General features: G+C 66.2%; 51 protein-coding genes, 1 tRNA gene and 1 pseudogene (1 of these 53 only partly in view). 26 read left to right on the top strand and 27 right to left on the bottom strand.

Going from position 1 to position 56,793, the window contains the following annotated elements; genetic code table 11:
* A protein-coding gene (locus ABZ470_RS37065; protein ID WP_362917394.1) for an N-6 DNA methylase crosses the window boundary here: on the top strand, positions 1–1,194 show its 3' portion. 663 nt of this gene lie to the left of the window's left edge; only the last 1,194 of its 1,857 coding nucleotides appear in the window; its start codon lies beyond the left edge, outside the window; it ends in the stop codon at positions 1,192–1,194.
* A gap of 299 nt (positions 1,195–1,493) precedes the next feature.
* Here ABZ470_RS37065 and ABZ470_RS37060 read toward each other — a convergent pair.
* Positions 1,494–1,748: pseudogene (locus ABZ470_RS37060) on the bottom strand (NUDIX hydrolase); the annotation flags it as partial.
* Positions 1,749–1,839: 91 nt separating this feature from the next.
* On the opposite strand from ABZ470_RS37060, the gene ABZ470_RS37055 reads away from it, so the two are divergent.
* Positions 1,840–2,937 (top strand): IS630 family transposase, encoded by a 1,098-nt coding sequence (locus ABZ470_RS37055; RefSeq protein ID WP_362917392.1) that lies wholly within the window; start codon positions 1,840–1,842, stop codon positions 2,935–2,937.
* Between the two features lie 507 nt (positions 2,938–3,444).
* Complete coding sequence (locus ABZ470_RS37050) at positions 3,445–4,044, top strand: DUF3883 domain-containing protein (RefSeq protein ID WP_362917390.1); 600 nt, start codon at positions 3,445–3,447, stop codon at positions 4,042–4,044.
* A gap of 46 nt (positions 4,045–4,090) precedes the next feature.
* Here the strand turns inward: ABZ470_RS37050 and ABZ470_RS37045 are convergent, their stop codons facing one another.
* The gene (locus ABZ470_RS37045) at positions 4,091–4,828 is read right to left on the bottom strand and encodes a hypothetical protein (RefSeq protein WP_362917388.1); all 738 of its coding nucleotides are present in this window, start codon (positions 4,826–4,828) and stop codon (positions 4,091–4,093) included.
* 448 nt (positions 4,829–5,276) lie between these two features.
* Here ABZ470_RS37045 and ABZ470_RS37040 point away from each other — a divergent pair, with 448 nt between their 5' ends.
* Positions 5,277–5,747 (top strand): very short patch repair endonuclease, encoded by a 471-nt coding sequence (locus ABZ470_RS37040; protein WP_362917386.1) that lies wholly within the window; start codon positions 5,277–5,279, stop codon positions 5,745–5,747.
* A gap of 171 nt (positions 5,748–5,918) precedes the next feature.
* Here the strand turns inward: ABZ470_RS37040 and ABZ470_RS37035 are convergent, their stop codons facing one another.
* Positions 5,919–7,154: a hypothetical protein gene (locus ABZ470_RS37035; RefSeq protein WP_362917384.1), complete on the bottom strand. Its 1,236-nt coding sequence runs from the start codon at positions 7,152–7,154 to the stop codon at positions 5,919–5,921.
* Positions 7,151–9,394, bottom strand: a complete 2,244-nt coding sequence (locus ABZ470_RS37030) for a sensor histidine kinase (protein ID WP_362917382.1) — start codon at positions 9,392–9,394, stop codon at positions 7,151–7,153. The genes ABZ470_RS37035 and ABZ470_RS37030 overlap by 4 nt, the downstream gene beginning before the upstream one ends.
* Before the next feature lie 442 nt (positions 9,395–9,836).
* Between ABZ470_RS37030 and dcm the strand changes: the two genes are divergently transcribed.
* Positions 9,837–11,876, top strand: a complete 2,040-nt coding sequence (dcm, locus tag ABZ470_RS37025; RefSeq protein ID WP_362917380.1) for a DNA (cytosine-5-)-methyltransferase — start codon at positions 9,837–9,839, stop codon at positions 11,874–11,876.
* A gap of 558 nt (positions 11,877–12,434) precedes the next feature.
* On the opposite strand, the gene ABZ470_RS37020 is transcribed toward dcm, so the two are convergent.
* From ABZ470_RS37020 to ABZ470_RS37000, 5 genes are all read right to left on the bottom strand, one after another.
* On the bottom strand, positions 12,435–14,444 hold the full coding sequence (locus tag ABZ470_RS37020) for an AIPR family protein (RefSeq protein ID WP_362917378.1): 2,010 nt from the start codon (positions 14,442–14,444) through the stop codon (positions 12,435–12,437).
* Positions 14,437–15,447, bottom strand: a complete 1,011-nt coding sequence (locus ABZ470_RS37015) for a PD-(D/E)XK motif protein (RefSeq protein WP_362917376.1) — start codon at positions 15,445–15,447, stop codon at positions 14,437–14,439. Before ABZ470_RS37015 ends, ABZ470_RS37020 begins: the two co-directional genes overlap by 8 nt.
* Positions 15,444–18,227: a Z1 domain-containing protein gene (locus tag ABZ470_RS37010; RefSeq protein ID WP_362917374.1), complete on the bottom strand. Its 2,784-nt coding sequence runs from the start codon at positions 18,225–18,227 to the stop codon at positions 15,444–15,446. The genes ABZ470_RS37015 and ABZ470_RS37010 overlap by 4 nt, the downstream gene beginning before the upstream one ends.
* 61 nt (positions 18,228–18,288) lie before the next feature.
* Positions 18,289–19,764, bottom strand: a complete 1,476-nt coding sequence (locus ABZ470_RS37005) for an ATP-binding protein (RefSeq protein WP_362917372.1) — start codon at positions 19,762–19,764, stop codon at positions 18,289–18,291.
* 753 nt (positions 19,765–20,517) lie between these two features.
* Complete coding sequence (locus tag ABZ470_RS37000) at positions 20,518–21,252, bottom strand: XRE family transcriptional regulator (RefSeq protein ID WP_362917370.1); 735 nt, start codon at positions 21,250–21,252, stop codon at positions 20,518–20,520.
* Between the two features lie 160 nt (positions 21,253–21,412).
* Here ABZ470_RS37000 and ABZ470_RS36995 point away from each other — a divergent pair, with 160 nt between their 5' ends.
* The 3 genes from ABZ470_RS36995 to ABZ470_RS36985 all read left to right on the top strand — a co-directional run bounded on the left by ABZ470_RS36995 (position 21,413) and on the right by ABZ470_RS36985 (position 22,844).
* The gene (locus ABZ470_RS36995) at positions 21,413–21,751 is read left to right on the top strand and encodes a hypothetical protein (RefSeq protein WP_362917368.1); all 339 of its coding nucleotides are present in this window, start codon (positions 21,413–21,415) and stop codon (positions 21,749–21,751) included.
* 5 nt (positions 21,752–21,756) lie between these two features.
* Positions 21,757–22,227 (top strand): GntR family transcriptional regulator, encoded by a 471-nt coding sequence (locus ABZ470_RS36990; protein WP_362917366.1) that lies wholly within the window; start codon positions 21,757–21,759, stop codon positions 22,225–22,227.
* A 65-nt stretch (positions 22,228–22,292) separates the two neighbouring features.
* The gene (locus ABZ470_RS36985) at positions 22,293–22,844 is read left to right on the top strand and encodes an HD domain-containing protein (RefSeq protein ID WP_362917364.1); all 552 of its coding nucleotides are present in this window, start codon (positions 22,293–22,295) and stop codon (positions 22,842–22,844) included.
* Positions 22,845–22,847: 3 nt separating this feature from the next.
* On the opposite strand, the gene ABZ470_RS36980 is transcribed toward ABZ470_RS36985, so the two are convergent.
* The 3 genes from ABZ470_RS36980 to ABZ470_RS36970 all read right to left on the bottom strand — a co-directional run bounded on the left by ABZ470_RS36980 (position 22,848) and on the right by ABZ470_RS36970 (position 24,518).
* The gene (locus ABZ470_RS36980) at positions 22,848–23,234 is read right to left on the bottom strand and encodes a nuclear transport factor 2 family protein (protein ID WP_362917362.1); all 387 of its coding nucleotides are present in this window, start codon (positions 23,232–23,234) and stop codon (positions 22,848–22,850) included.
* Positions 23,235–23,297: 63 nt separating this feature from the next.
* Positions 23,298–23,774 carry an NUDIX domain-containing protein gene (locus ABZ470_RS36975; RefSeq protein WP_362917360.1) on the bottom strand — a complete coding sequence of 159 codons (477 nt, stop codon included), beginning with the start codon at positions 23,772–23,774 and terminating at the stop codon, positions 23,298–23,300.
* Positions 23,775–23,777: 3 nt separating this feature from the next.
* Complete coding sequence (locus tag ABZ470_RS36970) at positions 23,778–24,518, bottom strand: XRE family transcriptional regulator (RefSeq protein ID WP_362917358.1); 741 nt, start codon at positions 24,516–24,518, stop codon at positions 23,778–23,780.
* 153 nt (positions 24,519–24,671) lie between these two features.
* Between ABZ470_RS36970 and ABZ470_RS36965 the strand changes: the two genes are divergently transcribed.
* Together ABZ470_RS36965 and ABZ470_RS36960 are read left to right on the top strand one after the other, a co-directional pair.
* Positions 24,672–24,890, top strand: a complete 219-nt coding sequence (locus tag ABZ470_RS36965) for a hypothetical protein (protein WP_362917356.1) — start codon at positions 24,672–24,674, stop codon at positions 24,888–24,890.
* A complete protein-coding gene (locus tag ABZ470_RS36960) occupies positions 24,887–25,069 on the top strand; it encodes a hypothetical protein (protein ID WP_362917354.1) in 183 nt (60 codons plus the stop codon). The genes ABZ470_RS36965 and ABZ470_RS36960 overlap by 4 nt, the downstream gene beginning before the upstream one ends.
* 5 nt (positions 25,070–25,074) lie before the next feature.
* On the opposite strand, the gene ABZ470_RS36955 is transcribed toward ABZ470_RS36960, so the two are convergent.
* Complete coding sequence (locus ABZ470_RS36955; RefSeq protein ID WP_362917352.1) at positions 25,075–25,410, bottom strand: winged helix-turn-helix domain-containing protein; 336 nt, start codon at positions 25,408–25,410, stop codon at positions 25,075–25,077.
* 129 nt (positions 25,411–25,539) lie between these two features.
* On the opposite strand from ABZ470_RS36955, the gene ABZ470_RS36950 reads away from it, so the two are divergent.
* The 8 genes from ABZ470_RS36950 to ABZ470_RS36915 all read left to right on the top strand — a co-directional run bounded on the left by ABZ470_RS36950 (position 25,540) and on the right by ABZ470_RS36915 (position 31,305).
* The gene (locus ABZ470_RS36950) at positions 25,540–25,896 is read left to right on the top strand and encodes a hypothetical protein (protein ID WP_352012762.1); all 357 of its coding nucleotides are present in this window, start codon (positions 25,540–25,542) and stop codon (positions 25,894–25,896) included.
* The gene (locus ABZ470_RS36945) at positions 25,889–27,220 is read left to right on the top strand and encodes an FtsK/SpoIIIE domain-containing protein (protein ID WP_362917350.1); all 1,332 of its coding nucleotides are present in this window, start codon (positions 25,889–25,891) and stop codon (positions 27,218–27,220) included. The genes ABZ470_RS36950 and ABZ470_RS36945 overlap by 8 nt, the downstream gene beginning before the upstream one ends.
* A 24-nt stretch (positions 27,221–27,244) precedes the next feature.
* Complete coding sequence (locus ABZ470_RS36940) at positions 27,245–27,946, top strand: DUF2637 domain-containing protein (RefSeq protein WP_362917348.1); 702 nt, start codon at positions 27,245–27,247, stop codon at positions 27,944–27,946.
* Between the two features lie 15 nt (positions 27,947–27,961).
* The gene (locus ABZ470_RS36935) at positions 27,962–28,264 is read left to right on the top strand and encodes a hypothetical protein (protein ID WP_362917346.1); all 303 of its coding nucleotides are present in this window, start codon (positions 27,962–27,964) and stop codon (positions 28,262–28,264) included.
* Positions 28,254–28,394, top strand: coding sequence for a hypothetical protein (locus ABZ470_RS36930; protein WP_362917344.1), 141 nt, complete (start codon positions 28,254–28,256; stop codon positions 28,392–28,394). The genes ABZ470_RS36935 and ABZ470_RS36930 overlap by 11 nt, the downstream gene beginning before the upstream one ends.
* 138 nt (positions 28,395–28,532) lie before the next feature.
* Positions 28,533–29,888: a replication initiator gene (locus tag ABZ470_RS36925; protein ID WP_362917526.1), complete on the top strand. Its 1,356-nt coding sequence runs from the start codon at positions 28,533–28,535 to the stop codon at positions 29,886–29,888.
* Positions 29,885–30,070, top strand: a complete 186-nt coding sequence (locus ABZ470_RS36920; protein ID WP_362917342.1) for a helix-turn-helix domain-containing protein — start codon at positions 29,885–29,887, stop codon at positions 30,068–30,070. Before ABZ470_RS36925 ends, ABZ470_RS36920 begins: the two co-directional genes overlap by 4 nt.
* On the top strand, positions 30,070–31,305 hold the full coding sequence (locus ABZ470_RS36915; RefSeq protein ID WP_362917340.1) for a site-specific integrase: 1,236 nt from the start codon (positions 30,070–30,072) through the stop codon (positions 31,303–31,305). Before ABZ470_RS36920 ends, ABZ470_RS36915 begins: the two co-directional genes overlap by 1 nt.
* A 216-nt stretch (positions 31,306–31,521) precedes the next feature.
* On the opposite strand, the gene ABZ470_RS36910 is transcribed toward ABZ470_RS36915, so the two are convergent.
* A complete protein-coding gene (locus ABZ470_RS36910; protein WP_362917338.1) occupies positions 31,522–32,538 on the bottom strand; it encodes a hypothetical protein in 1,017 nt (338 codons plus the stop codon).
* A 676-nt stretch (positions 32,539–33,214) separates the two neighbouring features.
* Here ABZ470_RS36910 and ABZ470_RS36905 point away from each other — a divergent pair.
* Positions 33,215–33,670, top strand: a complete 456-nt coding sequence (locus ABZ470_RS36905; RefSeq protein ID WP_362917336.1) for a hypothetical protein — start codon at positions 33,215–33,217, stop codon at positions 33,668–33,670.
* A 110-nt stretch (positions 33,671–33,780) separates the two neighbouring features.
* On the opposite strand, the gene ABZ470_RS36900 is transcribed toward ABZ470_RS36905, so the two are convergent.
* Together ABZ470_RS36900 and ABZ470_RS36895 are read right to left on the bottom strand one after the other, a co-directional pair.
* A tRNA-Arg gene (locus ABZ470_RS36900) sits at positions 33,781–33,853 on the bottom strand.
* A 108-nt stretch (positions 33,854–33,961) separates the two neighbouring features.
* Positions 33,962–34,264 (bottom strand): metalloregulator ArsR/SmtB family transcription factor, encoded by a 303-nt coding sequence (locus ABZ470_RS36895; protein ID WP_352012871.1) that lies wholly within the window; start codon positions 34,262–34,264, stop codon positions 33,962–33,964.
* A 214-nt stretch (positions 34,265–34,478) separates the two neighbouring features.
* On the opposite strand from ABZ470_RS36895, the gene ABZ470_RS36890 reads away from it, so the two are divergent.
* Positions 34,479–34,847: a transposase gene (locus ABZ470_RS36890; RefSeq protein ID WP_362917334.1), complete on the top strand. Its 369-nt coding sequence runs from the start codon at positions 34,479–34,481 to the stop codon at positions 34,845–34,847.
* On the opposite strand, the gene ABZ470_RS36885 is transcribed toward ABZ470_RS36890, so the two are convergent.
* Positions 34,774–35,346 (bottom strand): hypothetical protein, encoded by a 573-nt coding sequence (locus ABZ470_RS36885; RefSeq protein ID WP_352012870.1) that lies wholly within the window; start codon positions 35,344–35,346, stop codon positions 34,774–34,776. The two genes, ABZ470_RS36890 and ABZ470_RS36885, sit on opposite strands and share 74 nt — an antisense overlap.
* Positions 35,347–35,487: 141 nt before the next feature.
* On the opposite strand from ABZ470_RS36885, the gene ABZ470_RS36880 reads away from it, so the two are divergent.
* Together ABZ470_RS36880 and ABZ470_RS36875 are read left to right on the top strand one after the other, a co-directional pair.
* Positions 35,488–36,714, top strand: a complete 1,227-nt coding sequence (locus ABZ470_RS36880; protein WP_362917332.1) for a histidine kinase — start codon at positions 35,488–35,490, stop codon at positions 36,712–36,714.
* A 439-nt stretch (positions 36,715–37,153) separates the two neighbouring features.
* A complete protein-coding gene (locus ABZ470_RS36875) occupies positions 37,154–37,795 on the top strand; it encodes a response regulator transcription factor (RefSeq protein ID WP_352012868.1) in 642 nt (213 codons plus the stop codon).
* Positions 37,796–38,392: 597 nt separating this feature from the next.
* On the opposite strand, the gene ABZ470_RS36870 is transcribed toward ABZ470_RS36875, so the two are convergent.
* Both ABZ470_RS36870 and ABZ470_RS36865 read right to left on the bottom strand, forming a co-directional pair.
* Positions 38,393–39,697, bottom strand: coding sequence for a hypothetical protein (locus ABZ470_RS36870; protein WP_362917330.1), 1,305 nt, complete (start codon positions 39,695–39,697; stop codon positions 38,393–38,395).
* Positions 39,694–40,167, bottom strand: a complete 474-nt coding sequence (locus ABZ470_RS36865; RefSeq protein ID WP_362917328.1) for a SigE family RNA polymerase sigma factor — start codon at positions 40,165–40,167, stop codon at positions 39,694–39,696. Before ABZ470_RS36865 ends, ABZ470_RS36870 begins: the two co-directional genes overlap by 4 nt.
* Positions 40,168–40,273: 106 nt before the next feature.
* On the opposite strand from ABZ470_RS36865, the gene ABZ470_RS36860 reads away from it, so the two are divergent.
* On the top strand, positions 40,274–41,452 hold the full coding sequence (locus ABZ470_RS36860) for an esterase-like activity of phytase family protein (RefSeq protein WP_362917326.1): 1,179 nt from the start codon (positions 40,274–40,276) through the stop codon (positions 41,450–41,452).
* Between the two features lie 162 nt (positions 41,453–41,614).
* A complete protein-coding gene (locus ABZ470_RS36855) occupies positions 41,615–42,424 on the top strand; it encodes a type IV toxin-antitoxin system AbiEi family antitoxin domain-containing protein (RefSeq protein ID WP_362917324.1) in 810 nt (269 codons plus the stop codon).
* Here ABZ470_RS36855 and ABZ470_RS36850 read toward each other — a convergent pair.
* The 6 genes from ABZ470_RS36850 to ABZ470_RS36825 form a co-directional block, all read right to left on the bottom strand.
* Entirely contained in the window at positions 42,405–42,686 is a 282-nt protein-coding gene (locus tag ABZ470_RS36850; protein WP_362917322.1) for a hypothetical protein, read from the bottom strand. The genes ABZ470_RS36855 and ABZ470_RS36850 overlap by 20 nt on opposite strands.
* Complete coding sequence (locus ABZ470_RS36845) at positions 42,683–50,338, bottom strand: nucleotidyl transferase AbiEii/AbiGii toxin family protein (protein ID WP_362917320.1); 7,656 nt, start codon at positions 50,336–50,338, stop codon at positions 42,683–42,685. The genes ABZ470_RS36850 and ABZ470_RS36845 overlap by 4 nt, the downstream gene beginning before the upstream one ends.
* 1 nt (position 50,339) lies before the next feature.
* A complete protein-coding gene (locus ABZ470_RS36840; protein ID WP_352012861.1) occupies positions 50,340–50,702 on the bottom strand; it encodes a hypothetical protein in 363 nt (120 codons plus the stop codon).
* Positions 50,689–51,132, bottom strand: coding sequence for a YbaB/EbfC family nucleoid-associated protein (locus ABZ470_RS36835; RefSeq protein WP_352012860.1), 444 nt, complete (start codon positions 51,130–51,132; stop codon positions 50,689–50,691). The genes ABZ470_RS36840 and ABZ470_RS36835 overlap by 14 nt, the downstream gene beginning before the upstream one ends.
* A gap of 99 nt (positions 51,133–51,231) precedes the next feature.
* A complete protein-coding gene (locus ABZ470_RS36830) occupies positions 51,232–51,624 on the bottom strand; it encodes a hypothetical protein (protein ID WP_362917318.1) in 393 nt (130 codons plus the stop codon).
* Positions 51,621–52,487, bottom strand: coding sequence for an SseB family protein (locus tag ABZ470_RS36825; RefSeq protein WP_362917316.1), 867 nt, complete (start codon positions 52,485–52,487; stop codon positions 51,621–51,623). The genes ABZ470_RS36830 and ABZ470_RS36825 overlap by 4 nt, the downstream gene beginning before the upstream one ends.
* Before the next feature lie 297 nt (positions 52,488–52,784).
* Here ABZ470_RS36825 and ABZ470_RS36820 point away from each other — a divergent pair, with 297 nt between their 5' ends.
* Positions 52,785–53,534 (top strand): SDR family oxidoreductase, encoded by a 750-nt coding sequence (locus ABZ470_RS36820; protein WP_362917314.1) that lies wholly within the window; start codon positions 52,785–52,787, stop codon positions 53,532–53,534.
* A gap of 163 nt (positions 53,535–53,697) precedes the next feature.
* Here ABZ470_RS36820 and ABZ470_RS36815 read toward each other — a convergent pair whose 3' ends face one another.
* Together ABZ470_RS36815 and ABZ470_RS36810 are read right to left on the bottom strand one after the other, a co-directional pair.
* On the bottom strand, positions 53,698–54,120 hold the full coding sequence (locus ABZ470_RS36815; RefSeq protein WP_362917312.1) for a YjdF family protein: 423 nt from the start codon (positions 54,118–54,120) through the stop codon (positions 53,698–53,700).
* Between the two features lie 149 nt (positions 54,121–54,269).
* Positions 54,270–54,899, bottom strand: a complete 630-nt coding sequence (locus ABZ470_RS36810; RefSeq protein WP_362917310.1) for a histidine phosphatase family protein — start codon at positions 54,897–54,899, stop codon at positions 54,270–54,272.
* Between the two features lie 139 nt (positions 54,900–55,038).
* Between ABZ470_RS36810 and ABZ470_RS36805 the strand changes: the two genes are divergently transcribed.
* Positions 55,039–56,595 carry an alpha/beta hydrolase gene (locus tag ABZ470_RS36805; RefSeq protein ID WP_362917308.1) on the top strand — a complete coding sequence of 519 codons (1,557 nt, stop codon included), beginning with the start codon at positions 55,039–55,041 and terminating at the stop codon, positions 56,593–56,595.
* The last annotated feature ends 198 nt before the right edge of the window (positions 56,596–56,793 follow it).

Below are 56,793 nucleotides of genomic sequence, written 5' to 3'. Positions count from 1 at the left end.
ATCGACGGCAGGCCTCAGGAGTTTGACCGGGTGCTTTGCAACCCGCCATTTTCCATGAAGTATGACGTCGAATCGATCCCCTATCGGGAGCGGATGAAGTTCGGCTATTCAACGCCTGCACATGCTGACTTCATGAACATTCAGCATGCCATGGCCTCATTGAGGCCAACCGGCAGGGGCGCTGTAGTCGCTCCCCACGGGGTACTCTTCCGGACCGGCGCCGATGCCGCAATCCGCCGTGGGATAATCGAGAGCGGACGCCTCATCGCCGTGATCGGCATCGGTGCAAATGTATTTTACGGGACTGCCCTGCCAGCATGCATTCTCGTCTTCAGTGGCGAAGGACACAGCAGGAAATTTACAAACAATGACGTCTTATTTATCAACGCTGAGCGAGAGATTGTGTCGGGCCGAACTCAGAACCGACTAGAGCCGCAGAACATTGAGATGATCATCAGCCTCTTTCAAGAAAGAAGAGACATTCCCGGGTTCTCTCAACTCGCCTCTCTTGATGAAATCGCAGCTAACGACTACAGCCTCAGCATCCGGCGATACGTAGACTCACAAACATCATCCTCACCATTGCTTGATGCGAATGCCTTGCTCTTCGGCGGCATACCTAAGAGCGAAGTTAAATCTTTCGCTCCTCGTTTCCTCATCTACGGAATTGACTTTGAAAATCTCTTCTGCGAGAAAGATGAACGTTACTACGACTTTCTAGAAGAGGGATGGGAGAAGACTGCAGCTAGAATTTTCTGGCTCGGATCTTCACGGAAGGAGGCTCTCTTGCGAGAGTGTTCACTATGGTGGGAATCAATTATTCCACGTCTGACCTCCTTGAAGAGCGCAGGGAAGCTATTGCGCGAAAGGCAAAGCCTGATAGCTGACTTTACAGCGACCCTCGCACCTGTCGGCGTAGTCGATCGATACCGTCTCGCTGGTGTTTTTGCGTCCTGGTGGTCCATCCACAAGGACGACCTAAGGAGAGCAGAGTTCCAAGCTGATGACCTTGGCAAGGATTTACGCGCTGCGCTGGAACAGCGGGCATCTATGGAGCTTCAGCAGCTCGTAAATCTATACAGATCATGGGGCGAGCGTTATGGGACATCTCTAGCTGACCTTGATAGTTTGCGTGAGACAGGAAGAGTAGCACTTGCGCGTCGACTCAAGAGTCTAGGCTTTACTTTGCCTTGAACTTCCGCAAACGAGCAATTACCGTTATCGGAACGCTGAATCACCGGTAAGCTACCGAATACAGTTACCTAGTGTCGGGATTCAATAAAAAAAGAGCCTCAGCGTTGATCACCTCAGCCGCTGTCGGCCAGCAGCGAAGTGAGTAATCGGCACGGCTTTAGAGGTGCTGCTTCCCCTAGAACGTTGACTGTGCAAGAGCCGCAGCCGAGCACACTCACAGCCCGGCAGTCCGCCTTTAAGTCAGTACAGGAATTTACCCCCAGTGCATCGTCTCTACAGCTAGTTGGGAGGTCCTGGCGTTAGCCTATGTGTATACCACTTCCGGTCAGATAGTGCGTGATACGTAGACACATTGAGCGGTCCATGAGCAGTTTCTTGATTTCGCTAGGCGGCACCCAACGGACTTCGCGGGATTCATCGCTGGGAGTAGGCTGGCCAGCTTGGTAGCGGGCGGTGAGGACAAGGGAGAACTCTTGGCGTGCCTCCATGTTGCTGGTGTAGAGGATGATGTGGCGGGGGTCAGAGTAGGTGCCGGAGACGCCGGTGATCTCGCACTAGTGGCGCGTCTCCGAACATTGCTGGGCTATTTGATCTCGACGGGGTGAGCCCGGCAGCCTGGTCCCGGAGTCGTTCTGGGAGGTGGTCGTGGCGCGTAAACCCGAGGTGTTCGTCCGTGCGTTGACGATGGAGGAGGGACGGCGCCTGCAAAGGATCACCTGCTCCGCCAAGGATCCGGTGAAACTGCGGCGAGCCATCGTGGTGCTGATGTCCGCACAAGGGCAATCCGCTTCCGCCATCAAGACGTTGATGCAGGTCAGCGACGACTACGTGCGCCAGGTGGTGCACGCGTTCAACGAGCGGGGGTTTGCTGCCCTGGACCCAAAATGGAGCGGGGGCCCTCCACGGAGGATCAGTGAGTGGGTGCGCGAGCGCATCTGCCTCATCGCCCGGACGACCCCCGCCGAATGGGGCATCACCGCCTTTTCCACCTGGAGCCTGGCCAAGCTCGCCGCCCACCTGGTCGAGGTACGGCTGGTGACCTCGACCAGCCGTGGGCACCCGGCGCGGATCCTCAAGGCCGGCAAGGTGTCATGGCAGAGCACCACGACGTGGAAGAACAGCAACGACACCGACTTCGTCGCCAAGATGCAGCGCGTCCTGGCCCTCTACGACACCCCACTCAAGGACGGCCGGGTGATCTGCGTGGACGAGTTCGGACCGCTCAACCTGCAACCCCGCAAGGGCAAGGCCTGGCGGCCGGGCAAGAACCCCCGCCGCCTGCGGGCCACCTACAACCGCTACGGCGGGGTCATGCACCTGCTCGGCGCCCTGGACCTGACCACCGGGAAGATCTACCACCGGATCCGTGAGCGCAAGCGCTGGCGGGAGTTCCTGTCGTTTGTTAAGTCCCTGCGCGAGCGCTGGCCCGGCGGCACGCTCCACCTGATCGTGGACAACTACTCACCGCACAAGCATCCCCAGGTCAAGGCCTGGGCCGCCGCCAACGACGTCGAGCTGGTGTTCCTGCCGACCTACGCCTCCTGGCTGAACTGGATCGAATCCGAGTTCGCCGCGCTGCGCTACTTCGCCCTCAACGACACCGACCACCGCAGCCATACCGAGCAGAACGCCGCCATCGCCGCCTATGTCCGCTGGCACAACCGGCACGCCCATCCCAAGGTCAGCTTCGCGGCCAGCTCCCCGATCCGCTCATGGACCAGTTACCCCACCAAGGTTGCGTGACGCACCACTAGCTCGTCTGCGACTAGCTCGTCTGCGACGTACGGTGCGGTCGGATAGTCATGCTGCCACTCTCGTGCCGGTTGTGGACGTATCGCGGCAATTTTTTCGCTCCTATCTGCAAAAATATGTTCCGTGATGCCAAGAGACGACGCTGGACACGTCCTGAATGCAAATTTCTCGATCGAATCCGACGGACCGTACCTCGCACTGATCCTCGACAGCGCCGGCGGCAGATCCCCCGGCGGCCCCTCGCGAAACCTGGACTACCCGAAGGCCCTCACGCTGCTCCTGACTCGGCTTCGAGATCGGGATGCCACTCTCCGCGAGGCACTCTTGGATTCATACCGAACTCGGCACCTACCGGAAGAACAGCGGAGGCTCTCGGACGGGCCGATCCGTCTTAAGGATTGGCCAAACATGGATTCTCTCCGACTGGAGCTCACACGTCGACAAGGAAGAGTCGGGCAGGCCCCTGGAGCCACGAGAGACGGTAATAATCGCAAGCGCATGCGGCTTCGTCTCGAAGTCCCAAGCTTCACCCTGGCCGACGTCGACCAATTAGCCTACGAGCTCGCCAGTAATAGCACAATCAGAGAACCTCAGGTTGAGCCCCTTCTTACGCTCCCTCAGCAGGCAGTTACCCTACAAAACAGCGACGAAGATCTGTATAAAAATGCCGCGGAGACGCCAAGACATCCTCGATACATGCAGGACGCCCGGCTTCGCCAGGCGGTTGAGAGACATGCGGTCAAGCGGGCCGTCGAGCACTACGAGGGCTTGGGGTACCGCGTCAAGGACGTAGGGACGCGCAGGTCTTACGACCTTCACGCAGTCAGGGACACAACAGTGCTTCACATCGAGGTTAAGGGGTCAACAGACGTCGCCAAATCCGTGGAATTGACCACCAACGAGGTGGACAATGCCCGGGCGCATCCGACTGATCTAGTCGTAGTGGACCAGATCAAGCGCATCGACAATGGTGGTGAGGTACCCGATCTGGAAGGGGGACGACTTCGCATTTGGGAGAGATGGCAACCCGCAAACGATGACCTCCGTCCTGTTCGATTCAACTATCGAATCACAGGGGATGGATCAGCTAGCCGATGAGAAGCCCTACTACTTCGATGCACTGAACCATTTCGTCAATTGCTTGTCACCAAAGCTGTTCTTGGCCTGGTACTTCCCGTCGAGCCTCGTGCTCGGGGCCTTCGGTCTCAGCATCTGGAGCAAGATGAATCTGGGGCGCGTTCGGTGACTCTTCGACAATAATCTCGGCCAGAGCGATCGAGTGTGTGACCGATGGCGCTTCAATCACGAGAAATTGTGGCCGGTCGGGATCGATGGAAAACCCACAACCTGTCCGCTCGAGCAGGGGCTGTAGCCATTGCGCACCAGCTTGTGTGGTGGCGACGAAGACTACTGGCGAGGTTGACCAGGAGCGTTCATAGTGGACGCGGCAGCTCGCCACCGGCAGAAAACCCAGACTGTTCAGCACGTAGCTGAGGCCAGCAACGCCGAACTCCAAGCTGTAGAACGCATGCTCTCTACTGCTTCCGGTGGGATCAACGATATGATCCCACAGTGGTGTGTCCCTGAGACGATCGGGCTGGTGCTCAGGCAGGTCTGGGTGTTCTAGGCTTGAAACGGTCTCCTCGAACTCCTCGGGCGTACTGCTGTATCTGTCCACCAGCGGTAGTAGCTCGCGCTCTTCAGCCACGAGGCCTGCTGCTTCTTCGGTGGTGAGCTCCAGCAGGAGCCACGTATCCCGGAAGTAGCCGAACCCTTCGCCGTCGCCTTCCGCCCTCTCGTCATATTCGCTCTTGGACGGCATCCAGAAGGATGCTCCCTCGGGGATCTGCGCCGAGACCACAATAGGATAGGACGGGATCATGGAACATCCTCCGATCGTTCACAACGGTGATTGCGAGTTCATACTTTCGCAGGTTCGTCACATGCCGATTTCCAGTCCGGCCTGATACGTCTGCTAGTAATTAGCGAACCACCGACAGTGTCCGCCAGCCATCGCCACCTAGAGCTTGACGTTGTGCAACCAATAGTCCTCCGAGTAGGTGCGGATGACCAGCGTCACCTCGAGGGTCCCGGGCTCGGGACGCAGCGCCACCTATCTGAGATAGAACAACCTGTGGATGTCACACCGAAGAGCAGACCATCACGTGCATGGTACTGCTGTGGATAACTGTGCAGGTGTGAGCCTCCAAGGTGGCAGCAGGATTCGGTCCCGGTGACCCCCTGTAGAGAGACCATGAGGTGAGGAACCGGAGTCGGTATGCTCTGGACCAGCTCTTAGAGCTTGAAGTTGTCGCTGGGGGAATGTCGCTGTGACCAACGATCGGTCGTGGGAACCAACGGAGAAAGGGGCTCACCTCCGAGGAAGGCGTACACGGAACACGCAACCCGAGGTTGAACTGCGTCGGGCTGTTCATGCCTTGGGGCTCAGGTTCCGCCTTCACCGCCGGCTGGTTGCCCGGTGCACCCCTGACTTTGTGCTCCCCAAATGGAGACTCGCGGTCTTCGTCGACGGATGCTTCTGGCACGGGTGCCCTGACCATTCGCCAGCCGAGTTCAAGGGACCCAACGCGGAGAGGTGGCGCCTCAAGATCGATACGAACCGAGGGAGGGACGTCCGGAACAACGCGCTTCTGATAGAGGCTGGCTGGCGAGTACTCCGCATCTGGGAGTGCGAGATTAAGCGTGATCTGCAGCATGCCGCCTACCGGGTGGAGCAGCAGGCAAGGGGCGTCGAGAACTTCGATCAGCAGAGCGTCGACGTGCCAGATCACCCCTCCTGACAAACTTGCATGGCTCGGCAAGCGGACATATGCCATAGTAGGGCCCAGCTGGCCAGCAGGCAGGCTGTGGCTTCCGGCCGAGGATCGATGTCGCGCTTTCCCTTAGAATCCACGCGTCGTCTTATGTCGCTGGCGGCGTGATTCACTCCTCCTAAAACGAAAAGCACCACCCTAGTCCTCGAGAACCTCGCTGTTCGACTTCTGTGCAGGCATCCGGTCGGGAACAGGTAAGGATTTGGCCTTCTTGAGCTGCAGCTGCCTCTGCACGTCATCAAAGCTGATGTCAGGTGTACCAACACGGCCGACAGACCGGCTGTAGGAGGTCAACATCGCCTCCGCAAAAGGGCTGTCCAGCGTAGCGACCCGTTTCCAAGTCCGCACCTCCGCGAGCTCGACAGACCTCACGTTCTCGAAGTCAATCACGAGGTCGGGTACGTCGAGGTAACGGGGTAAGGCCCGGTACCGGCTGTCGTCCGTTCTGAAGACACGTTGAGCTTGACTCTTATCCTTTTCACTTCTGGCACTCCCCAACCAACTTGCAATGGCCGGGGACTCGGAGCCGGACCCGTCATTAGTGAAGATCCTGTCAGCCTTAGCCAAACGGACGTACTGAGCTTTGGCTGTCCGTGGCTTCTGTACGTTCGAGGATGGGTGATCCTCGTACAGATCACACGCGGGTGTGAGGACCAGCCACCAGCCTTCTTCAGGGTCTACCAGAAGGTCGGTTGCCGTGAGGTGGTGTGTCACGGGAGGTATCAAATAAACCCGCGCTGCCGAAGGTTGTTCCAACGTGTTGGCAATGTCGCCGTCCACGACGTTATCCAGCTCGTGGAGACCGTTCTCTCGGAGCCACGCAGCAAGACGATTAATAATCACCGGAGCGATCTCGTTCTGGTCAGCACCAGCCATCTCCGTCCAATGCGGAGCCACGACATCGCGCATGAATTCGCGTACGTGGCGTTCGACCAGACCAGAGATACGGCGTGTCAACGCGGGCACACCTGAAAGCAGCCCCTCTCGTACTGCGGGAACGATGTCGTCCAGGTCGTTCTTGGTTACCACTCTGATGAGAGGGGGTTTCTCCAGAGTTCGCACCTGCTGGGGGACGCCGGTGAAGAACACCACAGGGACCCATCGGATCTTAGCGATCCGTTCGTACAGCTCGCGCCCGCGCCCCTCAATGTCAGCGGAGGGGCCTCTATCGGCAGCGTCGCGGACGTCAAGGACGACCAAGTCGAAGTCCGATTGGGTTAGCCGAGTTTCAGCAGCGGAGAAGTCCTCTTCTTTCGCGAAGAGGATGTTCCCTAAGTCCTCAAGCTCTTCCTTGAGCAGTTCCTGAAGATTCTCCGCCATCTCGACGTCGTCATCGACGATGAGTATCTGATAAGCAACGCCCTGTGACGTCACCCAACCCTCCTCCGCAGTCGCGCTCGGAAACTTGCACCGGAAAGAGGGCCAGGGCTCACCAGCCACAGGTCGCCATCGTAGAAGTCTTTCACGACGCTGCCCGCGATGCTTAGACCGAGGCCGATGCCGTCCGGCTTGTCACTGAAGTAAGTGTCGAAAATGAGATCCTTGATCTCGTCGCGCACACCGGGGCCACTGTCGCTGACCGTAATGTCCACCACGTCTACCGCGTTTTCCTTGGTGCGTTCGGTTTCAATAAGGATCTTACGCTCTGTCCCGTTGGGGGCGGTGGACAACCAGTAGACAGCGTTACCTACGAGGTTGAGCACAAGTGTCCTGATATCCCCGGGCTCGGCGGTGACCGTCACGTCTTCCCCGCTGATCGTCACATCTACACCGTGCCTGGCGACTTCGGATTCCAGGACGGAAACCGCTTCGGCGATGCTCTCGTGTAGGGATAGCTGGCGAGGGCGCCCGCGCTGTCGTCCACTGAGAGGTTCGATACGGGCGAAGAGCCGGTCAAGAGCCCGCTCCTGGGCGGCGAGGTCTACGCGTAGGTCTCCGAGCGCAGCGGACAGATCCGTGTCATGTTCTTCCACTTTCTTAGTAATCTTGCCAAGACGGCGAAGGTCGAAGGCGATACGTGCCAAGGCGGCTCGGCCGTCGTGGAGCACGACATCAACGAGGGTGCCCAGTGTCGCAAGTCGGGAGAACTGGGCAATGATCTCTTGGACCTTACGAACACCCTCGTTGATTTTCTCTGTGGCTTCCTCGATCGCGCGGCCTAGGACGATGTCGTCCGGGTAGCGCTCCGTGGCAACCTGCCGGAGTGGGTCCAGGTTGAAATTATGGAAGACCCCGTGGCCACCACGTCCACCATGAGTATCCGAAAAGAGATCTGTTCCAGGCTGGGCGGCCGTATCAGGTCGGCGTAGTTTATAGCGCTCGATCTCCAACTTCGAGATCGCCTGCAGTATGACCGCCCTCAAGTCCTCGTACTCCGGGCTGTCGATCAATCCTTCTCGGTGTGAACGGTCCTGCAGGCCGGGGTTGTCGTCGGCCGAGATGTAGACGAAGCCTGCTACCTGGTTGTTGGACAGCCTCATTGTGGGGTTGTTGACGCGTCGCTGGTCGAACCCGAGCCAGTCGTATCCTGGTTCGCCGAACGGTTGTACGCGAAACCCGTCACGGTAGAGGGTCACGCCGCTGTTGCCGCGGATAAGTTTCCGAATTTCAGTGACGTTCTTCGCTCCCGTATCGAGATGAAAGAGTGGCTCGAGAGCCGGCTTCTCGAGATCCCAAACACGGAAATCCAGTTTCAGAGGGCCACAGGATGGTCCCCCGGAGTCCTTCCGAAGGTTCTCGTTGACAACCTTTACGGGTTCACTATCGTCAGCATAGACAGTTAAATGTGCGTCACCGGTGGCGTCCACGCTGCCTACAAGGCGGTAATGCGGATGCGCCAGCGTCTCGCTAGGGGCCACGAAGCCGGAGAAGTGCCGGAGCGGCCCGTCGGGGGTGTCGATGTAGATCGCGAACTCGGGTTGGTCGGGCACGGATAATTCGACAGGAGGTGGCGGGGGAAGCAACCGAGAGAGGGAGCGTTTGAGGGCTTCAACGGCTTTCGGTTCCCAGTCCATGCGCAGTCCTTCGAGCCGGACCACGGTCCCATGACCAGTCAAAGCGCTGTGTGGAGCTGCCTGGAAACCCTGGATGATCTCGGAGAAGTTCTGCGCTGCCTCTCCGTCCACCGCGAAGACAGCCGGCAGGGCTGTGGAGTAGGAGATCGGAACCTCGTCGAGGTAGGCGTCCTCGTTAGCGAAGTTCCCCCAGTCGATACGAAGAGCGACCTCGGGCTCGTCGACACGCCTAGTCGTAATGGTGGTGACATGGGCCAAGCGAGCGGCAGCAAACCGACCGATACCCTTGGCGCCGAGCACACGACGTCCACCAGACTCGCTGCGGTGGTTCCGATGCCTGTGCGAGGTGGCGATCTCCATCCAGGTGCCTCGCACAGTGTCTGGTGACATACCATGCCCGTTGTCCCAGACCTCGATCGAACCACTCCCTGCTTCGAGTGGCGGATTGAAGCGGATCAGCACAAGGCTGGCGTCGGCGTCGTAGGCGTTCTTCACCAGCTCGGTGACTGCCACCCGCTCGTTACTGATCAGCTCTTCGCCCAGGGTGCTCATCAGCCGCGCACGCGGCCGGAGGTATGCCTCCGCTTTCTCGGAGTTCACCGCGCTCCCGCCCTATCACTTCCAGCTGCCGTACTGCAGAGTGCAGTCGGGGAAGATCCTACGAGCAACACCCTGACATCGAACTGGGGATCCATAGTTCCACCAACGTCCGTAATCGTGTAGCTTCCGCCAGCGGCTCGGCCGTATCCTCAGTGTCGGCTGGTTTGGACCGTCCCGGCGACGGAAGGGCACCCTGCTAGCCCGAGGAGCCTGGCCCTCAGTTGGACCAAACACATCGGCCAAAACCTTCCGCCGACGATACCAAGATCACGGAAGATTCAGGCTAGGATTGCCTTCGGTATCGCACCAGAACATCGTTTCGAGTTGAGGTCTGGGGCTCTCTGGATCCATGGGCCCTGACAGCGGCGTGACGGCGGTCGGCAGGCGTGTTGGGTCAGCATGGCGGCGCTCTTGCCTCCGCTGACGCGCCTGTGATCTCCTGGTGCTCGTTGTCCTCGTCGGTGTGGAGGTGCGTGCTGTGCAAGAGGAGCACTATGGCGTCCCTCTTGAGCGCAGCGACTATCTGAGGCTCAAGCCCAACAGAAACAGCTGTAAGCCTGAGGAGTTTACTGAGTGGCTCGAAGGCTTCGGTAAGGGGAAGCGGCTGGCTGTCGACCTCTTCTCCGGAGCCGGTGGCTTGAGTCTCGGGCTTCAGTGGGCGGGGTGGACGGTGGCGGCCGCGGTCGACTTCGACGAGCGTGCCCTGGAGACCCACGCACGGAACTTCCCTGGCATGAGTCTGCGCATGGACCTGGGTAATCCCGCCGAACGAGACAGGCTCGAGGAACTCTTGGCGCCGGCTAAGGGCAGGATCGACCTGGTGGCGGGAGGCCCCCCCTGCCAGCCGTTCAGCAGGGCGGGGCGCAGCAAGATTCGCAGTCTCGTGGAACACCATGGACGCGACCCCGAGGACCGTCGTAAGGAACTGTGGAGCGCCTACCTCGACATGGTGAAGCGCCTCGAGCCGCGTGCGGTCCTCATGGAGAACGTACCCGACATGGGACTCAGCGACGACTTTTTCGTAGTGCGCACGATTGAACAGCAACTGGAGGAGTTGCACTACGCGACCCAGGTACGCCTCGTGGACGCCTGGCGATACGGAGTCCCGCAGCATCGGAAGCGACTAATCCTGCTGGCCAGGAACGATACAGAGAAGTTCGATTGGCCGCAGGCGGTGGAGGAAAAGGATCGCACCACGCTGCGAGATGCAATTGGCGATCTGCCGGAACTACCCGTTGTGCCCAGAGATCGCGTCGGGGATCGCAACTGGCCGTACGTAATGCCGCCCGAAAAGCAGTCCAACTTTGCCAAGAACATGCGCAAGAGAGCACAGAAGGACGTCGTCTGGGACCATATGACCCGCAGAGTCAGGGAGGATGACTGGCAGATCTTCGGCGGGATGGACTCGAAGACCCTGTACTCGCAGATCGACCCCGCACTGCAGCGTTACAAGGCTGACCAGTTCACCGACAAGTACAAGAAGCTGGACTGGGACGACCTCAGCAGGTCAATCACAGCCCATATCGCCAAGGACGGGTACTGGTACATCCATCCCGACCAGAACCGTACTCTAACTGTTCGGGAGGCGGCGCGGGTGCAGACCTTCCCGGACCGCTTCCGCTTCGCCGGTACACGTAGTGACGCCTTCCGCCAAATCGGCAACGCTGTACCGCCGCTGCTTGGCAAAGCTGCTGCCGAGGCGCTGCTGCCCTCAGATGACACTCCATTGGACGGCACCGAGCTTCAGCCTCACTGGGCCACCGTACGAAGCGACCTGACCGCTTGGGCGGAGCGCCGCCGTGCTGGCTCTGATTGGTACCAACTGCCCAAGCTTTCGCCGCTGCATGCGGCGCTCGTGTCCTTGCTGTCCGGAACCAGGCTGCAGCCCGAGCAGCTGGGACGAATACTCGAACCACTTCGGGAACACACAAAGCTGAACGAGTCTGACTTGCCGACGCTCCTGGGTGCTGCTCCTACTTCGGCCGCTCGGGCTCGCCTCAACAGGCTGGTGACGGCAGCGGCGGACAAGCAGAGCCTGTGGGGAGAAGAGAAGGAAGACGGGGAGAAGCACGAGCTACCTGAGCTCCTTGAAATGAAACCAGCCGAGAGGACCCTCTACCGGCTACTGAGGGGTGACGACCTGCTTTGGGTTGGACAGGGAGCACTACGCGTCGCTGCACGCCTGAACGGCAGTGACTCCGATCGAACGAACAGGCTCAGCGACGGCCGGGTAAATCTAGTGAAACTGGTCGGAGCTGGGGAAAACGCCGCACTTCGCATGGCAGCGCTGCGGCTTATCGGGAACACCGTATGCCGGACCAAGGATCCGCTCTGCGACGAGTGCCCCCTGAGCCAGTACTGCGTCGGCAGAGAGAAGGTTTCGGGCGACCTGTTTAGTGACGCTGTAAGCGGGACACATGGTCGAGGAACAGTGCCGCCTCAGAGCCGCAAGGCGGCGCTGCGCGGTGCAGAGCAACACTGAGCGCTACGCATTCGACGTCGGTTCGGATACCGCATCCAGCTACGAGCCACGGCCGTCTCGCAGCCTCGGCCGTCTCAACGTTGCGGTGATCTCGCCTTGGTCGTCTCGATCTTCAGCGTCGCAGATAGCCGGACGAAGCCGACCGTACAACGGAAAGGGCAGCCGTTTGCGCTGTAGTCAGAATCTGGGCCTGAGCCTGTGCACTACCCGCCGGAAGGCCCCCTCCTGAGCGGTGTCACGCCCATGGCGACCGAAGGTGGGAGCCTCCTTGCTGCTGACCTAACCCACGTCCGGCGCGTCATCATCTGACGTCATGTCCCATTGCTCCTGCCTGTCGACAGCTCTGGGAGCAGTTTGTCACATTCCTTCCGTGCTTTCGGGAACCAGCTGAGCTCCAAGTTGAGACAACCAGGGCCAAGATGAACTCCCCTCGGTCTGCTCGCGGAGGCGAGCCTCGCACCGAGGACGGAGGCAGGTGGATCGTGCTCCGCACGTCGAGAACACCATGAGGAACCTCGTCAAGAGCGAGCAGCCACAAGTACAGCAGGCTGGGTGTCTCTACAGTCCGGGGCTGAACCCGAGAGACAGAGCCTCGTTACGAGCGTGCAAGGCCTGTACCGCCTGCGGTTCGGGGACCTCTTGGCCGAGTTCCAGGCGTCGTCCAACGTACTCGGCCAACTGACGCTGCGACGGTTCGAGACTGTGCGTTTCCTTCGCCCACCGGTTGATCGCATACCACTCGTCCGCCGACACCAACATCACCTCGTCGCTTGCCCCCCTGTCGCCTTCACTGCCACCGGCAAGCGCCTCTTTGTCCAAGGGATGCTCGCGTAGCTCGCTCTCCAGGTTTTGGGGTACGGACCAGCGTATGCGGGAGACTGCGTCCCAACAAGCGGGCTTCTTGGCCCACTCACCTACATGGTTGCCCTCGCGTGGCCTGGTCACGACTGCCATCACTCGGGGGCACAGATCGTAGATCGCGTTTTCGAGCGCCGGTGAAATCCGCTGCTCACGCCAAATCCGGTCCAGGTCTATGCGCTGGCCTGTGGCGAGGGACAGCCGGGCCGTGGTGTAGGCCGTAATCATGCTCTTGTAGCTGCCTGCCTGGTGTGCCGTCGCGATGCTGTCCACCGCCTTGAACAGGATGGCCATCGCGATCACACGCTGGCAGTACTGGACATCGACGCGAGGGGGAGCATCGTCGAGGGCGGTCATGAACGCGGCGAAGTTCTTCTGTGACCCCCGGCTCACATGGAACGGGAGTTGGTTCCAGGAATTGATGTACTTGGCGAGCTCCGCCTTCGTGAACTTCTGCTTCGTCGGATTGAGCTTCTTGAAGGTGCGTTGCTTCGCGGGGGTTCGGGCCTTGGCCACCTCATCCGTGTACTGACCGCGTGCGCGCTCGTAGAACCAGTGAGTTTCCTGACCGCTCCCGTCCGTTGCCGGAGCCCACAAAGACCGGGTGATCCGCTGCATGGCCACGTGGTACTCATGGTTCGAGCTGAAGTCGACCAGCGTCACGCGGTTCTGCGTGTTGGAGTACTCGGAGATCATCGGGACGATCTCCGAGAGACGCTCCGGAGACACCTCCGTCAGCTTCATCTGCACCGCCACATGTGACAGATCAGCCTTGTCCCGGCTCTGCGCATAATGCAGCGAAGCTGTTGTCTGGCCGCCGTTCACCACCTGGAGCCCACGCACACGGGCTATCCCCGTCGGTCTACCGTCCGGGCCGTACACAAAGTCGACCTGTGACGCAGTTGCTGTGATGCCGTTGTTGTACGCCAGGAACCTGCCAGGTGTGTTGAGCAGTGTCTCTCTGATGCCGCGGTTCACCGAGCCCCGGGCCTGGAGGAATGAGCGGACGTTGAGTTCGAGAAGACGGGTGCCGTACTCACCGTAGAGTTCGGCCAGCTTCTGACCGGGAATGATGGCCATGGTCACCGAGTGGTCCGGCTCGCTGCTGGGCGCGGAGACGCATGGCAACGGGGGCGCGAAGGAGACCACGATGGGCTCGCTGATGCTCCCGGACGTCGCGTGGCGGTGCAATCGTGCCAGGTCCCACACCTCGTGGGTGACGGGAAGACCGCCGAAGTCTGTGGGAGGTACAACGGTGTTGGTACCGACGCGGTTGCTGAGGAGGAAGAGCCGGATCCTCTGTACCTCGGTGAGGGCTTTCTCGACGGCTGCACACATGTCGTAGACGTCAAAGGACTCGTCGATGTTCTGCCGCAACCCGTCTCTGCACCGCCGAACGAACGTCAGCAGACGCCTGAAGGCGGTCTCCGTTTGTCCCTTCGTGAGCTTGGACTCCAGCGGGTTCAGGTGAAAGTCTGTGACGAACAGGTCGAGGCATTCGCCGGATTCCCCGATGCCGTACCCGTGCACCAGGTGCCCGTGCATCATGTGGTAGGCGGTGAAGGTGTTGGAGACGATGCCAGCTTCCTCCAAGTCCTCGAACACCCGGCGAGTAAAAGTCTCCGGTGTGGTGGTTCCCTCGGCATCGGCAGTCGCCTGTACGTCCGCGACAAGGCTACGGGAGTACTCGGACAGGTCGCCCTCAGGCATGGGATCCCCTGATCAGTTCGGTCACCTCGTCGATCGTGGCGCAGTACTGGTCCAGTCCCGAGGTGCTCACGTGGTAGGTGCAGTCACCGACGCCCGCGGGAAGATTCGCCTCAACAAGTCTTGGAAAATCTCCCTGCACGTGCCAGAAGCGCAGGTCGCGGAGGGTGTAGCGAGGCTCGTCGTATAGGTCGCGCTGCCCGGGAAGATATCCCGTTCGAATGAGTCGTCCATCAAACCCGGCACGTACAACAGGGCTGGTGAGGCGCTCGCGTATGCGGTCCACCAGCCGGTTCAGACTCTCGCCCGTTCCACCACGCCGCTCGTCGAGCAATACCAGCGCCAGCAGCAGCGCGGGCGTGCCAGCGCTGTCCAGCTGTCGCTCGCTTGTGATGCGTATGTTTCGAGGGCGTTTGGCGGCGCTTGACTTCGTTTCAATGGCCACTCCTGGCAGCTGGAAGTCTTGGTTGGCTCCGCTCGGGCCGGTCCATGACTCCACTGCCTCGGCTGGATCAACGTGAGGCAGAACGTGATCCCGGAGAACTAGTAGTTCACCGACCAGACCGCGGCGCGCCTCGGGCCCCAAACCGTCCCTGCCGACTGCTCGAAGGAGATCCTGCCATCGCTCGAACCTGTCCACCGCAGCGGTGAGGGCGACAGCGGCCCCCGGGGCGTCCCTGACGGTGTCGGCGACGTCAGTGACAAGTGGGTTGAAGACCTCACGTAGCTCGTTCGTGGTAAGGACCATTTGGAGCTCGTACTCGAGCCGCGACACCGCGCTCAGATTTATCTCCAGACCTGCCGCTCGAGGCAGTCGTCCCACGGAGCGCACGATCTGGTCCGCAGAACGGGCGTCGGCCCTCAGGACCAGCATGCGCTGGCGGCCAGGGTGAGAGACGGCAAGATAGATGTCCAGCGGAGCGTTCGGGTGCAGTCGGCGCCTGGATCGACCGGGCGTGGTCTGAGGAGTCTCCAGGTCGCGCCACTCGGCCTCGGTGACGGTCACTCCTCGTTCTCCTCATCGTCGAAGGAGTCGAGGCCCTCCTGCTGCCAGATGCTGTTGACAACGTACTCCGTGTCGGACTGGCGCTTGGAGCGAGGGAAACTGACCTTGAAGCCCACCAGCGGCGGTTCTGTCACCTTGCCCGGGACCGTTGGCTGCTCGATCAGGTAGATCAGCAGAAGAGCCTGGTCTGGCCTTCGTTGCCAACGCAGCTGCTCACCCGAGGGGAACTGCGGGACCTTCTCCTTCTTCTTCATCGCTGCGGCCTTCTGCGTTGCTTCGAGGGCAGCGTCCACCTGGTCCTGGTCGAGGTCAAGGGATTCGTCAGGTGGACTCAGCACACGACGAATCGTGTACCGCCCCTCGGTCCTAAAGTTGGGGTTGATCGCCGCACGGGTGACGGGCCCAACGATGTGTCCGGCGACGTTCTGTGGATTCTGTGCTGCAGCTTTGCCGATCAGGTACACCGTCCACTGAGGTAGTTCACCCACCGCCGCGCACTGGTCGATGTACTTCGCGATGAACCTGGGACGTACTCGCTGTGCCATACGGTCGGTCTCGTAGCTGGAGAGAAAGTTAGCAACCGTCTCGGAAGGCACCCCCTTCCAGGCCACGTTGCCGCCGGGGGCCTTCGAGTTGGCCACCGTAACGCCGTCGAGCCGCTGCACAAAGTCCTCGAGTGCCTTGAGGTTGTGGTCGACGGTTTTCCGGGCGAGGTTGAAAATCACCGTTTCCGGACCCTCACCGGAGTAACTGAGCATGACCTTCACGCCTTGGCGCATCTTGTTGGCGGCCGTGACCGAAAGACCGAGCGAAGAGGCACGCACCTTAAAACCGAATTGCCCGGGTGTGAGGTTGAGGGCGGCCATCTCCTCCACCTCACGGCGCAGCTCGTCGGTCGCGGCGGTCACCTCGACGTACTTGGCCTGAAGGTCGGGAGTTGTATAGAGACGGCACAGGTCCTCGTAACCTGGGCGGTATCCAAACCAACGCCCCATCTGGAGCAGAGTGTCGTAGGTGTTGGAAGCACGCAAGTAGTAGCTGACGGTCAGCCCTTCAAGAGTGAGCCCTCGGGAGAGCTTCTGACCCCCAATGGCGATCACCGAGAGTCCGGTCCGGCGGTGCTCGTAGTAGTCGAGCGCGTCTCGAGAGGCACCGTTCACAGTCTTGACCACGACCTTGCGCAAGGCTGGCATGAGCTGCGCGGACACTTCCTCCCAGGTCAAGCGCTCGGCTTCGTCCGTGGGGAAGTGATCAGTGGTGGGGACGAAGTCGCGCTCCCACAGAGCCCGGAACGCCGCCGTCTGTTCCGGCGCCTTTCCGTACCGGTCGCGCAACGAGTCCATGAGAAGGCCCAAGTGATCGGCCACTTGGTCACGAACGATTCCTTGGACGGCGGTGAAGCGGGTGACGTGCACCAACATGGAATTGTGTACCTTCGTCTGCTCCCGCGCTCTACGGGCAGCGCACGAAAGTACGAACGAGGCGATCGCCTCGCGCAGGGACTGGGGAAGATCGCCGGAGGGGATGAAGGAGGATTTGTGCTTGCTCGGCACCCAGCTCTCGGCGTCGTCCACCGCGCGCACCAGCGGCAGCGGGGGCACGTCGTCCTCGTCGTCACTGTCGACTTGAAGACCAAAAACGCGTTCAGGCCCAAGGTAGTTGGATGGTGATGGCAGGGTCCGGATGAAGCTGTCGGGGAAGAGGTCGGCGCCAAGTTCGACGTGGTCGACGTCAGGATCAATGTAGATGTTGGCGTACGGAGTGGCGGTGTATCCGACGTAGGCCGACTTCTCGAAGCTCTGCATGAGGTCACGGATCGCGGCGTTGGTCTTGGTCGGATCCGCGTCGGGGTCGCGGTTGGTGTTGATGGAGGCGTTGTCGGCTTCGTCGTCGATGACGAAAAGCGGGATATCACGTACGACCTTACGGCCGGTTTCGTCCTCCGTCCCTTGGACCTCTGTCACCCACGTACGCAGGTACTCAAGTATCTTCCAGTGCTTCTTCACGACGAGAACGACCGGGAACCGGCCGAGGGGAAAGTTGACCGCGTTCGCCGCCTGACGACCGAAGTCACCCTTCTCGGAGCTGTTGGTGGGCGACGCGATGTCGAGCCTCTTGGCACCGGGCATCCGCCCGGCACCCATGAGGCGAGACTTACCGTTCTGCTTGGACCGCTGCTGGTGCTGTGTGTCGAAGCCCAAGAGGCCCTCGTCGATGCGCAACTGCGTCTGGCTACGGAGGTCATTGTGAATGCCAGCGAGGATCACCACGAACTGGTATCCCGCGTCCACGGCTTTCGCGGTGAGCCCGATGTACTGCCCGGTCTTACCTGATTGGACCTGACCGATCACAAGACCTGTCCGGCGCCAGGAGCCGACACGGCGCGGGTCCTCGAGCTGGCTCAGGACCTCATCCGTACTCTGGTCCAGCCGACGTACGACGACCGGGGGCAGGTTACGGACATCCTCCAGATAGCGCCGATAGCGCTCCCAGAAGTCCCAGTCGCGGTCGTTCTTGGCCTCGGGTAACCACGGTTCGTGTCCCTTGTCGCTCTCCAACCCGGAGGAGCCCTCCTGGAACACGGTGGTTATGGCCTCGATCTCCTTGGCCAACTGGCCCCGGTCGAGAACCTCGCCTTGACCAGCCAGCATCCCGAAGATGACAGTGACCGCGTTCTGTACCTCGTCCAGCGTTGGCTGACGATCCTGTGGTAGCAGTGCAAGAACCAGTCGCTTGGCCTTGGCGAGGGATTCGAGGGAATCCTCGGGGGCGGAACTCACTGCGGACCTCCGTAGGGCTGGAACAGGATCGGGCAGGGCAGAGGCAACCGCTGAAACGGGCTCATCCGCTCCAAAAGCCTTGCATCTGGTTGAAGGGGGGCATGGTACGCAGCCGTTCTCGGGCTGCAGCGGGTGAACGCCCCTCGGAGACCAGCGCCTTGTAGATGCATTGTGCGACCTCCGTTGCTCCGGCGTCGGCCAGCCCAGGGCCTCCAAAGGGTTCGGGGTCGTCGCTGGTGTCCGTCTCGTGCATTACACGAAGGGCGGTGACCGGAACAGTCTCCTCCAACAGGCGGATCAGCGCACGTATGTCGTCCGGACCAACGCCGCCAGGGCGCAGAACAGCCTTAACCAAGGGATGACTGCGGTTGATCCTGCAGGTGACCTGGTCGTTGTTGCGGCGAACGTTCCATGCGTACAGAAGCGGATCACCATGGGTACGTGCTGCGACCTGTCCGCGGTAGCGCAGCACGTCGGCGGCTATGCTCCGAGCTTTTAGCGCGATGCGACGAAAGTGTGGACGCAGCCCGACAGGTGGCACAACACTGGATTTGCGGACGTCGACGCCCCACTCGACGTCCGCCTCGGCGGGGATGTCAACGGCAATACGCGCCAGGTTGTACTTCTCCTCACGGCGTAGCCCGCGCTGTCCGAGCCAGTCTCCGGCCAGAATCAGACGGTCCCGGCGGTACACATAGAACCCCTGCTGATCGAGCCAGCCGCGTGGGCCTCCGGCCTTCTCGTACTCGACCTGGGTGAGTCGTTGTGCGCTGGGGAGGACGAATGCCTCCACGCGCACAGAGCCTGCGCCGAGTGGGAAGCGTTCCACTGGAAGTGGCTGTACGGATGGGTGTCCAGAGAGGAAGGGGTCCCAGGGGTCGACCGGGCTGCCGGAAACCCGGATGGTGCGACGTCGGCTACCCGTCAAGAACCGGGCGAAGATCATGCCAAGGTGAGACTCGGCGCGGGTGGCCTCCGCGTAGAACTGCTTCTGAGTCGACTCGTCGTCTTCCGTCATGCCGTCAACGTGAAAACCGTTTAACCGCCGCCACAACACGATGGTCCCACGATTAGTCGTACCGCGAATCCTGTCGAGCAGGTTCGTCGTCGCCTCGTCCGAGTCACGTAACAGCCTCCATTGGCCGGTTCTCTCGACGACGTCGAGATCCCATGTACGTACATGCCATGTACCGGATGCGGAGGTGGCAACGGTGAGCTGCCGGGCCTGGGAGAACGATGCGGACTTGAGGCCGACGCCGAAGCGCCCCAAGTCCGTGGCTGTACGCGGTGTTGCAGGACCACGCGCAGCCACGGTCATCGCAGTCACGAGTTCGTCCGCAGTCATTCCCTCACCGTCGTCGATGACTGCGACCCAGGAGTCTCGCCCGGCCCAGGTGAACTCCACGTCGATGTTGGATGCCTTCGCGGAGATGCTGTTGTCCACAAGATCCGCGATGGCTGCAGGCAATGAGTAGCCGAGCGAGCTGAGCGAGGCAACCATGCCTACGGGTTCAGGGGCTGCGATGTCGTAGTTCATCTTCAGTCCCAGCCCTCGCTCGCGGTCACAGCCCTTTGTCGATGGTGGTGTCCCAGTAACCCCAAACTGAGCACGATGCATCGCAGGAAGACCCGGTGTATGACTCTGCGCTCATCCCGCGGGGGAACTTCCTACACCCAGGCAAGATGTTAGTAGGGCCATGCAGCCAAGGTCACCGCTTCAGCCGATCTGCATCACTGAGTCCTTTTTATCCGTTCGTACAGGATGTCTCTCGTGACCGGTCATGACCACGTTTGTCTTGTCCACCAGCGCGACGTCGTAGCGACGTTTGGCCCAACCAATTCCGTGGAAAGCTCGCATGGTCACCTCTGCTTTGCCTGCCCTGTCGCGGAGTCATCCGCGCCCCCGGGGACCTCATCGACAGATGCCTCAACAAAACCAGTCTGGCCCTCACACCGGCATAACCGCATAAACGTCACGAGTTCGACCTCAGTACCTGGTCCTTGCCGAGGTGGTAGTCGCTCATTCGATAGCAAGGCGACCCGGAGCGCAGGGCCGCCAGGCCTGAGCACCGGAAGCGCCGCGGCAGCCTTGTGGGTGACTCGCCAGCTCGTTGATAATGATCTATCTGTTCATGGCATTCGCTTGCGAGCATTAGCGCGTGGGCGGTGCTGGCCGCGACCGGCCGAAGAGCCGCAGCGCGGCCGGCGACCGCCCGACGCGCAGGCCGCCGCAGGCGGACTGCCTTGATGACGGACAGACAAGTTTCTTTCGATCTTGATCCGAGCGCTGTCAGCCGTTCTGAGCTGCGGGTACTGCTCCGTCCCAGACGCGTTCGAAGCTGTCGAGGTAGGTGGCCGCGGTGCTGTTGGGTTCGTTGCCGGTGATGTAGACGACCGGGGCGTCGGAGGCGCGGGTGCCGTAGGCGTGGAGGTTGACCAACAGGTCGTTGTCGGCGCGATAGATGGAGTTGTACAGGATCGTCCCGTGCAGCCGTATCTCGATCCCCTCCACATCCCCCAAAGGACGACAAAGCGTGAGAGCGTTCCTGGTTCTGGAGATCATGACGTCGCTGCCGACGCCTTCGTCCGCTCCTCGGGTGGCGACGTGGGGGCTGCCGGGGTCGCCGAGCAGGATGCGTACCCGGACTCCGGCCCTTGCCCGCCCAGCCAGGATGCGGAGTAGCCCTGCGTCTTCGGCGAGGAACAGGCCGCTGTAGACGAGGATGCCGATCTCAGCTTGGGCTGCTTCGAAGAAGGTGCGCCAGATGGTGGCCGGTACGGCCCAGCGGTGCGAGTAGACGGCCTTGATCTCGGTCGGGGGGCCTGGGCGTCGGCGGATGCTTTCGGGCCACAGGTCGTTCTCGTCGACGTGGAGGAGGTCTGCGACGGCCAGGCGGTGGCGCGGGTGGGGGACTCGGCCGGCGAGCCAGCGGGTGACGGTTTTGGGGTCGACGGTCAGGTGGGTGGCCACGTCGAGGGGCTGCAGGCGGGCCTGGATGAGGGCGTGACGGAGGTGTTCGTTCATCGGGTGTGGTCCCTCCCGGAGCGGGTCGGTACCAGCGACGCTAACATAAGACGTCCCTAGACGTCCCCAAAGTCGTGGTGCCTGTGTCCCACCCCGGTCAGAAGACTCACTGGCACCGAACCCGGCACCACCGGGGCCGTGAGACGACGGGAGCACCCGCATGTCCAAAGAGAAGATCATCGCCCACCAGCGGGACCTGCTGGCCATACTGCGCGGCCACCTCAACGCGCTGTACGTGCCGAACTTCCTGACCAACGACCAGAACGGCCAGCCCTGCCTGGAGATCACCGATCACAACGCCCGTACCCGCCGCGTCTACGTCCAGGTCGTCTTCTACTGGTTCTACTGGGGTGACCGGCCCGACGAGCGCACCTCCACCATCCACCTGCCCATGGCCGCCGAGGACATCGCCGCGGCGGTGCGGCGCGGCTGGCGTGAGGGCGAGCAGGGCACGCTCACCATCAATCTGGGCAACATCCACGGCGCGCACGGCCGCTGACCTCGATGACCGATGACACCGACGGGTGGCTGACCGGCAGGCGGGTCTACGACCGGATCGCCGAACGGCTCCGCGCGCAGATCACCGCCGGTCACTACCCTCCGGCCAGTGTCCTGCCCTCGGAGGCGGCGCTGGCCCAGCGCTTCCACGTGGCCCGCAGCACCGTCCGGCGCGCGCTGGCCGTCCTGGAGGACGAAGGACTGATCGACACGATGCCCGGCGCGGGACGCCGGGTGAAAAGCTCGGAGCAGCAAAAAGCGCTGTACCGCTACCAGGAGATCGCCGCCGAGTTGCGTGAGTGGATCAGCACCGGTGCCCTCCCGGTGGGGGCGGCGGTGCCGAGTGAGAGCGAGCTGCGGGAACGGCATGGGGCTTCGCGCAACACCGTCCGCCAGGCGCTGGCCGTCCTGGAGCGGGAAGGGCTCATCGTGGCCCGGCACGGCAAGGGGCGTTTCGTCCGCTCCGCACCGCTTTGAGACGTCCTGAGACGTCTGATGCTGGGCCTCGGGACTGGCTTCGGGCGGAGTCTAGGGTGAACCGTATGGGACAAGCCGAATGGGCACGTGACCTGGCCCGGCACCTGCTGGAGGAACCGCTGCCGCGCCGGTGGGCGCACACCCAGGGGGTCGCCGCGCAGGCCGAATCGCTGGGGTCGATCCTCGGCGTGGAGGCCGACCTGCTGACCGCGGCGGCCTGGTTGCACGACATCGGTTACGCTCCCGCCCTGGTCGACACGGGGTTCCATCCGCTGGACGGCGCCCGCTACCTGCGTGACGTCCAGCAGGCCGACGACCGGCTCGCCCGGCTGGTGGCCCACCACACCTGTGCCGAGTGCGAAGCCGCCGAGCGCGGCCTGTTCGACATGCTGAATGCCGAGTTCGCCAAGGAACGCCCCGAGTTGGTCGAGGCGCTGACCTACTGCGACATGACCACCAGCCCGGACGGCCTGCCGGTCGACGTCGGGACCCGCCTGGCGGAGATCCACTCCCGGTACGGCCCCGAGCACCTGGTCAGCCGGTCGATCACCAGGGCCACGCCGTGCATCGTCGCGGCCGTGCACGCCGTACAGGCCGCCTTGAGCGCGCGGGCCTGACGTTCAGGCTGGGCTGGCGTGAGCGGCCAGGATGCGCCAGCCGTGCTCGTCGGTGTGGGCCCAGGTGCGGGTGTAGCGCAGCCGTGAGGCGAACGGCTCCCCCGCGAACGTGCCTTCCAGCGTGCCGAGGAAGCAGGTGACGCCGGTGGTGCCCGCGACGACCACGGTGAGGTCCTCCTCGACGAGCTTGGTCATGACCTGTCGGCGTGAGCGGTGATTGCCCAGGTCGAGCTGCTTGGCCTGCGGATGGCACGCGCCGTCCGGCGGGCCGGTGAAGACAAGCCGATCATCGAGTAGCCGGTCGAGTTCTTCGACGTCTCCGGCGAGCATGGCCGCCTGCAGACGGCGTTCAGCCTCGTACAGCTCGTCGGTGAGGGTGCGTTCGGTCATGAGATCGCCTTCCTATTGTGCGGGAGCTTTCAGAGGCGAGTACCTCAGTTGCTGCGCGCGTATTCACCCGATGTACGGCCCGGCGCCGTCGAGGAAGTGACCGAGCCGCAGCCGCATCGACCGGTCCATGACCAGGGAGCCGATCTCCTCGCGCGGAACCCAGCGGACCTCGCGGGACTCATCACTCGGGGTCGGCTCCCCATCGACGGGGCGGGCGGTCAGGACGATGGAGAACTCCTGGCGGGCCTCACCGTCGGAGGTGTAGAGGATCACGTGGCGGGGGTCGGTGTAGGTGCCGACCAGGCCGGTGATCTCACACGTGATGCCGGTCTCCTCCAGCGTCTCCCGTACGGCGGCCTGCGGCAGGGACTCCCCCAGATCGATGGCGCCACCGGGCACGGCCCAGTTGCCGTTGTCAGAGCGGCGGATCATCAGGATGTCGCCCGCGTCGTTGACGACGACGACGTTGACCGAGGGCACCAGGCTGTTGGGGGCGGGTGCGGCGGGGTCGTCGTAGAAGTCGATCCGGCGGGCCGTCATGGGTCAGGACTCTACCGGCCGGGCCTGGTCCCAGACGGAGTCGAAGCTGTTGAGGTAGGTGGCCGCCATCGTGCCGCCGGGGACCTTGCGCAGGTGCATGACCGGGGCGTTGGAGGCGAAGGTGCCGTAGACGTGGCTGTTGACCAGCAGCTGGTCATCGGCGCGGTAGATGGAGTTGTACAGCACCGTGCGGTGGAAGCGGATCTCCACGTTCTCGTGCCGGCGCAGCGACCGGTAGAACACGAGCGCGGTCTTGATCTGGGCCGCCATGCCGTCGTTGATCCCCTCGTCGATGCCGCGCTGGGCGACCTCGGGTGAGTCGGGGTCGCCGAGCAGCATCCGGATCTTCACGCCCGCGTCGGCCCGGTCGGCGAAGACGCGGACGATGCCGGTGTCCTGGGCGATGAAGATGCCGCTGTAGACCAGGATGTCGATCTCCTGGCGGGCGGAGGCGAACAGTCGTCCCCAGGCGTCCTTGGGTACGGCCCAGCGGTGCGGGTAGACGGTGACGATCTCGGTCTCGGAGACGGCCGCGGCCTGGGCGGGGGTCATGGCCTCGGGCCACAGGTAGGCCTCCTCGACCCCCAGCAGCTTGGCCACGGCGAAGCGGTGCTTGCGGTAGGGCACCCGGCCTCGGGTGATCCATCGTTCCACGGTCTTGGCGTCGACCTCGATGGCCTCGGCCACCTCCATGATGGTGGTTCCCCGTTCGAGTAACGCCGTGCGCAACCGCTCGTTCGCCATCTCACCTGCCTGTCAGCGGGGACGTCCAGGGACGGGGCAATCGTAGACCGGACGTCCTGTACATGTCCCATCCTGTAGTGATCACGTCCTGACTCTTCGTCGCACTCTCAATACCGCAAGGCATCACCGGTAGCGACGAGAGGAGAGACAGCAGTGATCAACCACATCCGGCCGATCGACGAGACGCCCGCCTGCGGATGCGGCGCGGTCCTGGAGGAGGGACGGTTCGCCTGCCGCAAGTGCCTGGCCCGGGAGCGGTGGACCCGCCGTCAGACGGCCCGGCGCAGGACGGCCAACCGGTGGCGCGGTCAGGTGCGGCGCCCGGCCAACCGCCCGTACGGCACCGCCGAGGCGGGGGTGATCTGGACGTGAGCGCGACCATGATCCCGCTGATCATCGGCCTGGTACTGAGCGCGGCGGTGTTCGTCGGCTACGTCGTCGTCCTGGTCGGGATGCGCCAGGAGGACCGGCGCATGCGACTCGGCGAGAAGCCTCCGAGCCGGGCGGCGGCGCTGGCCCGCCGGGTCACCGGCTGCCACGTGCGCGGGTGAGCGCGCTACTTCCCCTCGCTCAGCTCCGCTTCGACCTTTTCCAGCCGGGCCGACAGGTCGCGCAGGGTGGCGCGGATCTCGGCCAGCTCATCGGAGGCCGGCGGGGCGGGGGCGGCGTCGTCGCGGACGAACACGCCCTTGCCTTGCTGGCCGATGACCAGCCCCTCGTTGCGTAGCACGCCGACGGCGAGTTTCACCACGCTCAGCGAGGCGTCGTAGGCGGTCGCGAGCTGGGTGGTGGAGGGCAGCGCCTCGCCGGGCACGAGAGTGCCGCGCCGGATCTGGTCGCGCAGGTCGTCGGCGATCTGCAGGTAGCCGGGTCGCCCGGTGTTCTTGACCATCCACCCTCTTCTTCGGTCGTGGGTGTCTCTAGTTCAGCACAGACACGCGACCAGGCCAACCATGAGAACGTTGACATCCAGGCCAACTAGGTTGACTATGTTGGCTGAGACGAACAAGGAGGTCCATCCATGCGCACCATCCCGATCCCCGTCGACACCCACCGGCTCCGCTTCACCTGCGTCAAGGCCGCCCGTCCCCGCGTCATCGACCAGGACAGCGGAAAGATCAAGACCGACAAGGACGGCAACAAGGTCTACGAATCCGTGCTCCTCGCCGAAGACGAGTTGGGCCGGATCGAACTGGTCAAGGTCGGAACCTCCGGAGAACCGCCCATCGCTCCCGGTCAGGACGTCGTCCCCACCGGCATGGTCGGCTACGTCTGGGAGATCCCCAGCAACGGCACCGCCCGCTGGGGCATCAGCTACAAAGCCGCCTCCATCGTCCCCGTCTCCGGCAGACCAACCAGCGGGAGCGGCGATGCCTGACCTGTCGCACTCCCTGCTCGTCTTGGCGACCGCGCTGGCCATACTGGCGACCTGGCGGTTCTGGCCGATGGTCGGCTACCCGTTCACCGCCTTGAGCGTGCGGGCCTCCTGGCGCAAGGTCGCCCTCGGCTGCGGGCTGACCAAGAAGCGCGCCCGCTGGGCCTTCACCCTCACCCCCGGCGCCCTGGTCTCCACCGGCACCGTGAAGGTACGGCGCCGCTTCCGCCGCATCGCCGTCGACACCACGCCGTGGATGCGGTTCCCGCTGCCGACCCGGCACGGCTGGCGTGTCACCGTCCACCTGCTGGAAGGGCAGATCCCCGACGACTACGCCCAGGTCGCCGAACGGCTGGCGCACTCCTGGGGTGTGCACGCCGTACGCGTGTCCTCCCCACGTCCCGGACGGGTCGTCCTGTCCGCCGTCATCCGAGATCCCCTGATGCGGGTCGATCGGCTACCGCCGTCGGAGGAACTGCTCAAGGTCACGGTGGGCCGGCTGGAGACCGGCGCACCATGGGTGATCGACTTCCGAACCGTCCCGCACTGGCTCAGCGCCGGAGCGACGCAGTCCGGCAAGTCCAACCTCGCCAACGCCCTCATCGTCGGCCTGGCCCCGCAGCTGGTGGCGTTGGTCGGCTTCGACCTCAAGGGCGGGGTGGAATTCACCCCCTACCTTCCACGGCTGTCGGCACTGGCCACCACCCGCACCGAGAGCGTGGGCCTGCTCGATGACCTGGTGACGCTCATGCTCAACCGGATGGACCTGTGCCGGAGAACGGGCGCCCGCAACATCTGGCAGCTTCCCCCGGCGGTACGGCCGGTGCCGGTCGTGGTCCTGGTCGACGAGCTGGCCGAGCTGTACCTCATGGCCGACAGGTCCGAGAAGGACGAGGTCGCCCATACCTCTACGACCCTGCTGCGGGTGGCACGGCTTGGCCGGGCGTTCGGGATCTACCTGTTCTGCTGCGGCCAGCGCATCGGCTCCGACCTCGGCCCCGGCGTCACCGCGCTACGCGCCCAGTGCTCGGGGAGGATCTGCCACCGGGTCAACGATCCCGAGACCGCGACCATGACGCTCGGCGACCTCGACCCGGCCGCCCTGGTCTCCGCGCGGGCGATTCCGGCCGAGACGCCGGGGGTGGCGATCGTGGCCTCCCAGGACGGCCAGTGGTACCGCGCCCGCTCCTTCCACGTCTCCGAGGCGACCGCCGAGCACGCGGCCTGGATGTACGCCGATCTGACCCCGTCCTGGGCGGAGATCACCGCTCATACTCCGGCGACCGAGTTCGACCTCGCCGACCTGGACGAACTCCTCACCGCCTGACCTGATGCGAGGAAGGGGGACACGATGCGACGCCTCATCCGCTGGCTGCTGGACGCCGGGTCGATCCTGACCCTGGCCGCCATCGCGGGTGCCGGATCGTTCACCCACATCCGCGACACCGCCGCCGAACACGGCCAGGACGGGTGGATGGCCTGGGCGGTAGCCGTATGCGTCGACCTGACCTGCGTCATGGCCGCCCGGGAACGCCAGCGCGACAAGCACACCGGACGTATTCGGAACGGCTGGATCTCCTGGCCCACCCTCGTGCTCGTCGCCGGGATCGTCCTGTCCCTGGCCGCCAACCTCAACCAGGCCGACCCATCCCCCTGGGGATGGATCACCGCCGCCACACCCGCCGGGGCGTTCCTCATCGCCGTCTCCATGCTCGAACGCCGCGCCTCAACTCCTCGTACTGCGCCGGAGCATGAACTGTCCCCGGCCTCCTCCTCGACTGTCTTGGATGTCGTCCCCAAACCGACCCCGTCCTCCGTACCGGAGATCGCCCCCAAACCCGTCCCGGTTTCCGCGCCCGTCCCGGCCATCGACGCCGAGCAGGACGGGCCGTCCTCAGAGCTCCTCGACTACGCCCGGCGCGTGGCCGAGGAATACCAGACCGCGCACAGCAGGCCCATCAGCCGCGACACGCTGCGCGCCCGTCTGGGTGTGTCCCATCAACTGGCCTCCGACCTGCTGCGCACCCTGCGCATCTCGCCGGACGCCCTGTGAAGAGGAGAACCGATCATGTCCACCGACACCCAGCGCCGTACCGCCTTCATCGGCGGCCTGCGCGACCTGGCCTTCTTCCTGGAGGCCAACCCCGCCGTCCCCGTCCCGACGGACTCGACGATCGTCACCTACTACCCCGAGCAGGGCACCGACGACGACCTGTGCGCCGAGATCGACCGGATCGCCGCCCTGTGCGGCACCTCCGTGGACCCGCGGCTGCTGCCGCTGGGCCTCTACACGATCTCTCGCTGCTTCGGCCCTGTCCACGTCGAGTGGACCGCCATCCTCAGCATCGTCAAGCCACCGCATGAGTCCTGAGCCACCCGACGAGCCGGTGACACCGGCTGAGATCCCGTCCCGGTGGTGGCGGTGCTGCACCTGCGGCGGCACCGGAAGCGACAGCTACGGCACCACCTGCGAACACTGCGACGGCCTCGGCTTCTGCTGAGCCGTCGGCACCCCCGGCCTGGCCGTACATCCGCCAAGACGCCCGCCAGGTCGGGGGCCATCCCCCCCTCACCCCAACGAGTGAAAGGAGGAGACCATCTTGCCCACAATCCACCCCGATCCGCACGCCATCGCAGGCATGATCACCCGCCTGAACGACCGCAACTACCCCCGCTGGGCCTCCCAGATCCGCACCACGGGCGGCTGCCGCCAACCCATCCACCTACGAGGCCGCGTCCTGCACGTCGACCGCTCCACCGGCCGGCTCCTGCACTCCTACACCACCGCCACCGAACCCGACGGCATGCTCCGCCTGCCGTGCAAGACCCGGCGGGCCTCCCGCTGCCCGGCCTGCGCCGAGGTCTACCGGGCCGACACCTACCACCTCATCCGCGCCGGACTCGTCGGCGGCAAGGGCGTCCCGCCCTCGGTAACCGCTCACCCGTGCCTGTTCGTCACCCTCACCGCCCCCTCCTTCGGCGCAGTCCACACCCGGCGGGAGAAGAACGGCAGGCCCTTGCCCTGCCACGCCCGCCGGAACGCCGAGACCTGCCCGCACGGCCGGGTGATGTCCTGCACCGCCCGCCACGGGGCCGAGGAGTCCTGCCTGGGCGAACCGCTGTGCTCGGACTGCTACGACTACACCGGCAGCGTGCTGTTCAACGCCCTCGCTCCGCAGCTGTGGAAGTACTTCACCGACGCCCTGCGCCGCCGCGTCGCCAAAACCGCGGGCCTGACGCTGCGGGAACTGCGCGCCCAGTGCACGATCTCGTTTACCAAGGTCGCCGAGTACCAGCGGCGCGGGGTGGTGCACTTCCACGCCGTTATCCGCCTCGACGGACCCGACGGTCCGGACTCTCCACCTCCGGCCTGGGCCACCGCTGAGACGCTGGCCGACGCCGTACAGCACGCCGCCCACGCCGTCACCGCGACCACCCCCGCCACCGCCGACGAACCCGCCCGCATCCTGCGGTGGGGGCGGCAGCTCGACGTCCGCGAGATCACCATGGACGGCGAGCTGTCGGACCAGGCAGTGGCCGGCTACATCGCCAAGTACGCCACCAAGGCCGCCGAATGCGTCGGCACCCTCGACCGGCGCATCAACCCCCTCGACGACCTGGAAGCCTTCGACCTGCGCGACCACCCACGCCGCCTCATCGCCGAGTGCATGCGACTTGGCGCCCTCGACGAATACGCCAACCTGCGGCTGACCCAGTGGGCCCACATGCTCGGGTTCCGCGGCCACTTCTCCACCCGGTCCCGCCACTACTCCACAACCATGGGCGCCATCCGCGACGAACGCCGCGACCACGCCCGCACCGACGAGATCACCACCGGCCGCCTGCCCCTGTTCGACGAGGACACCGTCCTTGTGATCTCTCACTGGGAGTACACGGGCAAGGGCTTGTCCGCCGGGGATGCCCTGCTTGCCGCTCTCCTGAGTGGTGATCCGCCGCCCTCACCCACTTCACCGGACGGTGGAGGCGGCCGATGAAGACCGACGACATGCTGACGGTGCCCGAGGTGATGGCCAAGCTCAAGGTCAGCCGATGGACCCTCTACAGCCTTCTCCGTTCTGGTGAACTCGCCTCCGTCGTGGTCGGTGTCCGCTGCCGCCGTATCCCGGAGTCCGCCCTGAACGACTACGTGACCCGACTTCGCGAGGAGGCCGCCTGATGGGCAAGCGCTCAAACGGTGAGGGGTCGGTCTTCCCGTACAAGGACGGCTGGGCGGGCTACGTTTGGGTCACCACGCCGGAAGGTAAGAGGACCCGGAAGTGGGCCTATGGCAAGACCCGCGAAGAGACTCACGAGAAGTGGCTCAAGCTCCACGAGTTGGCACGCAAAGGGCCGGTGCCGACCAAGCACCCCACTCTTGCCGCCTATCTGGCTCGCTGGCTCGCCGAGGTGATCGAGCCCAACCGGGAGCCGACGACCTACGTGGCCTACGAACCGTTGGTCCGGCTCTACATCGTCCCCAGCCTGGGGAAGAAGCGCCTCGACAAGCTCACCGTCCGCGACGTGCAGATCTGGCTCAACACGCTGCCGACCCTGTGCACCTGCTGTGACCAGAAGAAGGACCACCGGCGCCCGGAGAACAAGCGCCGGTGCTGCGCCGTCGGGAAGTGCTGCAAGGGGTACCCCGCCCGGAGCACCATCGCGGGCATCCGTCGTGTCCTGCGCTCGGCGCTCGGCAACGCCGTACGGGAAGAACTGATCTCCAAGAACGTCGCGGCGCTGACCACCCTGCCCGCCGCCGGCAAGACGAAGAAGAAGCGACAGCGCGCGGTGTGGGGCGTCGACGAGGCACGACGGTTCCTCGAACACCTGCGGGCAATCGACGACCCACTCTACGCCGCCTACGTGCTGATCCTCGTCCTGGGCCTGCGGCGGGGCGAGGTGCTCGGGCTGGCCTGGGACTGCGTCGACCTCGGCGGCGAGCAGCTGTGGATCTCCCGTCAGCTCACCCGGGTCCGCGGACAGCTTCTTCACCGGGAGACGACCAAGACCGACGACTCGACGGCGTCACTGCCGCTCCTCGGTCTGTGCGTCACCGCACTCAAGCACCGTCAGCACGTCCAGGAGGACGCCCGTAAGGCCGCCGGGGAGAAGTGGCAAGACTCCGACCTCGTCTTCACCACGCGGAACGGGACGCCGATCGAGCCGCGCAACTTCAACCGGGCCTTCGAGGCGCACTGCCAGCGGGCGGGCGTGCCAACGATTCGCGTTCACGACACCCGGCACACCTGCGCCTCGCTCCTGGCCGCCCTCGACGTCCATCCCCGCGTCGCGATGCGCGTCCTGCGACACTCGCAGATCTCTATGACGATGGATGTCTACACCCAGATCCCCACCCCGGAAACCCGCAAGGCACTCGATCGGCTGAATAATCAATTGGACGGTAACCGCTGACCCCGCTTCTTTATTTCACTGCTTCATGGAAACGAAAAACCCCTCTGGGATCATGCCAGAGGGGCTCGACCTACGTACTCCCCCCTCTGTCTGCTCTTTAGTCAGTCCGAGACTGCCCACAGGTATCCGTCTTCGCCACAAACGCCCACCCAGCGGCTTCCCTAGATTGTTTAAGCAATCACAGATAGGCGCGAACCCCATAGACCGCGCCGCACGCTACGAAATAGCTTCGGCCAGCAAATCAACAACCTGACTGTTGTTCGCCACGCCTTTAAGGCATCGAATTTCAGCCATAGGAACCGGACAGTAAGGACGCACACGCTCCAACGCTGAAGCAAAACGCTTATCTGCCGTAACGAAAACATCGCAATCAATAAGGTAGGTAGCCAACTGCTGATCACGAGGGGCGCTGATCTCTACCTTGCCCATCATCTGAGCCGCCATGGTTGCCGAGCGAATCCAGCTACGCGGGACGTTGGCCTTCTCCACCTCGTACAGCCAAAACTTGCCAAAGTCATCCCAGTCTGCCGTTACCTGATCAAGCCACAGATAGGATCCCAACCAATCACTATAGGTTATTTCAGTCCCGAAGTTCGCATTCCCCGGATCAATAAAACGCATAGAGTCTCCGAATCGGAGAGCGTTCATGTAAATGTCGCGACAGTCAACTCTCCACCATTCGACTGGCGCTAGGTCACTTTTCCAACCTAGGAGTTGATACGGAGGCATGTCAGGATCAGGACGAAGGAAAAGAGAGTCGAGATCTTCAATTTTCATCCCCGACTCCAGACGCGCGTCTCGATTGGCTTTCAATGGACCATAGGCGAGCTCGTCATCAACTTCAGACTTCGCCATAGTGGGTCGATTTGCCAACTCAGCATGATCCTTGGTCGCTTGTCTCCAAATTTGCCATGTCCAGAAATTACGGAGCTTGCGCGGCTTGTCGGGCAACGGTAATTGCCTCACCCATTTAGGGCGGAGGCGGCGAGCCTCGGCAATGAATTCACTGCATTCACTATCAATCTCTGTCCGAAGCCGTTTCCAATACTTCGAACTCAACGCGTCAACTGAACGATGGCGTCGAGCGGGGTCGGAGGTACGCAAAACCTCAAGTAATGTGGCAGGTGGAGTGCAAATAGTCCAGTGGCGGCTGAGAGCGACCCTCTCTAACTCGCGACGAGCGCCAACTTCGCCGATGTATGACCAGATGTTTGTGTCGAGGATCAGGCGCATGTCGGAATACTGACCCATCTATCCGTTACTGGCAAGCACGTTTTATAAATCTCATCTGCCTTGCCAGCTTCAGCCCTAACGCTCTAGCGAGCGTGTCGCCCTACCTTGGTCCCAGGAAGGACAGACACCCCACCAGCAGCTTCCCGCCATAGCGAAGCGGGGGATGCGGGCTGGTATCGTGCGATCATCAGGGCGGTGTTGCCATACATCACCGCGCTGTGGGTTGCACACCAGCCGAAACGTCAGCCAGAAGTTCCTCGTCGAAAAGTCATTGAGCATCACCGACGACCAGCATCGTGTCATCTAAGGCGTCAGTGACGCTACAGCACCTCGCCTCTCCCACGGCAACTATGAGGAAGCTTCGCCAAGGGGACAGACTTAACCGCGTGGACTCGAGCAAGCGGAGCCGATTACTGGCAGCGCGACGAGGCTTCTTCTGGCCGCCAACCGTAGCGCGCGCTGTTAGCCGGAGAAGAATGGTTGACAAGTGTCTGAGCCGTCGCTAGGCCTACACCTGCGTGAGGCGACTCGCCAATGAATGTACAGGAGAGGTCATGCGCGCCCGCTAATGCCGTGGATATCGAAGCGCACCTGCTGGCAGTCTCCCCACATGATCCCGTTGGAAGTGATGGCCGGCTTCGGGACAACCGGGAGGATCGGACCGCTGCGGTGCGGCGTGTCTCTGCCCGACATCGCCGCCATCCTCGGCCCACCGTGGTCCAGCGGCCGGATCAGCAAACGCACCCGGTGGCCCCACCTGTTCGGCTACGGCGACATCGAGCTGTGCGTCTGCCGCTGCCGCATCGTGACCTCGGTCAGCGTCCAGACCTGGCACGACCCCATCGAGTTGCTCAACACCCGGACGAACACGATCACGTCCTTCCCCGGCCGCATGACCTACCGGCAGATCGTCGCAGCCCTGGACTCCGCCGGGTGCCGCTGGCGACCGGCCCCCTACCAATTTCCTGGCGGGGCCTACTTACAAACCGTTCCCTCGGATGTCGTCTTCACCTTCCGCACCGACGACGAGGACGAGCCCGAACCACTCCTGGAGAACGCCGCCGTGTCGATCGACCCGCACGACTGTCCGCCCATCCCCGCCGGGACCCCGGACGATGGCTACGGTGCCTGAGCGAACGACCCCACAGCCAGCCGCTCAGAAGATGACGTTGCTGTACAACGCTGCTGTACGGACATGAAAGAGGCCCTCCGGGATGATCCCGGAGGGCCTCTGACGTGCTGCGCGGCCGAGAGGACTCGAACCCCTAACCTTCTGATCCGTAGTCAGATGCTCTATCCATTGAGCTACGGCCGCTTGCCTGTCGTTTTGGCCTGGTGGCCTTGGCGACGGGGATAACTCTACCAGGCGTGGGTGGGTGCTCAGCCAAATTATCGGCTGTGGCACCGGAGGTCCCCAAAGTCCTCAGGGGGCGGTCTTGAGGATCGAGGACAGGACACCGGGGAAGCGGGCCTCCATCTCGGGGAGGCGGAGTTCGTGACGACGGAAACTCCCCTCGGGCGTGACGCGGAGGAGCCCGGCCTCGCGCAGGACCTTCAGGTGATGGGAGAGCGTGGACATGCTCACGGGGACGTCGAACTGGCCGCAGACCACGCCCCCGGCCTCGGCGAGCCGACGGACGACCGTCAGGCGGACCTCGTCGGCCAGGGCGCTCAGCATCATGGGCAGTGTGATCGTCGAGACATCCGGGTGCTGGAGGGGACGCATATCCCGCATGGTACGCAGCGGGGCCTTGGCGAGCATGGTGCCGTTTTGACGCGTATGAATGCACCAGTGGCCCAGTGGGGTGCCTGGGTTTCTCCGGACACGTGGGCCTGTGCGGCTTGTGGACACGAGTAGTGCTCAGCGAGTACTGGGGTGCTCAACGATTTCCGGACAATCAGGCATATAACCCGACAGATAGCCTGGAAGAGGTAAACGCGTGACGCGACGTCGCAGGCAGTTCTCGCCCGAGTTCGGAGAGGAAGTCGTCCGCATGGTGCTGGACGGCCCTCGCTCCGTCGCCGCGGTGGCCCGGGAGTTCGGCATGAACCGCCACTGGATCAACACCCGCAAAGTCACCTGTCCGGAAACCCCCAGGTACCCCACCAGCGAACGGAGCCCTTCGAGAGAACAACCCGGGCCCCAGGCAGCGGCACCCGCCGAGAGAACGACTTCCCCGTCACCCGTTGAGAACGCCCCCGAAAGAACAGCCCCCATGGGAGCGCCCCGGGTCCTTACCGAACGGAGTGGTCCGAGGGAACGGAGTTCTCCACAGGGGCTTCCTTCTTGGGGAAGAGGGTGTAGCTGAGGGGCCACAGGAGGGAGATGAGGACGATCCTTGGGAGGACGCTTCCGAACTCCAGCAGGCCGCTCGCCTTCGACCAGTCGCCGACCAGCCAGCCCAGGCCGTACAGCACGGCGGCGGCGATGGCGCAGGCCAGGACGGTGCGCAGCCACATCATCCATTCGTAGCGGGCCCTGGCCTTGCCGCCGGGTGGGGGCTTCCAGGGCGGCGGCCCTCCGGCGAAGCGGTGGGCGAAGCGCTGGTCGGCCCACTTGAGGGTCCGATGACCGAAGACGATCGAGTAGGCGAGGTAGCCCGCGGCCAGACCGTGGCGCCAGTCCGCCTCGGCGCCGCCACGGATGTCGACCACCGAGGCGGCCAACAGGATCACGTCGAGCAACGGCACCGCGAGCAGCAGGGCCGTACTGAGACGTCTCATGCGCAGCAGGTAACGCGTGACGAGACCGAGTCCGAGAAGAACCCAGAAGCCGATCTCGCAACCGATGATCACCGCCAGAACCATGGTTCAAGGATCGGCGCGCTCCCCCGGTTCGGACATCGTCTGCGCTGACGAAGTCCGTGGCCCCGCCTACATCCTTGTGTGTACGACGAACCCGCCCGCCGCCGGATGAGTCGCCGGCCTCGGGATGATGGGATGGAACCCATGAGACGGGACGCCCTGTGGGCCGTGATCGCCCTGGTGATGGGGCTGATCCTGCTCGCCGCCGGAGCCTACAACCGCCAGCCGTTGTCGGCCGCCCTGGCGGAACTCGTGCCCTTTCTGCCCTCGACCGTGCCCGTCCAGTTGCTTGCCGTCCCGCTGCTGCTCACCTGTCTTGGCGTCGTGGTACGGCGCAGCCACCCGGTGAGCGCTCTCGCGCTGGGCACGACGGGGATGACGCTGGATCTGATCTTCGGCTACTCCCTGGGCACGATCGTCGTCTTCACCGACAACCTCTACTCCGCCGCCCTGTACGGGCCGGCCAGGTTGGGCAGGTGGATGTTCGGCACCATCTCGGCCCTGGCGATCCTCATCGGCTGCGTGATCGCGATCCTCTCCCATGACGTGAGGGTCTTCGCCATCGCCGCGGCGCAGTTCGGCCTGCTCGGCACCGCGCCGGTCGTCAGCGCGCTCATCGTCAGGCAGTTCAGGACCCAGGCCGAGCTTGAGCGGGCCAGAGCCGAGCAGGTCGCGCGGCTGGCCGAGCTCGACCGGCGGGAGGCGGTGGAGGCCGAACGAGCCAGGATGGCCCGTGAGCTGCACGACATGATCGCCAACCACTTCAGCGCGATCGCCATCCAGTCCACGGCGGTGCTCTCCCGCAAGGATCTCGACATGGCGACCGTCCGGGGCGTCCTTGAGTCGGTGCGGGAGAACAGCGTCCAGGGCATGGCCGAGATGCGTTCCATGATCGGGCTGCTCAGGCAGAGCGGGGACGGGGAGAAGGCCGAGGCGATCCGGCGCCGGGTGGCGGAAGTGGACGAGCTGGCGACGCGGGCCCGGGAGGCGGGCCTGGACGTACGGCTGCGCGTCGAGGGCGAGCCCAGGGAACTGCCCGCCGCCGTCGATCTCGCCGGATACCGGATCATTCAGGAGTCCCTGACGAACGCCCTCAAACACGGCGAGGAGAAGGTCGATCTGGTGGTCGAGTACGGCGCCGGGACGATCACCCTGGTCGCCGACAACCCGGTGGGAGCGGCCAGGAGGGCCTCCAGGCGGTACGGTTCCCCCGACCTGCCCAGCGCCGGAGCCGGGATCGTCGGGATGCGGGAGCGCGCGAGCCTGGTCGGCGGCTCCTTCGAGGCCGGGCCGTACGAGGAGGGCTGGCGGGTCCACGCCGAACTGCCGACCGAGGAGTCCTCGGTACTGCCTGGAGGGATGGTGTTGTGACAACCTCCAGGACCGAGTCGGACAGGGGAACGAGCCCACGCCGAACCGGCGACCGTACCGCCCGGCGGCAAAGCGCCGTGACGGCCTCCGAGGCCAGTCCGAACAAAGCACACCGAACCGGCGACCATGCCACCCGGAGAAAAAGCGCCGTGACGACCACCAGGGCCAAGACTGACAAAAACGCGGGCCCACGCCGAACCGGCGACGATGCCGCCCGGAAAAAGGGTCCCGTGGCGGCCTCCGAGGCCAGGCCGCACAGAACACACCGATCCGCCCCGCGGGAAAACATCGTGGCGACCCCCACGACCAGCCCGGACAAGGACACAGGGTCACGCCGGACCATCGGCGATGTCGCCCGGAGAAAGAGTGCCGTGGCGGTCTTTGGGGCCGGGGTGTGCGAGCGTCGGAGGGTGTGTACTGGGCCCGGGGGGAGGGTGTTGTGACGGTCAGGGTTCTGGTGGCCGACGACCATGCGGCGGTGCGTAGTGGGATCGTGCTGATCCTCGACGGGCACGACGACATCGAGGTGGTCGGTCAGGCCGAGGACGGCGAGCGGGCCGTGGCGATGGCCCGTGACCTGCGGCCCGACGTGGTGCTGATGGACATCAGGATGCCCAGGCTCGACGGGATCTCCGCGACCCGCGCGCTGAGCGGGATCACGGACGTGCTGATCCTGACCACGTTCGACCTCGACGAGTACGTCTTCGGCGCGCTGCGGGCCGGGGCGGCCGGTTTCCTGCTCAAGAACACCGACGCCGACGGGCTGGTCGAGGCGGTGCGGGTGGTCGCGCGGGGGGACGGGCTGATCTCCCCGACGGTGACCCGGCGGCTGATCGCGGCCTTCAGGGGGGCGGTTCCGACGCGCGGGCCGGTCCCGGAGGTCGGCGGCCTGACGCCGCGCGAACGCGAGGTGCTGGCGTGCATCGGCCGGGGCCTGTCCAACGCGGAGATCGCCGTCGAACTGGACATGGCGGAGGCGACCACGAAGACCCACGTCAGCAGGCTGCTGAACAAACTGGGCCTGCGCAGCCGCGTCCAGGCCGCGATCCTCGCCCAGGAGCTGTCCCCCGACATCTCCTGATATTTACGGCCTCGCCCCTCCCAGTACAGCTCCCGTACGGGACCGCCCACTTTCAATACGGCGCGCCCCTTTCAGTACGGCTTCGCCCCTCCCCATCCGCGTCCTCATACTCCCGTCAGGCCGGTTGACCTCTCTCCCGCGCCCGCCCCACCCGTGACAACCGCCCGGCCCGCGATGGTGACCGCCCATTCCCCTCATCACGACCGTCCAGCCCGCCAGAGTGACCACCCGGCCCCCACCACGACCACCCGGCCCGCCAGAGTGACCGCCCGGCCCCGATGGGGAGGGCCGGGTGACACGGAGAACCCGGCCCTGACGGCCACCCGGCCCCTTGTGGTGACCGCCCGGCCCCCATCCACGACCACCCGGCCCCCGCGGGGAGGGCCGGGTGACGCGAAGCACCCGGTCCTGACGGCCCCCGGCCTCAGTGTGGGCGGAACGCCGGGGCGCCGGACGATGCCGGAACCTGTGTCCTGGCCTCCGTGTGGACGAACCCCGAAAGGGTCGGGGACGGCCTCGGGAGGCATCGGGGGTGTCTGGCCTGGTTCCTTCGGTCGTCGGCGTCCTGTCGGTGGCCGGAAAGAGCGTGGTGACGAGTCAGGGGGTGAGGATGGCCAGGAGGTTGACGACGAGGTATTTCTCCGTCGTGCACTTCTCCTCGCACGTCGGCTCCGAGGCGTCCGGCCCCTTCGGGATGGTCCCCTTGGGGGTCGTGTAGAGGACCGAAGGGAGCGTGGAGGACCTGCCGACGCCGTACCAGCCCTGGTCCTTCGTGGTTCGCTCACCGAATCCCGCGGCCTTGTCGGTCTCCGGGTCGTAGAGGACCGACAGGTGGGGGCTCGGACCCTGGGCGGGGCCCAGGAAACCCGTCGTGAGCATGCGCAGAGGAGCCGCCGACGGACCGGAGAAGGCGGATGGGATCCTGCGGTCGCTTCCGTCGACACGTTGCACGATGTTTCCCTCCTTCGTCAGGCCGGAGCACCAGACGGGACCGCACCGGAACTGCTTGGCTCCCTCCGGCGGGTTGACGGGGAGCGTCTGCCCTGTGGAGAGGTTGACCAGTTTCGTCTGGTTCCTGTCGTCGTGCAGGGAGACGTCGGACGCCCAGGGCCATGAGATCAGCGTGAGTCCCTCCGCCCCCGGAACCGGCTGGGGGGCGCCGCCCTCCAGTGGCATGCGATACACCCCGCCGCCGCGTACCGACCACACCAGGGAGTCCCGCGTGACGCCGAACCCCTCCACCTTGGCGAGCGCCCCCGTGACCTCGCCGACCTGCCTGGCCGTACCGCCTGTTCTGGGGGCCACCCAGAAGTCGGCCCACGTGTCGTCGTCCTGGACGTCGCCCCACCAGGCGATGGTGTCGGTCCCCACCTCGATCCTCTGGACGTAGTAGTTTCGCCTGCCCTCGGGCGAGGGTAGCCGGACGAGTGGCTCGCTGTGGCCCGTCGTCGTGTCGTAGGTGTCCAGCCTGGCCGCCCTCTCGAAGGAGGACTCCGCGATCAGCAGCAGCGTCGTCGGGCTCAGTGCCGCCGCGGGCTGGTACGTCAGACCGTCCGCCGCTTTCGTCGGAATCCTGGACACCGCCTTGGGCCAGACCTCGGAGACGGGACGCGGGACGGGCCCCCTGGAGACCTCGACCGTGCCGGGGGCCTCGGAGGCGCCCGCGAACACACCGCCTTCCGGCCCGCTCCCGCCGGGAAGGACGCCTCTGATCACCCAAGGGCTTGTCGCGATCGCCACCACGGCCGCGCAGGCGAGCGCCACCCGCGCCCTGTGGGTGCGCCGTCTGGCCTGGACCCCTACCCGGACCGCCCCGGTCAGGTCCCGGGTGAGGGCGGGCGCGTGGTCGGCTGCGTCGGCCAGCACGCGAATCAGGTCCGCCTCGTTCCTGTCGTTCGTCACAACGCCTCCGCCTTCACGGGGGTCATCCGGACCCTGAGCTTTTCGAGGGCGCGGAACGCCTGGCTGCGCACCGTGCCGCGGGAGATGCCGAGCAGGTCGGCGATCTCCTGGTCGGAGAGGTCCTCGTAGTACCGCAGGACCAGCACGGCCCGTTGTTTCGGCGGCAGCCCCCGCAGTTCGTTCCACAGGCCGGTCTCGTCCGGGTGGACGTCGGCGTGGGCTCCCTCGGGGACGGCCGCGACCAGCCGTTCCCTGCGCAGCCTGCGCCAGATGCTGATGTGCAGCCGTGCCATGGTCGTACGGACATATCCCTCCGGATCATCTTTTTTCTTGATCCGGGGCCACGCGTTCCCCAAACGCATCAACGCCTCCTGGGTCAGGTCGGCCGCGTCCTCGGCGTTGCCGGTCAGGACGTATCCGTACCGGTACAACGCGTTCCCGCGCGCGGCGACGAAATCGGCGAATTCCACGCTCCAGGGACGTATGACCCCGCCCATCTGTTGCACCCCGGATTTCTTCTCCGTACGGCCCGCGGCGCACCACCGCCCGTTCACACGCGATGCCTAGCGTGCCGCCATGAGACGACGCATGGCGATCACGGTCGGCGCCGCCGTACTGGCGCTGACGATGTCCACCCCCGCGGTGGCCGACCACCGGCCCGATCGCGGCAGGGCCGTGCTGACGGGGTTCGCCTCGCTGCCTGCCCGGACGTTCGTGCCCGGCAGCGAGCCCTCGGGCGCCCAGCTCGGCACGGTGCCGGTCAACGGGGTGACTCCGCCCTTCCCCGGGCAGCCGGTGCAGGGCTTCAGCGGGGTCGTACGGCGTGGCGACGGCACCTTCGACGTGCTGTCGGACAACGGCTACGGCGCCAAGGCCAACAGCGCCGACTTCCTGCTCCGGGTCCACCGGATCAGGCCGGACCTCCGGCGGGGGACGGTCAGGGTGCTCGGCGGGTTCGACCTGAGCGACCCGGACGGCCGCGTGACCTGGCCGCTGACCCGCCCCGACCGGAAGCTGACCGGCGCCGACTTCGACGTCGAGTCGATCGTGCGGACCTCCGACGGGACCTACTGGATCGGCGACGAGTTCGGCCCGTTCCTGCTGCACTTCTCGGCCACCGGCAGGCTGCTTGAGACGCCGGTCCCGCTGCCCGGTGTCAGGGCGCCGGAGAACCCGTCCCTGAACGGCGAGCAGCCGAACCTCGCCTCAAGCAAGGGCTTCGAGGGCATGGCCCGTTCGGTCGACGGACGCACCCTCTACCCGCTGCTTGAGGGGACCGTGGCGGGCGACCCCGCGGGGACACTGCGGATCAACGAGTTCGACCTGCGCTCGCGCTCCTACACCGGCAGGCGGTGGACCTACCGGCTGGAGAGTCCGGGCAACGCGATCGGCGACATGATCGCGGTGGACAGGAGCCGTTTCCTGGTCATCGAGCGGGACAACCTCCAGGGGGACGCGGCGGCGTTCAAGCGGATCTACCAGGTGGACCTGCGCGACGGGCGCAAGACCCTGGTCGCCGACCTGCTCGACCTGGCCAACCCGGCCGGGCTCGGCGGGTTCGGGGAGACCTTCCGCTTCCCGTTCCAGACCATCGAGGACGTGGTGATCCTCGACGACCGGACCCTGGGTGTGCTGAACGACAACAACTTCCCGTTCTCCGCGGGCCGTACTCCGGGCGAACCCGACAACGACGAGTTCATCACCGTACGGCTGCCGCGCCCGCTGAGGGCCGACCCGCGCGTCCACCGTTCCTGATCCCGCCCCCGCCCCCTCGCCCAAGGGGGCGGGGCCGTGTGACGTACGGCTCTCCGGCCTCCCTGAAGCCCCGCACGGCGGATCGCGCGTTAGGTTGGCCATCGACGGTTCACTGCGTGGACATCGTGAGGACCACGAAGACGGGCGGGAGACGGTGGAGGAATGATGTGGGAAGAGCGGTTCGCCGAGCTGTCGGCCGTCGCCGCGCGCCAGAACGGGATGGTCACCGCGGCGCAGGCGGCCAGGGTCGGCGTCGACGACCGGGGGCTCGCCCACTTCGCCGCCTCGGGGCTGCTCGTCGAGCTTGACTGGTCGGTGTACCAGCTCGCGTGGTCGTCGACGGGGCCGCGCTACGCCTACCCCTACGCCGCCTGGCTGGCGCTGCTGCCCGAGCTCTACCGCTGGGAGCGGCCGCGTTCGGCCGACGAGGACGCCGTGCTCTCCCACGAGTCGGCCTGCCGCCTGCTGGGACTCGGCTCGGTCGCCAGTCCTCTGATGATCTTCACCTCCCCCGAGACGCTTGAGGCGCCGCGGGCGGTGAAGATCCACCTCGCGCGTCTCACGCCGGAGGAGGTGACCGTGGTCGAGGGAATCCCGGTGACGACCGCGCACCGCACCGTCGTCGACCTGGTGGCCGACTGGACCGACCACGGCGACCTGCGCAGGGTCCTCATGGACGCCGTGCTGAAGGACCTCGTCGACCTGCGCGCGCTCCACGCCGACCTGGCCCCCCTGGCGGAGCGGCACGAGTTCCCCGGCGACGGCGCGCGGTTCGTCGAGTACTTCATCCCGGACCTCGACCCGGCGACCCTCTCCCCACGGAACCGGCGGGGTCACGCCGCCCTGGTCCACCCGGAGCGGATCGCCGCCGTCGAACCGAGGGTGGCCCACATGCTCACGGAGGCCGGGGCCGTACCCGACGAAACCCTGAGCCGGGACATCGCCGCGGAGATCATCTCCCGGGTGGGTTAGGCACCGGCTCGTCCGGATACAGGTCCCCCCACAGTCGCCGCAGGAAGCGTTCGGCGCTGCCGTCGTCGTACCGGACAGCCGTGTACAGCGACGGCGGCACCTGGTCCGGGTCGGTGAGGGCACGGCGCAGTTCCGCCTTGAACAGCGCCATCTCCCGGTCGCCGGGCCGTACGGCCAGCCGTCTCAGGCTGTCGTAGGCGCCCTGGTCGGCCTCGGGGTGACAGTAGGTGGCGCACACCCGCAGCAGCACGGAGTCCGTCATGCCGGGTCCGCGAACATGGTGGTGATCTCGTAGCCGTCACCTTGACGGTTCGGCTGGAAGAAGTACTGCATGCTTCCCCCCTCCATGCTCGCGATGGGCACGGCCTGCGGCTCGGGGCCGGTCGGCCTGCGGTCCTCCGGCAGGTTCGCGGGGTCGCGGCGCTCCATGACCCAGGACGCCCGGTTCGAGATCGCGGCCTCAAGGCTACCGTTGAGGGGCACGATCCTGTATCCGGAGAAGTACAGGTGGCCGTCGGGGCCGAGCAGTTCCTCGATCGGCACGGTGACCCGGTCCGGACGCCTGTCGGGGTCGAACGGCGTCGTCAGGGCGTTCCGCACGGCCGGGTGCTCGATGCTCCGCGCGACGGCGACGGCGAACGCGACGGGGTCGCTGATCGCCGTGGCCGCGTCGGCGCAGCCGTGCTCCCTGTCCCCCGGCTTGAACGCGTCGGTCGAGCGTGCCCGCTCCCCCTCGTCGAGCTGCGCGGGGTCCTCCAGCCAGGTGACGCGGCGTTCCAGCCTGCCGTCCGCGGCGAAGCCCTCGTGCCGGGCGAGGTGGTGTCCCTGCCCCTGGTCGACGGCGACCAGGACACGCTGGACGGCCGGGTCCAGGCCCGCGACGCCGGCGAGCCACGGCCGGGTGGCGACGTTGTCGGCGATGTACCGCGCGGCCTCCTCCGGCGTGACCTCGGGAAGTCCCGCGACGGTCGGGTCGAAGCGTTCGAGCACCTCCCGTGGCGTCGGCTGCCCCTCGGCGATGGGAATCTCCAGCCGTTCCGCGTACGGCCGGACGGCGTTGCCGGTCGCCCTGTCGATCTCCTCCCCCAGGGTGAGGAGTTCCGCCGGGGTGAGCTGGAACAGCCGTAGCTCCTCCAGCGCCCGCCGGGCCAGGTCGGGCGAGGCGAGCAGCGGCCTGAGCGCCTCGGTGACGGCGACGCCGCGCTCCTCCTGGGCGGTGTCGTAGGCCTGGGCGATCCGGGCGGCGGCGGGGTCGGTCTCAGTGTTCGCCGACGTGTTCGCCGGGGAGGTCTCCAGGCTCAGGACCGCGTAGGGGTGCGCGAGGGACAGGCCCTCGTACTCCTGGTCGGCGATGAACTGCGGTTCCAGCACGCCGAGCAGGGCGAGCCGTACGCCGTGCCACTTCCTGCCGACCTCGTCGGGCGTCGTGGCGTCGGTGCCCAGCCACAGCCGGAGCTGGTCGGCGTAGTAGGCGCTGCGCCTCCAGTCCTCGGCGGTCCAGTCGATCCACTCCTTGCCGTCGAGTGAGGAGCTCCGGCCGAGCCGCAGCGGCCACTGGTCGAGCTGGCCGCTGCTCACCAGCCGGGCGATCCGGTCCACGGTGACCGCGAGCCGCGCCGAGTGGTAGACGGCGACCGGCTGCCCTCTCCGGTTGGTGGGGTCGGACAGGTCGGGACCGAACGACACCCTCCGCATCCCGGTCAGCGGGGCGGGACTCGTCTCCTCGACGACGAACCTCGTGACGGGGCGTCCCATCCGGTCGAAGAGCGGGTTGCCCTGGTCGTCGAGGACCTGCTCCGGCCTGCCGAACGTCCAGTCCTGCCAGTAGAGCAGCCAGCGGTTGCCCTTGTTCCCGTCGTGTTCCAGGGCCTCGAAGTAGACCGTGGGCACGCCGAGCATCGCGGGGATCTCCAGCGCCCCGCTCTCCATGCCGATCTGGACCACGTCGTGCTGGGCCGCCAGCCGGGCGAAGAACAGGCCCTGTTCCGCGTAGTTCAGGGCCACCCCCTCGTTGTGCTCCGGCTTCCAGAACTCCACCAGCGTCCGGATGTCGACGCCGTCCAGCACGCCCTCGCGCCGCCAGGCCTCCTCAAGCCCGGGACGACCGGCGAAGACGTCGTCGCCGAGCAGGACGACACGCCGCCCCGGGTGCCGTTCGCGCAGCGTCTCGATCGTCTGACGCAGGATCTCGGGCCGGGTGTCCAGGTGCGGGCCGTGCCTGCCGCCGACCGGCTGTCCCCTGGTGTCGCGCACCCAGAGCAGGGCGTACTCCTCGGGATTCCCGTTGGCCGCACCGAGCCGGTCGACCACCGCCTGCGCGCGGGCCGTACGGCGGGCGGCGCTCTCCTCGTCCGGCCCGAGCATCCTGTCCACCATGCGCCGCCTGGCCTGCTCGGCGTCGGTCTGGATCGCCTGCAGCGTGAGGAGCTGGGCCCGCATCCACTGGGTCTCGGCGTAGTGGCTCTTCTGACTGGTGTTGGCGAAGGCCAGCCGGACCCGGTGCGGCTCGATGCCGTAGTCCTCGATCAGACGCCGCCGCAGCTCCAGGGCGTCCTTGAGCGGCTGGGCGTGCAGGTCGACGAAGTGGTCGGCCAGCGTGGCGGGGTCGAGGTCCGTGACGTCCGGGGTCTTGAGCAGGGCGCGCAGGAAGGCGGCGTTGGCCTGGTCGGCGGTGAGGCCCGCCGGGAGGTCGCCGAGGAAGGCCAGGTGGGTCTGGTGGGAGTCCCACTGGTAGGTCTTGAAGCCCCGGTCGGGTTCGAAGGCGATCTCGACCGTCGTCTCCGGGTCCGCCATCAGCGCCGCCGCGTGGCTGTACAGCTCGCCACGCTGGTGCGCGTAGAAGCGCAGGTGCTTGTAGTTCTCGTTCTCCGGGCCGGGGACACGGGTCAGTTCCGTGTAGCCGTTGTCGTACATCAGCCGGCCCTTGACGAACTCCGCCTTCTCCTCGGGGGAGAGGTCGGTCCGTTCCTTGAGCAGCCGCAGTTCCTCGTCGAGGCCTCCCCGGGTCAGGTGGTCCCACCGCTCGACCATGTCGGGGTCGGCGTGGACCGTGGACGCCGGTGCGACGCTGGGGCCCTCCAGCTGCCGGACCCTCGGCGTTCCCGTGGGGGCGGTCGACTCCCCGGCGTCGGTCATGGGAGCGGGGGTCGTCCCGTCGGTCTCGACCCACTGGCGGGTCTGCGGGTCCCAGCGGCTGGCCGGCGGCGCCTCCGGCCGCAGGAGGGGGTCGAGGAACGCCTGCGCGACCGGGATGGCCTCGGCCAGCCCGCCGTACGGCAGGCCGGGTGTCGTCCTGGCGTACTGGTCGAACTTCCTGAACCAATCGGGGTTGGGGATCTCGAAGGACTCGGGCACCTTCATGTTCTCGCCCTGTTCGAGCCGCCAGGCGAACTCCGCGTGCAGCATGGCGTGCGTCGCGGGCCCGTCCCACGACGAGCTCAGGATGATCATCAGGACGTCGACCAGGTCCTGGCACCGGTACGGCAGGTCACCCGACTTGCAGCTGAACAGGCCGCCCCCACGGGCGGTGCAGTCGAGGCAGCGCGTCTCCAGCGTCCTGATGCCGTGCGTGTAGATGCCGGAGACCTTGTGCGCCAGGGTGTCCTCGTAGGAGATGACCCTGATGGCGGGGGCCTCGTCCGGGTGGCCGGTCGACATGATCTGCGGGGGGAAGGCGATGAGGTCCGGCTCCTTCCACACGGGCCTGGTGCGCGGCGGGGCGATGTCGACGCTGAGCTGCATGATCTCCATGTCGCCGCAGTAGACCCTGTGCACCATCCTGACGGCCTTGCCGTGCAGGATGGGGACCTTCGACACCCGCTCGAACCGCAGCATGTCGCCGTGGTCACGGGCCAGCGCGGCCTCGTACTCGGCGGCCATCACCTCGGGGTCGGTGTCCCCCGAGATCCTGACGAGGTCGATGTCGCTGCTCGCGCGCCCCCCGGGGTTCCTGGAGAGCATCGCCTGGCCGCCCTTGAGCATCCAGTCGTCGGGGTTGGCGGTGAAGATCCTGCCGAGCGCGCGCTGGAGGGTGAACTGCTGGAGCTCGTCGAGCACCCCCGTCCCACGGCGGTGCGCCTCGGCCCGCACCTGGTTCATCAGGGTGTTCCAGAACCTCTGGAAAACCCTGGGATCGTTGTCCGCGCCACGGGAGTCGTCCGGGCTGAGGGCGGACCGCATGGCGAGGGCCGGGTCCGTCGCGACCTGGGGGATCCTGATCCCGGCGCGGCGGAGTTCGAGGACACCGCTCAGCGAGCCCCGGCGTTCGAGAACGGCCCTGCGCGCGGTCTGCCTGCCTGTCTCCCCCGGCCTGGGCGTCACGTCGGCCACGATGCCGGCCAGGGTGTGGATCTTCCGGTTCTCCACCGTGGTGTCCCGGTCCCGGCCGAGCAGTTCGTTGACCTGTTCGGCCAGCGCGTCCAGCCGTGGCGGGGTGTCGCCGAGCAGCAGCTCGGACAGGCCCCGCAGCCGGGCCAGTTCGGTGGTGGAGAAGGAGTACTCCGGTCCGGTGTCGTAGACCTCCTGCGCCATCCGGACCAGCGCGTCGGTGTAGGCCAGGTGGTACGGCGTCAGCGGCCCCTCATCGGCGAAGAGGGCGTCGGCGCGCTCCAGGAGCCTGAGGTGCTCAAGGAGCGGACGGTCTCCGGCGGGGAACTCCTCAAGGAGCGTCCGCAGGTTCCCCGGCAACCGGCCGGGCTCGTAGTCGGGCCGCGACCACTCCTCGGGCCGGGTCTCGTCCTGAGTCTCGGGCCGCGTCTCGTCCTGGGTCTCAGGCCGGGTCTCGTTTCGCGTTTCAGACTCGGGGCCGGGCCGGGTCTCGGGGTTGTCGGTCGTGGAGTTCTCAGGAGCGAGGTTCTCGGTCGTGGAGGCCTCGGGCTCGGAGTTCTCGGCCGTGGAGGACGTGGAGTTCGCGGATCCCGAGGTCGCGGGCGCGGTCTCGGGGCGGGCGGTGAAGGCTCCGCTCTCCGGCAGCAGGCCGTAGACGTGCTCCAGGTGACGGTCGCGGAGCCCGACGGCCTCCGGCACCGGGTGACCGTCCCGGTCGAGCACCGGGTTGCCCCCCGACCAGAGGAGGACCGTGTGTCCCAGCAGGTTGGCATCGCCCCGGACGCCCGCCGCGCCGAGGTCGGCCCGGTTCCCGTCACGCGCGTCGACGTACTCGTCGAGCATGCCGAGCAGGTGCATCGTCTCGTGCGCGAAGACCACGGGCGGCATCTCCGCGTACCAGCTCGTGTGGTCGATGGGGGCGCGGGAGCGGTAGTCCGCCAGCTGGTCCAGCGGTGCGGTGATCACTTCGCCCTCGCCCGACCAGCTCTGGAGGTCCGCGAAGTCGAAGGCGCGGACCCCGGTCCCGGGGTGCAGGTGGACGACCTCGCCGGTCGGGGCCGAGTCAGGCGCGACCACGAACTCCATCCGCACGTGCAGTTGAGAACCGTCAGGCAGCCGGTGCTGGTGGTTGCAGTAGAGGTCAACCCCTTCGAGCACCCTGGCGTAGGCGGCGGCGATCTCCTCGGGACTCATCCGGGGATCGGCGCGGACGCTCACCCGGACGGTGATCTCGGTGACGGGACGCCGCTGTCCCCGCCACGGGACGGACAGTCTGCGCGCCTCCAGGCGGACCGCCCCCGAGGCGTGCGGGACGGTGACCGGTTCCGGGGCGACCGATCCGCGCAGCCCCTCCCAGTCCCTGGCCGAAGGCACCTCGCGGGGGTCGTGGGCGTTGGCCAGCGTCTGCTCCGGTCCCGAGGCGGGCTCCACGTTGAGCTTCGGTACCCGGACCCCGTGGTCGATCTCCTCGGGCGGTGCGGGCCGTCCCCTGTTGATGAGGGCGTCGATGCTCCCCGCGGGCCGGATTCCACCCCTGGAACCCACGAGCGGTACGGCGGCCCCCGGCGTGCCGTCCGGAGCCGTCCGCGCGGGTGTCCCGCCCGGCACCGGGTCGCCCTGCTGGTCGGCCACGGGTGCGGAGGCGGACGGGGTCGGTCCGGCGAGCGCCGTGTTCCCCTGCCCACCGGAGGACGGACCCGCCGGGCCCTCCGGTGCCGTCGAGGTCTCTGGTGCCGTCGAAGTCGCCGGGGCCGTCGAGGTCGCCGGGGCCGTCGTGTCGGCCGGGTTCGCGGCGGCGGTCCCCTGGTGACCGGTGCTCGCCGGGCTCTGCTGGCTCTGCGGGTTCGCCGGGTTCTGCGAGGTGGGGGACTGGGTGGTCGAGGTGGGGTCGGTGACGTCCGGTGCGGCCGCCTGGTCGGGGCGTCCCTGCTGTTCCGTCGTGGTGGCGCCGTTCCCCTGTGTCCCCCCGGCCTGCGGAACACCGCCCGTCTGCTGCGTGTCCGGGGAAACCTGCGCGCCCGGGGGAACCTGCGTGTCCGGGGCGGCCTGCGTGTCCGGGGCGGCCTGCGTGTCCGGAGCGGTGTCCGAGGCAGCGTCAGGGGCAGTGTCCGGGGCAGTGTGCGCGGTCGGGGAGACGTGCGTGGTCGAGGAGGTCTTCGTCCCCGGGGAGACGTGCGGGGCCGTACCGGGGGAGGCGTGTGTACCCGGCGGGGTCGTGGAAGTGGAGGAGGACTTCGGCGTGGTGGGGGAGATCGGCCCCTGCACCGGCCCCTGCGAGGAGTGCGACCCGCTCCCGGGTCCGTTCCCAGGTCCGCTCCCGGGCCCGGTTCCGGGGCCGGTCCCCGGGCCGCCCCCTGAGTCGTTCCCGGGAGCGCCCCCGGATGACGGGTCCGTCCCGACGCTCGCCAGGTCGGTGGCCGCGGCGGCGTCGATGGCGGAGTTCAACGCGCCCGCCGGGTTCACGAACGCCCCGACCACGTCGGCGTTGAACGGGCTGACCGTGTTCGTCCGGCCTGCTCCGCCCATGAAGCCGCCGACAAGCGAGTCGGCCGTCGGGGGCGCCCACTGCCCGTACACCAGGCCGTTGGCGACGAAGCTGCCCGCGGGCGAGGCCACCACGTTGTTCAGGCCGGTGTTCAACGCCCGGCCGGGGAAGCGCTTGAAGGCGTTGCCCCATCCCGGCAGGTCGCCCGCGCTCCGGTTCAACTGGCGGATGCCCGGCAGTCTGTTGGTGAGCCCGGAGACCGAGCCGCCTATCTTGGTTCCGACGACCGCGCCCGCGCCGGCGCCGATGACGGCGGCCATGGTCTTGTTCCAGTCCCAGCTCTTCCTGGTGCCCAGCTGGATCTGCTTGTACTGGGTGTAGGCATCGATGAAGGTCTCTTCACCGATCTCCTCGAACAGCTCGCGGGCCAGCGCGCCGGACAGCAGTTTGCCCCCCGCGCCGCCCGCCAGGGTGGTCAGCTTGCTCGCCGCGGCGACCCCGGCCGGGCGTGCCGCCATGATGCCGAGGCGGGTGAGGATCTTCCTGATCACCTCCCGCAGGGCCGTCGCGGTCGAGCCGACCATCGGGGTGGTCGTCCCCGCGGAGAAGAAGGCCGCGAGCAGCGCGATGGCGATCGCGATGACGGCCACCCAGAAGGCCACGTTGATGGAGATCTTGGAGTACTGCGTCTCCAGTGCGAAGGCGTCCGTCTGCTGGGCGTACCGGTGGTGACCGGCCATCTTGGACAGCACGCCGGTCTTCTCGTCGTACATCTGCCCGATTCGGTAGAACGTGACGGGCTTGACGGGGGCCTCCCAGTCCGCCGCGATCGTCCGCACCGCCGTACTCGTGGGCTCGAAGGCGGCCGCGTAGACCTCGACGGCCCGCCGGTGCACCTCCCGCAGCTTCCACAGCCCGCTCTCGCTGGCCTCGGGCCAGGCCTGTCCCGACATGAGCATCGGGATCAGCCAGTGGACCACCCAGTCCGGCAGCTGTTCCGTCTCCCACACCGGCCGCACGTCCGTCGCGGACACGCCGCCGAAGTCGTTCTCGGACGACAGGTCACTCGACGTCTGTGAGTTGACGTCCCCCCTACCGGCCATCTCAGGCCGTCACACGTCCCTGGGCCACTGCCTTCGCGTGGCGGGTCATGTCCTCGACGTTCCTGGCGTCGGCCGCCCGGGAGTTGGCGATGGTCTTGCGCAGCAGCGTCCCGGCGTCCGTGATGTGGCCGACCAGTTCGGCTCCCGTCTCGACCAGCCGGTTGGGGCCGTCCCCCTTGAGGTACTGGGCGGCGAACGCCCGCCCCTCGGGGCCGTTCCCCCACGGCGCCGTCGCGTTGAGCGCCTTCAGCTCGGCGGACACCGGCGACAACGCCTCGCTGAGGTCGGAGGCCATGGTGTCCCACTGGGAGATCCCGTTCTCGATGACCGCGCCCAGGTAGAGGACGGGCTCAGAGGTCGCCACTGGTCCTCCCCGCCATCATGCCGGCCAGCTGGTCCATCATCTTCTCCACGTCGCCTTCGATGTAGGCCCGCATCTGGTCGGCGGGGACCAGCGGCTCGAACACCTCGACGACCTTCTGCTGCGCCTTCTCGCCCGCGCGGTGGACGGTGTCGGTGATGGTGTCGGCCAGGGCCCTGGCGTCGGGGTGGCGGTAGATCCTCGGGTCGATGTCGAGCCGGACGAGTTCGCCGCGCGAGTTCACCGTGACCGTGATCAGGCCGTCCTTGGACCTCTCGGTCACCTGTACGGCCTTCGCGTTCCGCAGCAGGTCGAGTCCCTCGTCCTGCAGGCTCATGAAGGTCCGACGCAGTTCGTCGGCGTAGGCCTGCATACCTGTCGCGTCCGCTCTCTCGACCGGCTGCACGTTCTCCCCCGTGGTAAACGCTGTCACTGTGTTCACTCGAACAACACGATCAAGCTACCTAACGTCCACCACAAAGTTCGCTTCTGTTATTTAAATCACAGAACAACAACAGAAGCCGTACATAAGTCACGAAATCGTGACAGAACGCGCCTCTTCCCTCGCATTCCCCGTTTCCGCGCGGGGGGTCCAGCGGCGATAAACTCCCCGCTCGACCCTTTCGAACCCCAGCGAGAGAGCCACCGGCGCCAGACCGCCGGGATACTCCAGCAGCACCTCGTCCTCCCTCTCGCCGACCACCAGGAAGGGTTCGCCGCGCCATTCGCAGACCGTCGTCACGAGGTCGATCCGCTCGCACTCCCCGGCGGGCACCACCACGATCCACCGCCCGGCGACCACCTCCTCGGCCCCCTCGACGGCGTACGGACTCCACAGACGCAGCCACAGTCCGTCCCCGCGGAGTTCGGGAGAGGCCCGGTAGGGGCTCCCGCGCCAGTGGGCCCGGTAGAAGGAGCCGGTCACCGCGCCGCCTCAAGGAGAATCCATCCTCCGAGGTCCCCGTCGTAGACCGCGCGCCGCCGGGTCACCCCGTCGTCGCCCAGCTCCACGATCTCCGCCCCGTACGGCAACGCGACCCCTGCCACCTTGTACTCCCTGATCGTCTGGTCGACGTTCGGCACCAGCCCCAGCCCGACGAAGGGCGGCTCCTCGACCACCCACCCGCCCACGGCGCGCATCGTCTCCTCGTCCACCCCGCCGTAGGGCGTCCGGTAGAGGTCGAACCCGATCGCGGGCCAGCGCAGGACGTTCACCGATCCGCTATCGGTGATCATCTCCTCCTGCAGCAGGGCCTCGGCGAGCACGGCCGGCGTCGCGATGTGCGCCACGTCGAGGGCGTGGTGACAGTATCCGGACACACTCGGCGCGCCGTCGTCGAGCAGCGCCCGGATCTCCTCCGGCCCGACCAGTTTCTGCACGATCGGGATCCCCGGATCGACCGCGTTGTCCTGCGCGAGGGTGGGCGCCGCGAGCCGGGCCACCGTACCCGACTCAAGGAGGAAGGAGGGCTCAAGCCCCGGGTTGACCGCCAGTCCCCAGTGGGGGTCGGGCCATCCCGCGGCGAGTTCGGCCATCAGGACGATCCGGTGGTCGCCGACGGCTCCGCCGGTGCCCGCCAGCAGCGCCTCCTGTGAGGTGTAGGCGATCAGCCAGGTCCGTTCGTCGTCCGTCCAGGTCGGCCAGGCCACGGGCTCGTCCCCCGCCGCCGCGGCCCTGGAGATCGGCATCGCGAAGTCGGCCGCGGCCAGCAGGCCCAGGCACCGGGCGAGGTTCCCTCCTGTCTGCGCCGCGTGGAGCCGCTCTTCGAAAGGAGTGAACCGCCACATACGGCACACCGTAGTCGAGGGAAGTCCGCGGGCCCTCCCCGGCAGGAGGGGAGAGCCCGCGGGGTCCAGATGCCCGCCGCCCCTTTGTGCGAAACGCAAATTACATATATGGGGCGTCCGTTACAAGCCTAATTCGAACAGCCGTTGACAGTGCCCGAGGGGAGCGGAGTATGGAGGGGCGGGGTCAGGCGCCGCCCGCACCAATGCCGGACACCCGGGGTACCCACCCTGGCGACGTTCCTCCCCTGCCCCGATGCTTCGATGTTGCGAAGCAAACCAATCGGTTAAGGGGTTTTCATGGACCTGGGACTTGACGGCCGTACCGTGATCGTGACCGGAGCGTCGGGCGGCATCGGCCGGGAGGTCGCGCGGGGTTTCGCCGCCGAGGGTGCCGACGTGGTGCTCACCTATCGCAGCTCACCCGAGGAAGCCGGGCAGGTGGCCAAGGAGATCGGGGAACACGCCCTGGTCGTCCCCTACGAGCTCGGCGACCTCGATTCGGCCCGCGCCGTGGTCTCCGCCGCGCTCGACTGGACCGGCCGGATCGACGTGCTGGTCAACAACGCCCTCTTCACCTGGGGATGGGAGCCCGGCGAGTCGTTCGACAAGGTCGAGGAGGACGCCTGGCGTGAGATGGTGCGGCGCAACGTCGAGGGCTACCTGGAGCTGAGCAGGCTGGTCACCCCCGGGATGCGCGAACGCCGTTTCGGACGCCTCGTGCACATCTCCAGCGGTCTCGTCGACGAGGGCATGGCCGGTGCGGAGTACTACACGACGGCCAAGGCCGCGGTCCACGGGTTCAGCCGGTCCGCGGCCTTCAGCCTCGGCCGGGACGGCGACATCCTGTCCAACGTCGTACTGCCCGGCCTCACCGCGACCGCGCGCAACGAGGAGCGGATCGAGCCGTTCAGTCAGCGCTACATCAACCTGTCGGCCGTCGGCCGGCTGCTCGACGCCCGTGAGGTGGCCAACGCGGTCGTCTACCTCGGTTCGGCCGCCAACACCGGCATCACCGGCCAGACCATCTCCGTCACCGGCGGCGTCTGACCCGCGCGTCCCCGGCGGCGACGCCCGAACCCGCCGGGGACGCCGGTTCCTCGGACAGGCGGCGAACCGGACAGGCGGCTCTCCTGGCAGGCGGTGAACCGGTGACGCGGCCGAAACCGGGGCGGGCGGTGAACCGGTGACGCGGCCGAAACCGGCCCGCCGGTCAGGTGTCCCGGTGCCGTTCGACGCGCTTGCGCCTGGCGACCTCGCGCCTGTACTCGGCCAGTTCCCGCTTCCTCTCCCGCTGGTCGGTGGCCGCCTCACGCTTGCGGCCCTCCAGCTCGATCCGCATCGCCTCCTGCGAGGCCGTACTCCTGGTGGAGACCCGGGCGGCCTGGCGGGCGGCGAGCTTGGCGGCGCGTTTGGGGTTGACCCGCCGCTCGGCGCGCTCCCCCGCCGGTACGGCGCGCGACTCCGCGGTCCGCGCGAGCAGCGCGCTACCGTGCCGCATCAGGAACTCGTACAGCTCCGGGTCGGTCGGCTCAGAGCCGAGGACGAACCGCGTCACCCGCAGTTCGTCGCCCTCGACCATCTCCAGGACACCGACCCAGAAGGGGCCCTCGTAGTAAACGGCCAGTGAGATCACAACGCCCTCCCAGGTGTATGCCGACGAACGGTCTGACGAGACCGTTTCCGGCACACCGGACATCCCTGGAGAGGGCGGTTACGAGAGCGACATGCCCGGGCTACCAACCGGACCGCGTTTTCGTGTGCGGCCCCATGGTACGCCCCGGATCAGGTGTCGTTGAAGCGGGTGAGCGTCCACCGGGGCGGCGGCCACCGGCCCGGGTCCTCGTCGGTGACCCACTCCGTCACGGAGGCCGGGGAGACCTCCAGGTCGAAGGGCCGGTAGGCGGGCAGCAGCCCGAACACGTTGAAGGAGACCTCGACCGTCTCCGCGTGGCCGACGACGATGACGGTCTCACCGCGATGGCGGTAGGCGAGGTCGGCGACGGTACGGCTGACGCGCGTCACCAGCTCGGCCCAGCTCTCGTTGCCCACCTGGAAGGGCCGGTGGACACCGCCGCCGTCGGCGTGGAAACGCCGCAGGAACTCCTCGCTCGGCAGCCCGTCCGCCTCCGGCGGGATGTGCCAGGTGCACAGCCCGCAGTCCTGGAAGTCCTGGGAGAAGGGCAGGCCGCAGGCCGCAGAGATCGCGGTGGCCGTCTCGACCGCCCTGGGCAGGATCGAGGAGTAGACCGAGGTTCTGGCCTCCCCGATCTCGGCGGCGAGCCGCCTCCCGAGCCGTTCCGCCTGCTGCCTGCCGGTCTCGGTGAGCCCCCGGCAGCCCTTCGGGCCGCCTGTCACCCGCTCGTGCTTGTGCAGGGAGTCTCCGTGTCGCACGAAAAGGACGCGGGTCCGCATGATCTCGATCATGCCGGCCTTCGTGGGGCGAACGAGAGAGGAATGTCCATATGGTCGAGTTCCATCGACCATATGACCGATCATGATCGACCGCGCGGAACCTAGCTTCGGGGTGACGACATTCGACAGGGGGCTTTCCGTGCGTGCACGAAAGATCGTCACAGCCGTCGCCGCGGGGGCGACGCTGATGACGGGGATGGCGGTCACCGGCCAGGCGTCAGCGGACGCCGCGGACCTCACAGGGGCCGCAGGAACGTTCCACCGCCAGACACTCACCTGGCACGGCTGCAGGACCGGGCCGGACGACGAGACCGGCGAGAAGCTGGACGCGGCGGGCGCCCAGTGCGCCGAGGTCACCGTCCCGCTGGACTACCGCGACCCCCGGGGGCGGACCATCTCGGTGGCGATCTCCCGGATCAGGGCGACCGACCCGGCCAGGCGCAGGGGCGCCCTGCTGATCAACCCCGGTGGTCCCGGCGGGAGCGGGGTGCCCCAGGTGCTCCTGGCCGGGTACATGCCCGCCGTCGCGGCCCGTTACGACCTGATCGGGATGGACCCGCGCTTCGTCGGCCGCAACAGGCAGATCCGTTGCCGGTGGACGACCGACACCCCGACCCGGTCCGCCGGTCCGACCCGCCGCACCTTCGACGAGAGCGTGACCCTCATGAAGGAGCTGGCGGACGGGTGCGCCCAGGGCGACCGTGACCTGCTGCCCCACGCCACGACCCGCAACACCGCCCGCGACATGGACGTCGTCCGCGAGGTCCTCGGCGAGCCCAAACTGTCCTACCTCGGCTACTCCTACGGCACCTACCTGGGCGCCGTCTACACGCAGATGTTCGGCTCCCGCGCCGACCGGGTCGTGCTGGACAGCGCGGTCGGACCGGACGTCTACGGCCCCGACCTGCTGTCCGAGAACGGCCCGGCGATCGCCGCCGCGCTGCGGAACTGGGCGTCGTGGGCCGCCGCGCGCGACGCCGAGTACGGCCTGGGCACGACCGAGGCCGAGGTCCTGGCCACCGTGGAGCGCGTCAACCAGGCCGCCACCCGGCGCCCGCTGCGGGTCGGCCCGTATCGGCTCGGCTTCCAGCACGTCCCCTACCTGCTGTTCGTCCGCCTCTACGACGACCGCCCCGAGGCGTACGCCGGCCTCGCCGCCGAGGTGCGGGTGCTGGCCGACGCCGCTCGGGGGAGAACGGTCACCGTCCCGGCGTCGTTGAAGGAGACGCTCGACGGCCTGTTCACCGGTTCGGGGTCGGCGGAGGACCGGGCGGGGACCCCGATCATCTGCGCCGACAAGCCCGCCACCCGCGACCCGCAGTCCTACTTCCGCGACATCCAGGCCCACCGCGCCGACGAGCCGCTGTTCGGGCCGATGACCCGCAACGTCAGTCCCTGCTCCTTCTGGCCGACCGCACCGGTCGAGGCGCCGACCACGATCGGCAACGACGTCCCGCTGCTGGTCGTCGGCGCGACCGGCGACCCGGTGACCCCCTACCCCGGCCAGCGGGCCATGCACCGGGCGTTGACCGGTTCCCTTATGGTCACCTTGCGCGGCGCCTACCGTCACGGCGCCTACCTCGCGGCGGGCGACACCTGCGTCGACGCCACCGTCAACCGGTATCTGGTCGACGGTGTCCTGCCCGGCGGTGACACCGTCTGCGACAGGGACGGTGCCCCGGCCGGGCGACGGTGAGCCGTGCCCGTGTCCCACGGTGGTCCGGCACTCGTGGGACGCGGGCACCTTGACGTGTTCCGCGGGGGCGAACCCAGGGGGGGGCACCCGCGAGAACTCGAGGACCGGTGGCGCGCGGGGGGAGGGGGCCCCGCGGGGGGCGGCCCCCCCGGCGGGCCCCGCCCCCCCCGGCATGGTGGTGCCGGGCCCCTCGCCCCT

It is taken from the genome of Streptosporangium sp. NPDC020072, from assembly GCF_040631445.1.
Classification (GTDB): domain Bacteria; phylum Actinomycetota; class Actinomycetes; order Streptosporangiales; family Streptosporangiaceae; genus Streptosporangium.
Note: the sequence above shows the minus strand (reverse complement) of the source record. Positions and strands in the feature narration are given on the sequence as shown.

What these genes read in the sequence shown, in the direction of transcription:
- ABZ470_RS37050 (WP_362917390.1), top strand. Translation starts at nt 3,445, where the DNA reads ATGCGGCTTCGTCTCGAAGTCCCAAGCTTCACCCTGGCCGACGTCGAC.
- ABZ470_RS37045 (WP_362917388.1), bottom strand. Translation starts at nt 4,828, where the DNA reads ATGATCCCGTCCTATCCTATTGTGGTCTCGGCGCAGATCCCCGAGGGA.
- ABZ470_RS37020 (WP_362917378.1), bottom strand. Translation starts at nt 14,444, where the DNA reads ATGCCTGAGGGCGACCTGTCCGAGTACTCCCGTAGCCTTGTCGCGGAC.
- ABZ470_RS37005 (WP_362917372.1), bottom strand. Translation starts at nt 19,764, where the DNA reads ATGAACTACGACATCGCAGCCCCTGAACCCGTAGGCATGGTTGCCTCG.
- ABZ470_RS37000 (WP_362917370.1), bottom strand. Translation starts at nt 21,252, where the DNA reads ATGAACGAACACCTCCGTCACGCCCTCATCCAGGCCCGCCTGCAGCCC.
- ABZ470_RS36995 (WP_362917368.1), top strand. Translation starts at nt 21,413, where the DNA reads ATGTCCAAAGAGAAGATCATCGCCCACCAGCGGGACCTGCTGGCCATA.
- ABZ470_RS36990 (WP_362917366.1), top strand. Translation starts at nt 21,757, where the DNA reads ATGACCGATGACACCGACGGGTGGCTGACCGGCAGGCGGGTCTACGAC.
- ABZ470_RS36985 (WP_362917364.1), top strand. Translation starts at nt 22,293, where the DNA reads ATGGGACAAGCCGAATGGGCACGTGACCTGGCCCGGCACCTGCTGGAG.
- ABZ470_RS36980 (WP_362917362.1), bottom strand. Translation starts at nt 23,234, where the DNA reads ATGACCGAACGCACCCTCACCGACGAGCTGTACGAGGCTGAACGCCGT.
- ABZ470_RS36975 (WP_362917360.1), bottom strand. Translation starts at nt 23,774, where the DNA reads ATGACGGCCCGCCGGATCGACTTCTACGACGACCCCGCCGCACCCGCC.
- ABZ470_RS36970 (WP_362917358.1), bottom strand. Translation starts at nt 24,518, where the DNA reads ATGGCGAACGAGCGGTTGCGCACGGCGTTACTCGAACGGGGAACCACC.
- ABZ470_RS36955 (WP_362917352.1), bottom strand. Translation starts at nt 25,410, where the DNA reads ATGGTCAAGAACACCGGGCGACCCGGCTACCTGCAGATCGCCGACGAC.
- ABZ470_RS36950 (WP_352012762.1), top strand. Translation starts at nt 25,540, where the DNA reads ATGCGCACCATCCCGATCCCCGTCGACACCCACCGGCTCCGCTTCACC.
- ABZ470_RS36945 (WP_362917350.1), top strand. Translation starts at nt 25,889, where the DNA reads ATGCCTGACCTGTCGCACTCCCTGCTCGTCTTGGCGACCGCGCTGGCC.
- ABZ470_RS36940 (WP_362917348.1), top strand. Translation starts at nt 27,245, where the DNA reads ATGCGACGCCTCATCCGCTGGCTGCTGGACGCCGGGTCGATCCTGACC.
- ABZ470_RS36935 (WP_362917346.1), top strand. Translation starts at nt 27,962, where the DNA reads ATGTCCACCGACACCCAGCGCCGTACCGCCTTCATCGGCGGCCTGCGC.
- ABZ470_RS36930 (WP_362917344.1), top strand. Translation starts at nt 28,254, where the DNA reads ATGAGTCCTGAGCCACCCGACGAGCCGGTGACACCGGCTGAGATCCCG.
- ABZ470_RS36925 (WP_362917526.1), top strand. Translation starts at nt 28,533, where the DNA reads ATGATCACCCGCCTGAACGACCGCAACTACCCCCGCTGGGCCTCCCAG.
- ABZ470_RS36920 (WP_362917342.1), top strand. Translation starts at nt 29,885, where the DNA reads ATGAAGACCGACGACATGCTGACGGTGCCCGAGGTGATGGCCAAGCTC.
- ABZ470_RS36915 (WP_362917340.1), top strand. Translation starts at nt 30,070, where the DNA reads ATGGGCAAGCGCTCAAACGGTGAGGGGTCGGTCTTCCCGTACAAGGAC.
- ABZ470_RS36910 (WP_362917338.1), bottom strand. Translation starts at nt 32,538, where the DNA reads ATGCGCCTGATCCTCGACACAAACATCTGGTCATACATCGGCGAAGTT.
- ABZ470_RS36895 (WP_352012871.1), bottom strand. Translation starts at nt 34,264, where the DNA reads ATGCGTCCCCTCCAGCACCCGGATGTCTCGACGATCACACTGCCCATG.
- ABZ470_RS36885 (WP_352012870.1), bottom strand. Translation starts at nt 35,346, where the DNA reads ATGGTTCTGGCGGTGATCATCGGTTGCGAGATCGGCTTCTGGGTTCTT.
- ABZ470_RS36880 (WP_362917332.1), top strand. Translation starts at nt 35,488, where the DNA reads ATGAGACGGGACGCCCTGTGGGCCGTGATCGCCCTGGTGATGGGGCTG.
- ABZ470_RS36860 (WP_362917326.1), top strand. Translation starts at nt 40,274, where the DNA reads ATGAGACGACGCATGGCGATCACGGTCGGCGCCGCCGTACTGGCGCTG.
- ABZ470_RS36855 (WP_362917324.1), top strand. Translation starts at nt 41,615, where the DNA reads ATGATGTGGGAAGAGCGGTTCGCCGAGCTGTCGGCCGTCGCCGCGCGC.
- ABZ470_RS36850 (WP_362917322.1), bottom strand. Translation starts at nt 42,686, where the DNA reads ATGACGGACTCCGTGCTGCTGCGGGTGTGCGCCACCTACTGTCACCCC.
- ABZ470_RS36845 (WP_362917320.1), bottom strand. Translation starts at nt 50,338, where the DNA reads ATGGCCGGTAGGGGGGACGTCAACTCACAGACGTCGAGTGACCTGTCG.
- ABZ470_RS36825 (WP_362917316.1), bottom strand. Translation starts at nt 52,487, where the DNA reads ATGTGGCGGTTCACTCCTTTCGAAGAGCGGCTCCACGCGGCGCAGACA.
- ABZ470_RS36820 (WP_362917314.1), top strand. Translation starts at nt 52,785, where the DNA reads ATGGACCTGGGACTTGACGGCCGTACCGTGATCGTGACCGGAGCGTCG.
- ABZ470_RS36810 (WP_362917310.1), bottom strand. Translation starts at nt 54,899, where the DNA reads ATGCGGACCCGCGTCCTTTTCGTGCGACACGGAGACTCCCTGCACAAG.